The following is a 55,347-nucleotide window of genomic DNA, read 5'->3' on the forward strand; positions in this document are numbered from 1 at the left end:
ACCTCGACCTTCTGCGCAGCGAGGTGCCGGGCCAGGCCGGCGCCGTAGGTGCCGGTGCCCTCCACGCCCACCTTCAGCAGCCGGCCGAAGGCGTTCAGCCAGGCCAGCAGCGCCGCATAGCCAGCCGCGGTGGCGGCGAACTCCGCATCGCCCAGCAGCCTGCCGGTGCCGTCGATCGCAGCCGCGTGGTGGGTCCGGCCGTGGGTGTCCACGCCGCCGAAGACATCCAGCCCCGTACTCGCCATGATGGTCATCGCCGTCCTTGTCGCTCGTACCGATGAGACGGCACGCACCGAGCCGGACGAGGCGGACAGGACAGTGATGGGCGCCTCTTGCACAGGCTCCTATGAGGTCACGGACGTCCCGCCCGGTGACGTGCAGGGACGGGGCCACCCCCACACGGCCGACACATCCCACAGCAGGACAGCAAGGCGTCGGTCAGGCGGAGAGTCAGACCACCAGGGGTGACCCCGTCCTCTCCATCCTCACTGTCAGGCGGGGGCGTGCCGGTCGAGTTCGGCCAGCACGGCGCGGGCCGCGATCTCCGCCGCCGCCTCCCAGGTGCTGCCCAGGTCGGTGGTCACCGCGGCGGTGAAGTGGGCGCTCAGGTGGGCTCCGACGCACGCCACGAGCGTGTCGGCCGGGGCGCCGTCGCGGCCCGCGGCACGCCACATCGTGTCCGCGAGGTCCCGCGCGGTGGCCCGCTGCAGCAGCCTGCGCTGGTGCTGGCTGGCGGCCAGCTCGGCCGGCAGATCGGCCCGCGAGGTGAACTCCCAGTAGCCCGGCCCGTGCGAGGCGTTGAGCTGGTGCGCCGTCCGGCACAGCGCCGCGACCCACCGCTCCAGGTCGCCGTCGTAGGCGGGGAGCTCCTGCGCGAGGTCGGCGAACCCGGCCTCGAAGGCGGCGCCGATGAGCCGCTCCCGGCTGGCGAACATCCGGAAGAGGGTCCGGCGGCTCAGCCCGGACGCCGCGGCGAGCTCCTCCATGGTGGCGTCGAGGCCGTGCCGCACGACGTGCCGGCGCACCGCGTCCAGGACGTGCTGCTCGGCCGCCCGCCGCTTCGCGTCCGCCAGCGTGGCCGCCCCGTCGGTCTGCACGCCGCGCAGCCTAGCGCCGCTCCGCTCCTCGGCGGGGCTCGTTGACACTCATGAGTGCCAGCTGAGACACTGTGTCGGGCGCCACTCGGTGCTGATCGGGAGGAGCGGACATGACCCAGCTGACCCAGGCGGCCCCGGGGGAGGAGCTCCCGGAGTTCCTGCGCGACCCCGAGCCCCGCGAGGTGCACTACACGGTCATCTCGGTCGACGACCACCTCGTCGAGCCGCCGGACATGTTCGAGGGGCGCGAGCCGGCCCGGTTCGCCGGCCGGTTCCCGCGGATCATGGAGCTGGAGCCGGGGAAGACCTACTCCCGGGCGCAGAGCGGCCTGCCGCCGATGGCGGTGTCGACCCCCGGCCGGCAGGCGTGGGACTTCGACGGCAACCTCTTCCTGCAGGTCGGGCTCAACGCCGTCGCCGGCTACACGTCGTTCGAGACCCTCAGCGACGAGCCGACGTCCTTCGCCGAGATGCGCCCCGGCTGCTACGACATCGACGCCCGCGTCCGCGACATGGACATCGGGGGGATCTGGGCCTCGCTCAACTTCCCGTCGTCCATCACCGGCTTCGCCGGCGCGGTCTTCTCCCGGACGACGGACGTCGACCTCGGCCAGGCAGTCATGCGCGCCTGGAACGACTGGATGTACGAGGAGTGGCACGGGCGCCACCCGACCCGGGTCATCCCGATGGGCATCACCTGGCTCGCCGACCCCGAGGTGGGCGCGGCCGAGGTCCGCCGCAACGCCGCCCGCGGGTTCACCGCGCTCTCCTTCCCCGAGCTGCCGCACCGCCTCGGCTACCCGCCGGTGCACTCCGAGCACTGGGCGCCGCTGTTCCGTGCCTGCGAGGAGACCGGCACCGCGCTGTGCCTGCACGTCGGCTCCTCCGGCATGCTCGACCTGCCGCCGGACGGCCCCCGGTTCGAGAAGAACACGACGCTGTTCCCCGCCCTGTCGCTGCTGTCGGCGGTGGAGTGGCTGTGGTCGGGGGTGCCCGTCCGCTATCCGGAGCTGTCCATCGTGCTGTCGGAGGGCGGGATCGGCTGGGTGCCGATGCTGCTGGACCGGCTGGACTTCATGCTGGCCCACGCCGGCAGCCTCTCGGACTTCGCGCAGTGGACCCATGGCACGCCGCCGTCGGAGGTCCTGCGCGACCACTTCTACTTCTGCACCCTGGACGACCCCTCGACGCTCGCCGTGGCGGTGGAGAAGCTGGGCGCCGACCGGATCATGGTCGAGATGGACTATCCGCACACCGACAGCACCTGGCCCGACACCCAGCCGTTGCTGCGGCAGCGGTTCGGGGAGAACCCGTCGCTGGACGTCGAGGCGATCCGCGCGATCACCCACGGCAACGCGGCCCGGGTCTTCCGCCACCCCCTGCCCCCGCGGCCGCTGCCGTGACGGTGATCCGGGGCGGCCTCCTCGCCGACGGCACCGGCGCCCCGGCCCGCCCGGCCGACGTCCGGTTCGAGGGCGCGACGATCGCCGAGATCGGCCCGCCGGGCACGCTGCGCGGGGACGAGGAGGTGGACGCCGGCGGCCTCGTCGTCGCCCCCGGGTTCGTCGACATCCACACCCACTACGACGCCCAGGTGCTGTGGGACCCCGACCTCACGCCGTCGTCCTGGCACGGCGTGACCACCGTGGTCATGGGCAACTGCGGGTTCGGCATCGCCCCCACCCGGCCCGACGGCCGGGAGATCATCGCCCGGACGCTGGAGAACGTCGAGGGCATGTCGCTGGAGGCGCTGACCGCCGGCATCGACTGGTCCTTCGAGTCCTTCCCCGAGTACCTCGACGCCGTCGAGCGTGCCCGGCCCCGGCTCAACGTGGCGGCGATGCTCGGGCACACGCCGCTGCGGCTGGCGGTGCTCGGCCCCGACGCCATGGAGCGGGCGGCGTCCGACGAGGAGATCGCGACCATGGCCGCCCTCGTCGACGAGGCGCTGGCGGCCGGCGCGGTCGGCTTCGCCTCGTCGCGGCAGCCGGCGCACGCCGGTGCGTACGGCAGGCCGGTGCCCTCGCGGCTGGCCTCGCTCGGCGAGCTGCGCACGCTGGCCTCGGCGCTGACCCGGGCCGGTCGCGGGGTCCTGGCGCTCACCCGGGGGCCGGACCTGGACATCGAGGAGATCGCCGAGCTGTCCGAGGCCATCGGCCGGCCGACCACCTGGACGGCGCTCATGGCCAGCCACGGCGGCGCCGATCCGCTGGAGATGGTGGAGCGCGGGGCCGCGCGTGGCTCGGTGGTGCCGCAGGTGGCCTGCCGGCCGGTGGTCATGCAGGCGACCCTGGCCGAGCCGTTCCCGTTCGCCCGCATCCCCGCCTTCGCCGAGGTGCTGGGCCGGCCGGCCGGGGAGAGGGCCGCCGTCTACCGCGACCCGGCGTGGCGGTCCCGCGCGCACGCCGACACCGAGCAGCACTGGCCGGCCCTGTGGGGGCGGATGTTCGTGCAGGAGACGGTGGCCCATCCCGAGCTCGCCGACGGGCCCTCGCTGGCCGAGCTCGCGGCCGCGCGCGGGGTCCGGCCGGTGGACGTCCTCTGCGACGTCGCGCTCGACGACGATCTCCGCACGCGCTTCCGGCAGGTCCAGGCCAACGACGACGAGGACGGCGTGGCGGCGCTGCTGCGCGACGAGCGCACGGTGCTCGGGCTCTCCGACGCCGGAGCCCACGCCAACCAGCTCTGCGACGCCGTCTTCGCGACCCACCTGCTCGGCTATTGGGTGCGCGAGAAGCAGGTACTGACCCTCGAGCAGGCGGTGTGGCGGCTGACCGGTCAGCCCGCCGAGCTGTTCGGGCTGCGCGGGCGGGGTCGGCTGGTGCCCGGTGCGGCTGCCGACGTCGTCCTCTTCGACCCCGCCACGGTGGGCGTGGGGCCGATGCAGCGGGTGCGCGACCTGCCCGCCGGGGCGGACCGGCTGGTCGCCCCGAGCACCGGCATCGAGGGCGTGTGGGTCAACGGCGAGCGGATCCGCGACGCCGACGGCCCCACGCAGGCGCGCCCCGGCCGGGTACTCCGGGACCGGTGAGGGACCGCCGTACCCGGAGGCACCAGGTCGGGCTGCGGCTACGGGCGGCCGCCCCAGGCCCCGAGGCAGAAGCGCCAGACGCGCTCGGCGACCACGTCGGCCGGCTCGCCGGTCGAGGCGAACTGGTAGTGGTGGAAGACCGTGCGGATCAGCTCGTTGGTGAGCCAGGCGTCGTACGCCGCGTCCGACGGGTGCAGCAGTCCGGCGTCCTCGCCCTCGCGCAGGGCGCGCTGGAACAGGTCGGCGACCGGCTGGGTCGCCCGGCCGATCTCCTCGGGGTACAGCGCCACGAGCCGCCAGTGCTCGGTCGTGATGAAGCGCCCGACCCGGCTGTCCTGGGTGCCGAGGCTGCCCAGGATCGTGGTGACGTAGAAGCGCAGCCGCTCGACCGGGTCGGCGATCTCGGCGCTCGCGACCTCCAGTTGCTGGACGGTCTCGGCGATCATGTCCTCGAGCACGGCCAGGACCACCTGATCCTTGCCGGCGAAGTGCTTGTACAGCGTCTGGACGGCGATGCCCGCCTCCTTCACCAGCATGTGCGTGGTGAAGTCCGAGCCCTGCGTGGTGATGAGGTGCCGCGCGGCGTCGACGATCTGCTGCGCCCGACGCATGCTGCGCATCCGCGAGTTCTGCACGCTCGGTGCCCGGTCGGCGGCCCGCGTGATCCAGGCGGGAGTCGCCTCGTCGGCGTCCGTCGCCGGCCCGGCCGGTTCGTCCTGCACCAGGGGGCCTCCGCGCCTTGTCGACCACGGCCCCGCCCGGCGCGGCGCCGAGAGGCAGGATACGCCGTTCTCCCGCGGCCCCACCCGGGTTGATCATCGGCGGGTGGCTGCCCGCCGCGCCGACGGGGGCAGCCACCCGCCGATGATCACGGCGGGCTCAGCGTCAGGCGGGGCGCGAGCGGATCAGGCGGCCGGGGCGGGCGCCGGTCTCGGCGTCGTTCCGGCGGGTGATCTCCCCGGCGACGACGGTGGCCAGGTAGCCGGTGGCGCCCTGCAGCAGCCGCTGGCCCCCGCTCGGCAGGTCGAAGACCATCTCCGGCATCTGCAGCTGCAGCCGCTGGTGGTCGATCACGTTGAGGTCCGCGCGGCGCCCCGGCGCCACGACGCCGCGGTCGGAGAGGCCGTAGATGTCGGCGTTCTGCCGGGTGAGCTTGTTGACGACCTGCTCGACCGACAGCAGGGGCCCGCGCCGGCGGTCCCGCGCCCAGAACGACAGCAGGAACGAGGGCAGCGACGCGTCGCAGGCGAACTTCATGTGGGCGCCGCCGTCGGCCAGCCCGAAGGAGGTGATCGGCCGCGAGAGCAGCTCGTGGAGCGCGCTCAGGCTGCCGTCGGCGTAGTTGAGGTAGAAGCTCGCGCAGACGTTGCGACCGTCGCCGGCGGTGTAGTGGTCGTAGAGGAACGCCTCCTGCGGCGCCCCCGCGGCCGCGGCCAGCACCCCGAGCTTGCGGTCGGGCTCCGGCTCGTAGTCCAGGGGCAACGTCAGCGGGTAGATGTTGGCGATGCGACCGGTCAGCATCTGGACGAAGTCGTACTGCTTGGGGTCGACGCCGGCCGGGTCGCTCACCTCGGCGAGGATCCGCGCCCGCCGCGCGGGGTCGCGCAGCGCCACCACCCGCTCGGCCAGCGGTAGGTGCGCGACCTCCCGGTAGGAGGGCCGCAGCATGAAGATGTGGTAGCCGTCGAGCATCGTGAGCGCCCCGATGCCCCGGCCGCCGACGTGCGGGTGGATGCGCAGGCCCTCCGCGGCCGCCTTCTCCGACTCGGCCAGCATCAGCCGCCAGTCGTCGGGGTGGCTGGCGAACTGCATGAGGGAGTAGACGACGGGCCGGCCGGACGTCCGCGCGATCCGCACGATCCGGTCGTGCTCGGCCCGGCGGGTCTCCTCGCCGGCGTCCTTGGTCACGTAGGTCTCGCCGTTGGCGCCCAGCGGGATGATCTGGAACGCGCCGTGGCCGGACTCGCCCAGGGCCCGGGCGATGCCCAGCAGCTCGTCGTCCTCGGCGAAGGTGCCGGGCACGAACTCGTCCCGGCTGGACGTGTGCTCGAGGATCCGTGCGCCCGAGAAGCCCATCGCGCCGGCGTCCATGGCCTCGCGGACGAGCTTCGCCATGAGAGCGACGTCCTCCGGGGTGGCCGCCTCGTGGCCCAGCCCCCGGTCGCCCATCACGAACACCCGCAGCGGCGAGTGGGAGATGTGCGTCCCGATGTCCATCGTGTACTTCCGCGCGCCCAGCCGGTCGAGGAAGTCGGGGAAGCTGCGCCAGCGCCAGTCCAGCCCCTCCTCGATGACGACGTCGGGGATGTCCTCCACGCCCTCCATCAGCTCGACCAGCGCCCGCCGGTGCTGCGGCTCGACCGGGGCGAACCCGACGCCGCAGTTGCCGCCGATCACCGTGGTCACGCCGTGGCCGAAGCTCGGGTCGATGCGGTCGTCCCAGAGGAACTGGCCGTCGTAGTGCGAGTGGATGTCGACGAAGCCGGGAGTGACCAGCGCGCCGTCGGCCTCGATCTCCTGCCGACCTCGCGCGCTCACCCGCCCGACCTCGGTGATGCGGCCGTCGTCGACGGCCACATCGGCGGTGGCCGCCGGGGCGCCGGTGCCGTCGACGACGGTGCCGCCGCGGATCACGAGATCGTGCACGGGTGGTCTCCTTCGAGGGTCGTTCAGAGGACGCCGGCCGACGCCGGGGGGAGCCCGGGCGTCGTCGTGGCGTGGGCATCGGGGGTGTAGCGGCCGGCGCGGTCGATGTACTCGTCCATCCGGCAGACGAGGCCGTCGCGCAGCGTGAAGAACATGCACAGCGGCCAGGCGACCCGGTCGCCGGAGGCGGTCGTGCAGACCATCGTGTGCCGCTGGACCCAGCCGCCGGGGACGGGGCTGCGGCGGACGTCGACGAACGACCGCTCGGCGAAGCCGCCGATCAGTTGCTCCCACGCGGTCAGGAGCTCGGCGTGGCCCACGGGGACCTGGTCGAAGGAGTGCCACACCACGACGTCGTCGGTGACGCAGGCGCGGGCGGCGGCGACGTCGCCCCGGGCGAGGGCGTCGTACATCCGGTCGACGACGGCCGCGGTCTCCGGGGCCGGCAGGGCGGGGGAGACGGTGTCGGTCACCGGCTCAGAACCCGGCCCGGCCGTTGACCCGGCCCAGGACCTGCGGGCGGAAGCCGAGGAGCGTCTGCAGGGTCTCCGAGCCGACCTGGCGCGCCGACGGGTTGAGGGAGAGGTACCAGTTCTCCTGCGGGAGGTAGACCGGGAGCGTGTACCAGCTGAAGATCCCGGCGCGGGTCCGCCCGTCGGTGTTGACGCCGTTGGTGTGCAGCAGCCGGCCCTCCATGATCACCGCGGAGCCGGCGGGGGCCTCCAGCGGGACGAGCCGGTCGCGCATCGCGTCCAGGTCGGTCGAGTAGGTCACCCGGTCGCCGGAATTGGTCTGGGTGCTGCCCGCGCCGTCGAAGTGGTTGCTGCCGGGGATGTAGCAGGTGGCGCCGTTCTCCGTCGTGAAGTCGTCCACGCACCAGGCGACGTTGACGCCGAGCGGGCGGCTCCACGGCGGCGGCATGTAGGCCTGGTCGCGGTGCAGGACCATCTGCCCGCCGCCGGAGACGATGTTGGCCGACATGCCCGACAGCAGGGCGGGCCAGCCGAGCACCTCGCGCACGAAGTGCATCGCCACGGGGTGCTCGGCGAGCTCGCAGAAGACCCAGTCGTGGCTGGGCAGGTTCCAGATCCGCTGGTTCTGCGCGGCCTCGTCCCGGCCGAACGCGTAGTCCTGGGTCAGCCCGGAGCGGCGGTCGGTCTCGGCGGCCCGGTACAGCGCGGTGCGGACCTCGGCGGCCTTCTCCGGGTCCAGCGCCCCCTCGACGATGCAGGCGCCGAAGCGCTGCAGGTCGGCCATGGCGAGCGTCAGGTCCCGCGTGGGGGTCGGCGTCTCGGTCGTCTCGGTCACGAGCGGGTCCTCTCGGGGGCTGCGGAACGGGTCAGGCGGGGGCGAGTCGGGTGAGCGCGCCGCCGATGCGCGTGTTGCCCATGACGCCGACACCGAGGAGCTTCCGGGCGTCGTCGTCCAGGCCCGCCTTGGCCTCGGGGGAGAGCGCCTCGGTCCAGGTGATCTGCGGCCGGATGAAGTCCATCGCGTAGTAGGCGAAGAGCATCCGGCGCTGCTCGTCGGCCGTGACGTTGGCGCCGGAGGTGTGCCATAGCCGGCCGTCCATGGCGATGAACGAGCCGGCCGGGGCCTCGAAGGGGCGCATCAGCGGCTCCGGGTCGGCGGGGACGTCGGCGAAGGTCCGGAACCGGTGGCTGCCCGGCAGGTAGCGGGTGGCGCCGTTGTCGGCGTGGACGTCGTCCAGGCACCAGATGATGTTGAGGACCCACGGGTCGTCCCAGGGGGCCGGCACCGACAGCGCCTGGTCGGAGTGCATGCGCATCGACCCGGACCCGGGCAGCGCGATGTTCGCCGTGAAGTTGGAGACCAGCACGTCCGGTCCGAGCGCCGCCTCCACCACGGCCCGCGCGGACGGCCGGCGCATGAGGTCCAGGAAGAAGGGGTCGCGCGCCGGCAGGTTGTAGACCCGGATGTTCGACGCGTTCGGGTCCAGCCGCGCGTCGTGACCCGGCACGCCGGCCTCGCGCGAGGCGTCGATCGCGCGGTCGAGGGCCGCGCGGGCCTCGCCGAGCTCGGTGGGGGAGAGGGCGCCGTCGACGACGCAGAAGCCCTCGTCCCGCAGGTGGCGCAGAGCGTCGTCCGCAATCATGGGTGCGTACCCCTCGGGAGGCTCGGGACGCCGTCGCGCGGGCCCGGCCCGGAGTCGACGTCGATGTCACATACAGGCTGTATGTACACCCGATCGGTGTCAAGGGTCACAGGCCGGCGGTCGTCGTCGGCGGCGTCTCTAGGGTCGGGGTGTGACGGCGGCGGGCGAGGCGAAGGCAGTGCGTGCGGCTGCGACCCGGTCGACGCTGCTCGCCGTCGCCCGGGAGCGGTTCGCCGAGGCGGGGTACCACGCGACCAGCACGACGGACCTGGTCGCGCTGGCGTCCGTGACCCGCGGGGCGCTCTACCACCACTTCGCCGACAAGGAGGCCCTGTTCGAGGCCGTCCTGCGGGAGGTGGCCGACGACGTCAACAAGCGGGCGCAGGCGACGGTGGCCGGCCTGTCGGGCGACACCTGGCGGCAGATGACCGAGTCGTTCGATGCCTATCTGGGGCTCGTGACCGCCGACGCCGGCATCCAGCGGATCCTCCTGATCGACGGGCCCGCGGTCCTCGGCTGGGGCCGGTGGCGGGACCTGCAGGCGGAGCTGATCCTCGCCGACGTCGTCACGACGCTGCGCATGCTGATGGACTCCGGCGTCGTCGCACGACGGCCGCCCGAGCCGCTGGCCCAGCTGGTGCTCGCCCTGCTCAACGAGGCGGCGCTGGAGATCGCGCACGGCACGGCGGCCGAGGTGGCCGGCGACGCCCTGCACGTCCTGGTCCGCGGGCTCCGCGCGGCGTGAGCGCCGGGCGGGAGGGTGGCTTGACAGGTCCGACCGGCGTCCATAACTTCTGACGTCGAAGTCAATTCTCGGGTGGTGCCCGTTCCCTCGTCTCCGGGCGCGCCGGGAGAGGGTCCGGGCGCTCGCACGGGGCGCCGTCGGCCCCGGGGCAACCCAGCACGCGAGACGGAGGCAATGGTGCCCAAGAGGGTGTTCGTCCCCAACCGCCTGATCGGCGATGCCGAGCGGATCTTCACCGAGGCGGGGGTCGAGGTCGCCTACGGGCTGCCCGCCGAGCTGCGCGGCCTGGGCGGCAGCCCGGAGCTGCAGCAGCAGCGGCGCGAGGCGTTCGAGGCCGCCCTGGCCGAGCACCTCGCCGGTGCGCACGCGCTCCAGGCGATCGGCCTGGGCGCGCAGCTGCCCGTGACCGCCGAGCTGCTGGACTCCGCGCCGAGGCTCGAGGTCGTGTTCGTGCCGAGCGCGGGCGTCGACGTCATCGACGTGGCCGCGGCCACCGAGCGCGGTGTCGCGGTCGTCAACGCCGCGGGCAACAACTACTCCTCGGTCGCGGAGCACGCCGTCGGCCTCATGCTCTCGCTGACCCGGCTGATCGCCCGGACCGACCGCTCGGCCCATGCCGACGGGCGCCAGGTGTCGACGCTGTCGCTGGGCCTCACGCCGGGGCTCGTGCGCGGCAAGACGGTCGGGGTCATCGGCTTCGGCTTCATCGGCCGCGAGGTGGCCCGCATCTGCACCGCCGGCTTCGGCATGCGCGCGCTGGCCTACGACCCGTTCGCCAACCCGATCGAGGCCGAGCGGCTGGGCGTGGAGCTCGTCGACGACCTCGCCGACCTCATGGCCCGCAGCGACGTCGTCAGCGTGCACAGCCCGCTGACCGCGGCGACGCGGAACCTGGTCGGCGCCGAGCAGCTGGCCGCGATGAAGCCGTCGGCGCTGCTGCTCAACACCTCCCGCGGCGGCACCGTGGACACCGACGCGCTGGTGGCGGCCCTCCAGGAGGGCCGGATCGCCGGCGCCGGCCTCGACGTCACCGAGCCCGAGCCGCTGCCCGAGGGGCATCCGCTGTACTCGCTGGACAACGTCGTGCTGACCCCGCACTCGGCGGGGAACGCCCCGGAGTCCGCTGCCCGCGCCGGTTCCATGTCGGCCACCGACGTCGTCCGCGCGCTGCGCGGCGACCGCCCCACCAACCTCGTCAACCCCGACGTCTGGCCCGCCGTCACGGCGCGGCAGGCCGCGGCCGCCCAGGCCACCACGAGCACAGGAGCGTCCGCGTGAACCCCATCCGTGCCAAGGTCGACTCCGGCAGCCCGGCCGTCGGCGCCTGGGTGCTGTCGCCCAGCGGCCTGGCCGCCGAGGTGTTCGGCTCGACGGGCTTCGACTTCCTCATCCTCGACGCCCAGCACGGCGGCATCACGTGGGACAACATGCTCGCCGTCCTGCAGGGCCTGGGCGCCTCGACGAGCACGCCGCTGGTCCGGGTCGGCTGGAACGACCCGACGTCGATCATGCGCGCGCTGGACCTGGGGGCCGCCGGGGTCATCGTCCCGATGGTCTCCACGGCCGAGGAGGCCGCCCGGGCCGCCGGCGCCACTCGCTACCCGCTGGACGGCTACCGCTCCTTCGGGCCGGTCCGGAAGCCGTCGTCGCCCGCGCAGGCCAACGAGAACGTGCTCTGCCTGCCGATGATCGAGACCGCCGAGGGCCTGGCCAACCTCGAGGAGATCGTGGCCACCCCCGGCGTGGACGGGATCTTCGTCGGCCCCGTCGACATGGCCCTGGCCCTCGGCCACACGGCGATCGACTACTCCGCGGTGCACCCCGCGGCGCTCGAGGCCCTCGACGAGGTGATCCGCGTCTGCCACGCGCACGGGAAGCTGGCCGGATCGGTGACCCTGGGCGCGACCGGCGTCGCCGACCTGCTCGGCCGCGGCGTCGACTTCCTCACCGTGGGCTCCGACAACGCCTACCTCCGCCAGGGCGCCCGCCGCGACCTCGACACCGTCGCGGCCTGGCTGGCGAGCAACGACCGAAGCGAGGGCTGACGCGATGAAGGTGCACGTGGACTGGGACCTGTGCGACGGCAACGCCGTCTGCACGCTGGAGGCGCCCGAGGTGTTCCAGATGGACGACGACGACAACCTGCAGGTGCTGCAGGAGGAGCCGGGCGAGGAGCTGCGGGCCCAGGTGCAGGCCGCGGCGAACATCTGCCCCAAGCGCGCGATCAGCATCGAGGGCTAGGCGCTCCGGTGCTCGCGGTGCGCTGCCCGTGCGGCCTGGAGGTCACGGGGGAGGGGGACGAGGCGCTGGTCGCCGCCGTGCAGGCGCACCTGGCCGACCGGCATCCCCGGCTCGTGGGCGCCTACGACGCGGACGACATCCTCTCCCTGGCCTACCGGCGCCCGGGGACGGCGGCCTCGTGAAGGTGCTCGTCGCCGGGGCGAGCGGCCTCGTCGGCCGGGCCGCGGCGGAGGCGTTCGCGGCGCGGCCGGAGTGGGACGTCGTCGGCGTCTCGCGGCGCGCGCCCGACCTCGGCCCCGGCATCGAGTCGGAGGCGCTCGACCTCACCGACGCCGGTGCCTGCCGGGCCGTCGCGGCGGGGCATCCCGACGTCACGCACCTGGTCTACGCCGCCACGTACGAGGCGCCGGGGCTGGCCGGCGGCTGGTTCGACGACGACGTCATCGACCTGAACGCCGCCATGCTGCGCAACCTCGTCGAGGCCCTCGAGGAGCACGCGCCGGGCCTGGAGCACGTGAGCCTGCTGCACGGCACCAAGGCCTACGGGCTGCACACCGGGCTGCCGGTGACGCCGGCGATGGTGCCGCTGCGCGAGCGGCTGCCCCGCATCGAGCACCGGAACTTCTACTTCGTGCAGGAGGAGTACCTGCGCTCCCGGCCGGCCGGCCGGGGGCTGACGGTGTTCCGGCCGACCGTCGTGTACGGCGAGGCGACCGGCAACAACATGAACCCGCTGCTGCCGCTCGTGGTGTACGCGGCGCTGCTGCGCGAGCGGGGGGAACCGCTGCACCGGCCCTGGGCGGCCGACCGGGTGCCCCTGCTCGTGGAGGCCGTCGACGCCGGGCTCGTCGGGGAGGCGCTCGTCTGGGCGGCGACGGCGCCGGCGGCCCGCGGCGAGACGTTCAACCTCACCAACGGCGACGTCTTCACGTGGGAGGGGCTGTGGCCCGCGCTCGCCGACGAGCTGGGCATGGTGGCGGGGGAGCACCGGCCCGTCTCCTTCGCCGGCGACGTCCGCGGCCGCGGCGCGGAGTGGGCCGCCCTGGTGGACCGGCACGGCCTGGCCGCACCGCGCGACCTCGACGCCTTCGTCGGCGCGAACTCCTTCGTCTACACCGACATCGTCGTCCCGGGACGCGGGGTGCCCGCACTTCCGGCGCTCAACAGCACCATCAAGGTCCGGCAGGCGGGGTTCGCCGCGTGCCTGGACACCGAGGACATGGTCCGACGTTCGATCCGCGGCCTCCGGCAGGCGCGGATGATCCCCGGGAAGGAGTCAGCGTGACGCTGACCGACGAGTTCGCCTACGACCCGTTCGCCGCGGAGGTGATGGCGAATCCGCTGCCCTTCTACGAGGTCCTGCGCGAGCAGCACCCCGTCTACTACGTCGAGAAGTACGACACGTTCTTCCTCTCGCGCTTCGAGGACAGCTGGGACTTCCTGTCCTTCGCCGACAACGAGTTCGTCTCGACCGAGGGCAGCGTGTTCACCCCCTCCGACGTCGCGCACCGCAACGAGGGCCCGCTGGCCGACCCGCCGACGACGCCGCTGGGCAGCCACCTGCGGTACGGCTCCCCGACGTACGAGATCGTCCGGCAGGCCCACGGCAAGCCGATGCGCCCGGGCGCGGTCCGCAAGATGGAGGGCGTCATCCGGGAGACCGTGGGCGGGCTGCTCGACGCCCTGCTCCCCACGGGCCGGTTCGACCTCGTGCACGAGTTCGGCGGCATCGTCGCCGCCTCCACGGTCTGCCGGCTGCTCGGCATCCCGACCGAGCACGCCGCGGACCTGCTGGACACGGTCAACGCGATGACGCGGACCGACCACGACGAGCCCGGGTTCGCCCGCGACCCGGCGATCTACGCGAAGCTGCGGGGCTTCCTCGTCCCCGAGATCCGGGCGCGCCGCGCCGCCGGCGCCGACGGGAGCGTGCCGGCCCTCGACGGGATGATCAACCTGCGCATCGACGGGCGGGAGCTGACCGACGAGGAGATCGCCGTCAACCTGCTGTGCGTCGAGGCCGGGGGCACGGAGACGGTGCCCAAGGTCTTCGCCCACGGGCTGATGGAGCTGTGGCGCCACCCGGAGCAGCTCGCCGCCGTGCGCGCCGATCCCGTCGCCAACGCCGGCGCTGCGGTCGAGGAGATGCTCCGGTTCTGCGGCCCCGCGCAGTGGTTCGCCCGGACCTGCCGGACGGAGTCGGTCGTCGCGGGGCAGGTCGTCCGGCCCGGCCAGCGGGTCGCGTACCTGACCCAGTCGGCCAACCGCGATCCGCGGGAGTTCGGCGCGGACGCCGACGAGTTCCGCTGGGACCGCCCCATCCCGCGCTCGCTGGCGTTCGGCCGCGGCCAGCACTTCTGCATCGGCGTGCACGTCGCCCGCCTGGAGCTGCGGATCATGCTGGAGGAGTTCCTGGCCCGGGTCGCGGACTTCGAGATCGACGTCGACGGCGCCGTCCGCGAGCCGTCGAGCTTCCAGTGGGGCTACGGCGTGGTGCCGGTCGTGATCGGGCAGCTCGCCGGCGGGACGACGGCGTGACGGTCGACGCCGAGGACCTGGAGCTCCTCCGGTCCAGTGCCCGCGGCGTCCTCGCCAAGTGCGGCGACCTCGCCGACCTGGGGCAGCTCGGGGTGCTGGGCCTGCTCACCCCGGAGGCGGCCGGAGGCAGCGGGTGGAACGTGGTGGAGGCGGTCGCCGTCGTCACCGAGGCGGGGCGGGCGCTGTCCGCGCTGCCGGTCGCGGGCACGCTCGTGGCCGCCGCGGCGCTGGCGTCGTCGCCGGAGACCGCCGACCTCGTCGAGGCGCTCGTCGAGGGGCGGACGGCCGGCGCGGTCGTGGAGCGGCCGGGTGCCGTCGCGGCGGCGGCCGGCTGGCGCGTCTCCGGAGCGTTCGCCGTGCCCGGTGCGCAGGCGCCCGGCGTGCTGGTCGTGGCGTCGCCCGGCGCGCCGCTGGTCGCCCTGGCCGACGCCGGCCTCACGACGCGGCCGCTGGCCGGCGGGCTCGACAGCAGCCGCGGCGTCGTCCACGTGGCCGCCGCCGACGCCCCGGCCCGCGCGCTGCCGGACGCCGACCGGAACGCGCTCGCCGACGCCGCGGTGCTGCTCGCCGCCGCCGACACGCTCGGGGCCCTGGCCGTCACCGCCGAGCGGGTCACCCGCCACCTGGTCGACCGGGAGGCCTTCGGGCAGCCGCTGGCCGCGTTCCAGGCGCTGCAGCACCGGCTGGTGGACCTCGACGTCCTCGTGGCGGCCGCCGAGTCCCTGGTGTCCGCGGCCGCCGTCGCGCTGGCCGACCGCGCCCCGCACGCGGCCGCCCTCGTGCAGGCCGCGCACACGTTCCTGGCCGACCGGGCGCCCGCCGCGCTCGACGACTGCGTCCAGCTGTCCGGCGGGCTCGGCGTCACCTGGGAGTGGCCGGTGCACCACGCGGTGCGCCGGGCGGTCGTCAACGCGGCGGTCCGGCTGCCCGTGGCGCCGGAGGTGGCCGACCTGCGCGCCGCCCTGGAGTCCGACCGGCCCGCGCTCGCCGGGACCGAGGAGGTCCGGCGGCACGTCCGCACCGTGATCGCCGAGAACGACCCGCCGCCGGCCCGCGAGGGGCACCGCGCCCCGACGACGCCGGAGCAGGAGGCGCGGCTGCGCGCCTGGTACCGGACCCTCTACGACACCGGCCTGCTCGGCGGCTGGTGGCCGCCGGAGTGGGGCGGCAGCCCGGGCTTCCGGCCGGTGCACCAGCTGACGGTCACCGAGGAGCTCATCCGCGCCCGCGCGCCCCGGCCCATCGACCAGGTGCAGCTGGCCAGTCACGTGCTGCTGCACTTCGGCACCGAGGAGCAGAAGCAGCGGCACCTGCCCCGGATCCGCAGCGTCGAGGACGTCTGGTGCCAGCTGTTCAGCGAGCCCGGCGCCGGCAGCGACCTGGCCGGCGTCCGGACCCGCGGCGAGCGGCGCGACGACGGCTCGTGGGTGATCACCGGCCAGAAGACCTGGACGACCGACGGGCACTGGGCGCAGTACGGGCTGGCGCTGGTCCGCACGTCGACCGAGGCCAAGCGGCACGCCGGGCTGACCGTGTTCGTCGTCCCCATGGACGCCCCGGGCGTCGAGGTGCGGCCGATCCGGATGAACAGCGACGCCGTCGACATCAACGAGGCCTTCCTCGACGGCGTCGTGCTCGGCCCCGGGTCCGTGGTGGGCGAGGTCGGCCAGGGGTGGGCGATCGCGATGTCCGGGCTGGACGTGGAGCGGGTCAACGTCGGCGCGAACGTCGTGCTGCTCCAGGAGCTGCTCTCCGACGTCCTCACCGTGGCCGAGGAGCTGCAGCTGGCCGGGGACCCCGTCGTGCGCAGCGACGTCGCCGGCCTGCTCGCCCGCTTCGAGGGCGCCCGCGCGTTCGTCGGCGGCCACGTCGAGCGCGTGCTCGCCGGCCGCGAGGGCGAGTCGGAGGGGCCGATCGCCAAGCTGCTCTACACCGAGGCCTACGTCGACATCGCGCGCTTCGGCGTGCAGCTGGCGACCACCTACGGTCCGGCGGAGGGCCGCGGGGCCGAGGCCGCGGGGCGGCTGCAGGACGCGTGGCTGTGGTCGCGGGTCCTGACGATCTCGGGCGGGAGCTCCGAGGTGATGCGCAACATCCTCGCCAAGCGGCGGCTGCGGCTGCCCGCCGGACGATGAGGGGTCACGACGATGCGGAACGACAGGGGAGTGGCGCGATGAGCGGGTCGGTCGAGGCGGCGACGGTGCTGGCGGTGCTCCAGCTGCACGCGGAGTACGGAAGCCGGATGGACGGCGGGGACCCCGAGGGCCTGGCCCGCCTGTTCACCGAGGACGGGGTCTTCTCGTTCGAGGAGACGGACACGATCGGCTGGGCGGCGCTGGCCGACTTCGCGCGGGCGTCGCCGGTCGGGATCCACGTCTCCGGGGCACCGACGGTCGAGGCCGGCCCGGACGCGACGGTGCTCACGCGGTGCAACTTCGTCTTCGTGAGCCCGGAGAACCGCCGGATCACGACCGGCTGGTACGTCGACACGCTGGTGCCGGGCGGGGACGGGCTGCTGTTCGCGCGGCGCCGGGCCGAGCTCCGCGGGCGCATGGACCTGTGACCCCGGGCGCCGCTTGACCGGCGGACCCGCCCACAATAAGTTCTGACGTCGAAGTCAATTCTGCCCCCGTTCACGAGGAGGCGCCCTCGTGGCCCGCATGAAGCTCGCCGTCCTGATCCGCCCGACGCCCGACCCGACGGCGGCCGCCGAGCTGGCCCGGACCTACGAGGCCGCCGGCGTCGACGTCCTGGTCACGGGGGAGGCCTACGGCTTCGACTCCGTGAGCTGGCTGGGCTACCTCGCGGCGGTGACCGAGCGGGTGGAGCTGGCCGCGCACGTGCTGCCCATCTACCCGCGGACCCCGGCGCTGACCGCGATGACCGCGGCGGGCCTGGACCACCTCAGCGGCGGTCGGTTCATCCTGGGGCTGGGCGCCAGCGGCCCGCAGGTGGTCGAGGGGTGGCACGCCGTCCCCTACGACGCGCCCATCGGCCGCACCCGGGAGATCGTCGAGATCTGCCGGTCGGTGTGGCGGCGGGAGAAGCTGGAGCACGCGGGGCCGCGGTACACGATCCCGCTGCCGGCCGACCAGGGCACGGGCGCGGGCAAGCCGCTGAAGATGATCGACCGCCCGCTGCGCGCGCGGATCCCGGTCCACCTGGCCGCGCTCGGGCCGGCGAACGTGGAGCTCGCCGCCGAGGTGGCCGAGGGCTGGGTGCCCTACCTCTACGTCCCCGAGCGCGCCGACCGCGTGTGGGCCGAGCCGCTGGGCAAGGGCATGGCCAAGCGGGACGCCGAGCTGGGTCCGCTCGACGTCACCGCGGCCGTGCCCATGGCCATCGGCACCGACGTCACCCACCTGCGCGACGCCGACCGCGCGCATCTCGCGCTGTACGTCGGCGGGATGGGGCCGCGGGGCAAGAACTTCTACACCACGATCGCCCAGCGCTACGGATTCGAGGCCGAGGCGGCGCAGGTGCAGGACCTCTACCTCGACGGCAAGCGGGACGAGGCCGCCGCGGCGATACCGGCGGACCTGCTCGAGGGCACGTCGCTGATCGGCGACGAGGCCTACGTGCGCGACCGGCTCGCGGCCCACCGCGAGCAGGGCGTGACGATCCTGCAGGTCGACCCGATCGGCGCGGACCCGCTGGCGGACCTGCGCCGGCTGCGCGCGCTGCTCGACGACCTCTGACGGCCCGCCCGGAACTCGCTGGCGGCTCCGCGGCCGGCCCGGATACCGTGCCGCCGGCCGGGCGAGAGATCGAGGAGGTGGTACCCGTGGACGGATCGACAGGGGTGCTCCTCACCGAGGTCCCGGTCGGGCGGTAGGTCGCCCGGGAGCGCCGTTCCGAGCGCTCTCGAGAGGCACGACCATGCACGTTTCGTCCGAACGGCTCCTCGACGACGGCGTCGTGGAGCGCGAGTTCCTCCTCGGTGCCGTTCCCGGCATCCTGTGGACCGCCGGGTCCGCCCCCGGCCCGGCCCCGCTGGTCCTGCTGGGGCATCCCGGCGGCCTGCGCGCGATGTACCCCCGGCTGCTGGCCCGGGCCCGGCACTCGGTCGGCGCGGGCTTCGCCGCCGCCACCATCGAGCTCCCCGGGAGCGGGGACCGGCCCCGGATCGCCGCCGCCGAGCAGGCCCGTGCCGACCTGCGCCGCGCGCTGGCCGCCGGCGGGCCGGTGGACGACGGGATCGTGGACCGGCTCGTCCTCCCGCTGGTCGAGCAGGCGGTCCCGGAGTGGCGGGCCGCCCTGGACGCCCTGCTCGCGCTGCCCGGGATCGGGGGCCCGGTCGGGTACGCGGGCGGGGTGATCTCCATCGGCGTCCGGCTGGCGGTGGTGGAGCCGCGCCTCGCGGCCGCGGTCCTCTTCGCCGGCAGCGTGGTGCCCCGCGCCGTCCTCGAGGAGGCCCGGCGGGTCACCCTCCCGCTGCTGGTCCTGCTGCAGTGGGACGACGAGGGGAACGACCGCCGGCGGGCCCTGGAGCTGTTCGACGCGTTCGGCTCGGCGGAGAAGACGCTGCACGCCAACACGGGCGGGCACACCGGCGTCCCGGCGTTCGAGGGGGACGACGGGAACCGCTTCTTCGCCCGGCACCTGACGTGAGGTCCGGGCGGCGGCTCAGTAGCGGATCTGGGACATCCGCGCGACCTTCACCGTCTCGCCGGCCTGGTTGGTCCAGGTGGTCGCGAGGTCGGTGATCAGCATCGCGCCCACCCGGCCGGTCTTCTCCAGGTAGCGCTCGATCACCGTGGCGGTCGCGATGACGTCGCCGGGCCGGATCCGTACTCCCGTGTAGTCCACCGAGGCGCCGCCGTGCAGGCCGTGCGGCAGGTCCGGCGGCGCGACGCCGAGGTGGTGCTCCATCGCCCCGTACATCTCCAGCACGGGGTCGACGGCGATCTCGCGGCCCGTGGGCTCGGTGCGCGCGGCGCCCCAGGCGAAGACGTCGAGGTCCAGCGGGGCGACGAGCCGGCCCTGCGCCTCCGCCTCCGGATCGAGGTACTGCGCCGGCGGCGGCTCGGGGAAGTGCACCGCGATCGCCCAGCGCCGGATGTCCGACGCCGTCACCGGATAGGACACCGCGGCACCGTAGGGCTGCCCCACGAGGGCGGCCATGTCGGGGCGGACCAACCCGAGCTCGGTCACGCCGAAGCTCCTCTCGCCGGGGACGACCTGCCGTCCGAGACTATCGACGTCGACGTCGACGAACGCTGCGCACGGCCCGGCCGGCACGCCGTCCCGCAGCGGCGGAACACCGGCGGCCTCCCGTGCGCTCGCACCCGGCGGAGACCCGGCCCGGACGGCGCCGTCCGGCCCCACCCGACCATTCGAGGAGACCCCCATGCCCAGGACCTGGTTCATCACCGGCGCCTCCCGCGGTTTCGGCCGCGAGTGGACCATCGCCGCGCTCGAGCGCGGCGACTCCGTCGCGGCCATCGCCCGCGACACCGGCAGCCTCGCGGACCTGGTGCAGGAGTACGGCGACCGGGTCCTGCCGATCCGTCTCGACGTGGACGACCGGGAGGCCGTCGTCGCCGCGGTCGGGGAGGCTCACGAGCGGTTCGGCCGCCTCGACGTCGTCGTCAACAACGCCGGCTACGGCCAGTTCGGGATGATCGAGGAGGTCTCCGAGGCCGAGGCGCGCGCCCAGTTCGACACGAACGTCTTCGGCGCCCTGTTCGTCACCCAGGCGGCGCTGCCCTACCTGCGGGAGCAGGGATCGGGCCACTTCCTGCAGGTCAGCAGCATCGGCGGGATCAGCGCCTTCCCGAACATCGGCATCTACAACGCATCCAAGTGGGCGCTCGAGGCGTTCAGCCAGTCGCTGGCCGCGGAGGTGGCCGACTTCGGCATCAAGGTCACGATCATCGAGCCCGGCGCCTACGGAACCGACTGGGCCGGGTCGTCGGCCCGGCACGCCGAGCAGATCCCCGCGTACGACGCCTTCCGGGAGAAGGCGGCCGAGCAGCGCCGGGCCCGCGCCGGCGACCCGGGGGATCCGGTCGCGACCCGCGCGGCGGTTCTCCGCCTCGTCGACGCCGAGGACCCGCCGCTGCGGATCTTCCTCGGCGACGGCCCGCTCGCGATCGCCACCCGCGACTACGACTCCCGCCTCGCGACCTGGCGCGCGTGGGAGCCCGTCTCGGTCGCCGCGCAGGGCCGTCGGGACTGAGCGCCCCCGCGGGCGCCGCCGATCGGGGGTGGCGTCCGGACCCATCACGAGTCCGCAACGAAACCGACGTCGATGTCAGTATCCCACGGACGAAGTGGCACGCTCTGTCACGAACCGCTGCGGCCACGCGGCCGCCGGACACGCACGTCGACAGGAGCACCACCGAATGACCAGCAGGAAGCGCACGGCGGCCTACCTCGGCCTCGCCTGCACCGTGGCGATGCTCGCCAGTGCCTGTGGCAGTGACGACGAGGCCGGTGGCGGCGGCGAGGGCGGCGGCGGCATCGCGGCCGAGGGCACCGTGAAGGTCGGCCTCGTGAACCACCTCAGCGGGCCGAACGCGGCCGGCTCCGAGGCCCTGCGCGCCGGTGTCGAGGCGCGGTTCGCCACCTACGAGTCCGAGGGCGGCGCGTGCGCCGGGGACCTCGACTTCGAGGTCGTCGAGGCCGACGACCAGAGCAGCCCCCAGGGCAACCTGACCGCCGTCCAGAGCCTGGTGCAGCAGGAGGAGGTCTACGCGATCATCTCCGCGAGCCCGTTCTTCAACGGCGGCATCGGCTGGATGACCACGCAGGGCGCGCAGACGCCCGTCGTCGGCTACGCGCTGGACGGCCCCCAGCCGCAGTGGCTGGAGTTCGACAACAACCTGTTCTCGGCGTTCCCGCTGCCCGTGGCCGACGACGTCTACAGCTCCCTCGGCGACCACCTCGCCGGCAAGGGCGCGACGAAGCTCGCCGGCGTCTCGTTCGCCGCGGAGTCGTCGCAGGCCGGCCTCGCCAACGGGCTGGCCTCGGCCGAGGCGGCCGGCGTCGAGGTCGTGTACGAGAACACGAACGTGCAGTTCGGCAGCACCGACGTCGGCCCGATCGTCCTCGGCATCCTCGACTCCGGCGCCGACTCGGTGTACCTGGCCATCACCCCCGACTCCGGCCTGGCCGTCGTCGCCGGGCTGCGGCAGGCCGGCTGGGACGGGACGATCCTGCTGCCCACCGGCTACGGGCCCGAGCTGGTCGAGTCGGGTGTGGGCGCGCAGATCGCGCAGGGCGTCGACTTCACCACGAGCATCGCCCCCTACGAGCTGGGCAGCGACGCCGCGGTGCGGCTCGCCGAGGCGATCGCGCAGCAGACCGGTGACGAGGTCGGCACGGTCGGGTTCTACGAGAACGTCGGCTGGGTGTCGACGGACGCGTTCCTGCACGGCCTGGACGCGGCCGGCTGCGACGCCACGCAGCAGGAGCTCATGGACACCATGCGCGGCCTGACCGACTTCGACGCGGGCGGCCTGTACCCGTCGGCCCTGCCCTTCGACAGCAAGGACTACGAGCAGTCCTGCTCCTGGTACCTCACGCTGACGGGCGAGGAGTACGTGCTCGACGGCGACGAGGCGACCTGCGGCGGGCTCGTCGACGCCTGACGCCCGATCTGTCCGCGGCCGGCGTCCACCCCTCGGGGCGGGCGCCGGCCGTGCGTCGTCCGGGTGGACGCCGGCCGCCCGGGCGGGGTAGGACCGGGCGCATGGCATCGACACTGGTACGTCCCCGGTCCGGCAGGGTCATCGCCGGCGTGTGCGCGGCCCTGGCCGACCGGTTCGGGCTCTCCCGCGGGCTGATGCGCGTGGCGTTCGTGCTGTTCGGCCTCTTCGGCGTCGGCGAGCTGGTCTACCTCGTCGCGTGGGTGGTCATCCCCAAGGCGCCCTGAGCGGGCCGGGACCGGATCAGACCCAGGCGGTCCGCCGCAGCGGTGGGGGAGCACCCCCGGGCCGCTGCGCCAGCACCTGGTTCACGCCCATCGCGCCCGCCTCGAAGGCGAGCGCGCTGCCCGCCATGTACAGCCGCCACACCCGCGCCCGCCCCTCGCTGCTCGCCGCCACGGCATCGTGCCAGTGCTCCTCCAGCCGGCGCACCCAGGCCCGCAGAGTGAGGGCGTAGTGCCCGCGGAGCGCGTCGACGTCCAGGATCTCCAGGCCCCCGGCCTCGAGGGCGGCGACCGTCTCTCCCAGCCGGAGCAGCTCCCCGTCGGGGAACACGTAGCGGGCGATGAAGGTGTCGCGGTCCCAGGAGGTGTCGCCGGCCCGCCAGGAGATCGCGTGGTTGAGCAGCCGGCCGCCGGGGCGCAGGAGGTCGTGCAGGCGGGCTGCGTAGGCGGGCATCTGCGCGCGGCCGACGTGCTCGGCCATGCCGACCGAGCTGATCGCGTCGAAGGGGTCGTCGTCGACGTCGCGGTAGTCCTGCACGCGGATGTCCACCCGGTCGGCCAGCCCGGCCTCGGCCGCCCGCTTGCGGGCCAGCGCGGCCTGCTCGACGGACAGGGTGATCCCGACGACGTCCACGCCGTACTCCCGCGCGGCGTGCAGCGCCAGGCTGCCCCAGCCGCACCCGACGTCCAGCAGTCGCATCCCCGGCCGCAGCCCCAGCTTGCGGCAGACGAGGTCGAGCTTGATCTGCTGGGCCGCGTCGAGTCCGGTGGCCTCGTCGTCCCAGACCGCGCAGGAGTAGACCATCGAGGGACCCAGCACGAGCGCGTAGAAGTCGTTCCCGACGTCGTAGTGGTGGGACACCGAGGTGGCGTCCCGGTCGCGGCTGTGCCGCCGCCCGTGCCGGCCGGGGTCGATCTCCTCGGGCGGGGGCGGCGGCTGCGGCCCTACGGCGCCCAGCCGGAGGGCGGTGCCCAGCAGGCGCAGCCGCTCGCCGGGCGCGGCGTCCGGCGAGCCGCCGGGGACCGACAGGCGCCCGGCGGAACTGAGCGCGGCGAAGGTGTCGAAGACGTCGCCCTCGATGTCGATGTCGCCGGCCACGTAGGCGCGACCGAGGCCGAGCTCGCCCGGTGCCCACACCAGCCGGCGCAGCGCGCGCCGGGAGCGGACGACGATCCGGGGGGCGCCCTCGGGCCCCGCCTCGCTGCCGTCCCACGCGCGCAGCCGCAGCGGGATCTGCTCGACCCCCAGGACGACGGCCAGCGCCTCCGCGAGGCGGGGTGCCACACCGCCCGTCCGCGTCATGTCGGTCCTCCGCGCCCGGCGCCGGCCGGTCGACCAGCGCGTTCCCCGAGTGGTTGCGGCCGACAACGTATCGCCGGAGGGGTCCGGGCGGGAGGTGGATCGGTCCGCCGGCCGCCGCCGGGCCGGATTCGCGCGGCGGCCGTGCCGGTACCGGCGTCTGGCCGCGGGGCCGCGTCGTGGCGCGGCCCGTTGCTCCCCGGCGCGCCCCCCGGTTGGCTGGCCGGATGGGGACGACGGCGGGCGCGGGCGGGGTCCACTTCGTCCAGCACGGGGCCGGGCGGCCGGTGCTCGTGCTGCACGGCGCCGGCGTCGACCACCGCGAGACCGAGGCCTGCTTCGAGCCGGCGTTCGCCGGGGCCGCCGACCTCCGGCGGGTCTACCCCGACCTCCCCGGGATGGGCGCGACGGCCGCGCCCGAATCGCTGCGGGGCGCCGACGACGTCCTCGACCTCCTGCTGGAGTTCGCGGACGCGGTGACCGGTGGCGTCCCGTACCTCCTCGCCGGCCACTCGGCGGGCGCGTACTTGGCGCGGGCGATGGCGGCGCGGCGTCCGGAGCGGGTCGCGGGTCTGGCGCTCGTCTGCCCGCTGCTGCCCGGGGCGCGGGACGTGCCGGCGCACGGGGTCGTCGCCGGGTCCGGCGACCTGGGGGACGACGGGTTCCGCGGCTACTTCGTCGTGCAGACGCCCGAGATGCTGGACCGGTACGAGCGGTTCGTCGCCCCGGCCGCCGCCCTCGCCGACGCCGCGGCGCTGGCGCGGATCGGCGAACGCTGGGACCTCACCCCCGACGGCTCCCCGTCCTACCCGGGGCCGACGGTGGTCGTGGCGGGACGGCGTGACTCGACGGTCGGGTACGCGGCCGCGGTCGACCTGCTCGGCGAGCACCCGCGCGCCTCGCTCGCCGTGCTCGACGACGCGGGGCACGCCCTGCCCCACGAGCAACCGGCGCTGCTGCGCGCGCTCCTCGCCGAGTGGCTGGAGCGTGTCGAGCGCGCCGGCTGACCCCGGGCCGGCCGGGGTGGCGTCCGCGGCACGGGCGTCAGGTCGTCGCGCCGGCGGGGGTGCGCCCGGCGACGGCGTCGGCGACGGCCGCGCCGATCCGGTCGGCCAGGACGCGGTGTCCCTCGTCGCCGGGGTGCACGCCGTCGACCAGCAGGCCCGCGTCGAGCAGGTCGGCGCCGGGGACGAGGACCAGCGCGCGGTCCCCGGCCGCCACCTGCTCGGTGACGGCCTGCTCGATCGCCGCGCGCAGGTCGGCGAGGGTCGCGCCGAGGAGATTGGGGGTGGTCTCCGCGTCGGGGCGGACGACGGGACTGACGACCACGACCGGCGTCGCCGGGTGGCCGCTGCGGACGACGGCGAGGAAGGCCCGCAGCAGCTCGCGCATCAGGCCCGCGGAGTGCGGGATGCGGTTCCAGCAGTTGGTGCCCACGGCGATGGACACCACGTCGGCCGGCAGCGCGGCGATGCCCTCCGCGCTGACGAGCTCGGCCCGGGCGGAGCCGGCGTACCCGAGGTTGACCACGTCGAGCCCGTGCCGGCGCCCCGCCACCGCCGGCCAGGCGAGCGCGGGGGCCGAGGCGCTCCAGCCCTCCGTGATCGAGTCGCCGTAGGCCAGCCAGCGCGGCTGCGCGGGGGCGGGCGCGATCGCCCCGTCGACCGCCTCGACGGCGGAGATCGTGGGGCGCATGCCCTCCGGCAGGTGGACGACGGACCGCTCGCCGTCCGGGGCGAGCCGCAGCCGCACGGTCGCGCGGCCGAGCTCCGCCGGCTGCTCGTCGACCAGCGTGTCGCCGGTCCAGACCGCGAACGTCGTCCCGGCCCCGGCGCCCCGGTAGCCGAGCTCGCCGGTGGCGGTGGTGTAGGTGACGTCGATCGCGCGGGCGGTGCCGGTGAGCTCGAGGCGCACCCCGACCGGCAGCTGGGCGGTGCCCCAGGTGTCGGCCGGGAGGCGGTCGGCGGCGGCCGGGTCGGCTCGGGGATGCGGCGCGGCCGCGGTCGCCGGGTACGCGGCCCCGCGCAGGAGCGCCGACAGCTCGGGGGTCCGCTCCGGCGATGCCTTGACGTGATCCACGCCACGCAGAATAGTCGGGAGCGGTTCATATGGCGAACGGTCGTCCGCCCCAGCGAACGCTCCCACGACGTCCCGGAGGACGTGCGATGACGCTCGATTCCCTGTCCGCAGCCCCTGTCGACGGCGGGGTCGCCGCTGCTCCGGCCCTCGCACCCCCCTTCTCCCTCGAGGGTCGGACCGCCGTCGTCACCGGCGCGGCCAGCGGCATCGGCCGGGCCGTGGCGGTCGTCTGCGCGGCCGCGGGCGCCCGGGTCGTGCTCGCCGACGTCGCGGCGGACGGGCTGGCGGAGACCGCCGCCGGGATCGAGGGGGCCGTCGTCGTCCCGACCGACGTTCGCGACCGGGGCGCCGTCGAGGCCCTCGCGGAGGCGGCGGTCCGGGCGACCGGCGGGATCGGCGTCTGGGCGAACGTCGCCGGGATCATCCGGACTGCGCGGATCGTCGACACCACCCCCGAGGACCTGCGCGCCGTGCTCGCCGTCAACCTCGAGGGCGTCTTCTGGGGCACCGCCGCGGCCGGGCGGGTCATGTCGGCGGCAGGTCGCGGATCGATCGTCAACATCGCCTCGACCGGCGGCGAGGTGCCGGTTCCCGACCGCGCCGTCTACGGCATGACCAAGGCCGCCGTCCTGTCGCTGACCCGGACCGCCGCGGCCGAGCTCGGGCCCGCGGGAGTCCGGGTCAACGCCGTCGCCCCCGGGTTCGTGGAGACGGGGATGACGCGGCGCGTCTGGACGGCCGCCGACGGGACCGTCGACGAGGAGCAGCGCCGGCAGGTGCTCGCGACGATGACGACGATGCAGCCGCTGCGGCGCAACGGTGCGGCCGACGACATCGCCTGGGCCGTCCTCTACCTCGCGGCGGATGCGTCGCGGTTCATGACCGGGCAGGTGCTGCGCCCCAACGGCGGCACGCACATGCCCTGAGCCCGAGCACACCCGACCCACCCCCCACGCACAGGAGGCAGACATGGACGCACCGGTGGACGGCGCGACCCTCGACGCAGCGCCGCCGAAGGCCTACGCGTTCGACGTGGCGGCGATCGAGGGGCACTCGAACGCGGAGCTCATGAAGGACATGCCCGACGCCGAGGAGATGTTCGCGCTGCTCGGTCGCGATCTCGTCACCAAGGTCCTCGTCCAGACCCCGCAGCTGTCGGTCTACCACGAGTCGGCCCGGCCGGGGGAGCGCGTGAAGGCGCACCGCCACGGCGTCTACCAGGTCGACTACGTGCTGCGCGGTGAGCTCCGCTTCGGCAGCCGGCGGGTGACCGCCGGCATGGGCTTCTTCATCCCCGACACCCTCTACTCCTGGATCGCCGGCGACGAGGGCGCGGAGTGGATCGAGATCCACTCCGGTCTCGGCGGCATCTTCACCACCCCGCGCGAGAGCGACGCATGACGGCCGCCGGCGGGCGCCTCGCGGGCAAGGTCGCGCTCGTCACGGGCGGCGCCCGCGGCATGGGCGAGGCGGTCGCGCGGCGGTTCGTCGCCGAGGGGGCGCGGGTGGCGGTCACCGACGTCCGCGACGAGCAGGGGCAGGCGCTGGCCGCCGAGCTCGGCGACGCCGCCGCGTACGACCACCTCGACGTGACCCGCGCCGACGACTGGGGCCGGGCCGTGGACGCGGTCGTCGGCCGGTGGGGGCGCCTGGACGTGCTGGTGAACAACGCCGGAGTGGGCGCGGTCGGGGTGGTCGACGAGCTGCCGCCGGAGGACCACCGGCGCCAGCTCGACGTCAACCTCGACGGCGTCTACCTCGGGATGCGCGCCGCGGCGGCGCCGATGCGGGCGCAGGGCGCCGGCTCGATCGTCAACATCTCCTCGATCGACGGGCTCGTGGGCGTGCGGGGGATGACCAGCTACGCCGGGAGCAAGTTCGCGGTGACCGGCATGACCCGGTCGGCGGCCATCGACCTCGGCCGGGCGGGCATCCGGGTCAACTCCGTCCACCCGGGAGTGATCGAGACGCCGATGATCCCGGCCGAGGCGCTGCCGGGGTTGGTGGCACTCGTGGACTGGCAGCCGCTGCCGCGCTTCGGGCGGCCCGAGGAGGTCGCATCGCTGGTGCTCTTCCTGGCCAGTGACGAGGCCGGCTACATCACGGGCGCGCAGATGGTGATCGACGGCGGCCACCTCGCCGGGCCGTGGCGCCCGCCGCTGGAGCACGCGCCGGCGAGCGCCTGATGGCGCCGGGCCCCGCCAGGATCGGGTTCGTGGGGCTCGGCCGGATGGGCTTCCCGATGGTCGAGCGGCTCCTGGCGGCGGGCCACCCGGTGCGCTGCTGGGCGCGCCGCGCGGAGGTCGTCGCCGCGGCCACCGCCGCCGGTGCCACGCCGGCGTCCGGCCTCGCGGATGCCGTGGTCGACGCCGACGTGGCCGTCGTCTGCGTCTACGACGACGAGCAGGTGCGGGAGGTCTGCCTGGGGGCCGACGGGATCGTGGCGGCGATGCGCCCGGGGAGCTCGCTCGTCGTCCACACGACGGGCAGCCCGGTCACGGCCGCAGAGCTGGCGGCGGCCGGCGCGCGCCGGGGGATCGGCGTGGCCGACGCACCCGTCGACGGCGGGGCGATGGACATCGTCGCCGGGCGGGTGACGGTCTTCCTCGGCGCGGACGACGCGACCGCGGCGGCGGTGCTCCCCGTCCTCGCGGCGTACGGCGACCCGGTGCACCACGTCGGGGGCGTGGGGGACGGGCAGCGGACCAAGCTGGTGAACAACCTGCTCTTCGCGGCCAACGCGCGGCTCGTCGAGGAGGCGGCCGGACTCGCGGCGGACCTCGGCGTCGACCCGGCCGCCGCCCTCGGCGCGATCGGCCGGGGTGGCACGGGCCGCAGCGCGTCGCTCGACCTCGCCCTGCTGAGCGGGGGCCCGGCGGGGTTCACCGAGCGCGTCCGGCCCTTCCTGGTGAAGGACGTCGGCACCTGCGAGGCGGTCGCGGCCGCGCTGGGGGCCGGCACGGGCGCGCTCGGCGCGGTGGCCCGTGCCGCCTGCGGGCCCGCCGTCGAGCCCGTGCCCGCCGTCGGGTCCGTGCCCGCCCGAGGGCCCGGGGGCGGCACGCCGTGCCACTAGGGTCCAGCCGAGCCCGGCGCGAGCCGGTGGAGCAGAGGGAGACGTCACCGTGGGCGAACTGACCGGACGCACGGCGCTGATCACGGGCGCGGGCCAGAACGTGGGAGCGGAGATCGCGCGGGTGCTGGCCGCGCGCGGCGCCACCGTCGGCGTCAACGACCTGTTCGCCGACCGCGCCGAGCGGGTGGTCGAGGAGATCCGGGCGGCCGGCGGGAAGGCCGAGCCGGTGGTGGCCGACGTGACCGACCTCGCCGCCGTCCAGGAGACGTTCGGGCTCTTCGGGCCGATCGACATCCTGGTGAACAACGCCGGCATCCCGATCTCCGGGATCCAGATGAAGAAGTTCGTCGACGAGGACCCGGCCACCTGGAAGGCCTTCGTCGACCTCAACGTCTACGGCCCGCTCAACTGCACGCACACGGCGCTGCCCGGGATGCTCGAGCGGGGCTGGGGGCGCGTGATCACCATCAGCTCGGAGTCCGCCCGCGTCGGGGACAAGCTGATCGCCACCTACGCCGCGTCCAAGGGTGCGGGGCCGGCGCTGATGCGCTCGCTGGCCAAGGAGGTGGGCCGCTCCGGCATCACCTGCAACAGCATCTCCCTGGCCACCCAGAACAACGCCGGCATGGACGAGGCGTCGGACATGGCGCTCAAGCAGCTGCGCGCCTACGCCGTCCCGCGGCTCGGCCAGGCCGGCGACGTCGCGGCCGCGGTGGCCTGGCTGGTCGGCGACGACGCCGCGTGGGTCACCGGCCAGACCATCCCGGTCAACGGGGGCTACGCCACCAGCTGACGGGGGTCAGCGGCGGTCGAGCAGCGCCGAGAGCTCGGCGGCCGAGGCGGGCGTCGGCGCGCCGGCGACGGCGGCCTGCACCTCCCGGTACTGCCGCAGCGACGCCCGGTCGGCCCGGTGGCGCGCCCAGGCGGCGCGCAGCCCGGACCGCCGGGCCGTCCGCGAGGTGCGGGGGCGCAGCGTGGGGGAGAAGGGGGCGGTGGCGGTCGAGGCGGTCATCGGTCGGTCCTGTCGGGTGGGGCGTCACCGACCCGGTCGGGGCGGTGACGACACCGTCCCGCGGGCCGCTGGTACCGCACTCGCACGCCGCTGTCCCGGGACTTGCAGCGGCCGGCCGTCTCACGGCAGCACCTCGACGTCGTCGCCGATCCGGATCGCCCCCGGCTCCTCGACGGTGGCGTACATGCCCAGGACGACCTTGCCCCCGTCGGGGAGGTGGGCGACCGGCGTGCCGAGGTCCTGCGCCCGCTCGCCGCGGTAGCGCGCGATGGCCGTGAGGGTGCCGAAGTCGACCTCACCGGTCTCGGGGTTCTCGTTGGTGACCACGCAGCGGGGGACCGGCCCGACCACCCGCACGACCGATCCGCCCAGCCGGACGCGGCGCCCCGCCCAGGTGTCCTCCTCGTGCACGCCGCAGCCGGCGAGCTCGACGAGCATCCGGAAGCGGCGGCCGTCCAGCCGCTCGCCGCCGGGGGTCACGCTGCGCAGGTGCTCGAGGGTGGCCGTGCTGATCAGCGTCACCGGGTGGACGTCGACCCCGTGCCCGGGGGTGTCGGTGGCGATCAGGGACACCGGCCGGCCGACGAACCCGGTGAGGGCGGCCGACCACGGGCCGGTCACCCGGTGGCCCGGCACGTCCCGGCCGTAGAAGTTCGTGGTCACCGCCTCGCCGAGCTCGGCCGTCGTCCCCTCCACCGGCGTGCGGCCCGGGACCTGCAGCGTCAGGTGGTCCCGCTCGGCGTCGTAGTGCGCGGTCAGCCGGACCAGCGGCCCGTGGTGCTTGCCGTTGAACAGCCGGCCGCGCTCGTCGACGAGGTGGAACCGCCGGTTGTCCTCGACGCCGTTGCCGGTGAGCTCGACGCCGTCCGGCGAGTGCAGGGCGGTGCCCTTGACGGGCGTCGTCGACAGGCGCGAGACGACGGGCATGGAGGTCCCTCCGGTCGGTTCCTGGGGGACCGAGCCTAGGGAGCGGTGCCCGCGGGGCGCACGGCTATCTCCGCCGCCGGACGGCGCGCACCCCGGCCGCGACCGCGGCGATCACCAGCAGCACGCCCAGTCCCTGCAGCCCGGGGGAGTCGTCGGCCTCCCCGAGCACCACCCCCGCGACGCCGAGGGCACCCAGGACGAGGAGGGCGGCGATGACGACGGCGGATCCCACGACCGACCTCCTCGTGCGGCGAGCGATGGTGAGGATCCTCCCGGTGGCGTCGGTTCAGTTCCGGACGGGCGGGCAGCCCGTGCCCGCCAGCTGCCCGTGGAGTGCCGCCAGGATCGCGTCCCGGGCGATCTCCGCCGCCGCCTCCCAGGAGGACCCGTGTTCGGTGACCACGGCAGCGGTGAAGTGCGCGCTCAGGTGCGCCGACACCGACGCCACCAGGGCCGCCGGCGGGTCGCCGGCGCCGCCGCTGCGGTCCCACAGCTGCCGCGTGAGCTCGGCGATCCGCTCGCGGCGCAAGGCCCGCCGGGAGCGCTCGAAGTCGGCGAGGTCCGGCGGGAGGTCGGTGCGCGAGGTCAGCTCCCAGTACCCCGGCCCGGCGTTGCTGTTGCCCCGGTGGTTGACCTCGCAGATGCCCTGCAGCCAGCCGTGCACGTCGCCGTCGTAGAGGGGCCACTGCTGGACGAGCTGGTCCCCGGCCACGGTGAAGGCGGTGGCGATCAGGCGGTCCCGGGTGTCGAAGTGGCGGAACAACGTGCGCCGGCTGACCCCGGCCGCCTCGGCGATCTGGTCCATGGTCACGCCCAGCCCGGCGGTGATCACCAGCCGCCGTGCCGAGGTCAGGATTCGGTCGACGACGAACTGGCGCTTGGCGTCCGCGAGCGGTTCGGTCATCGGTTCCACCGAGCCAGGATAGGGCGAGTGCCCTCTTGACACTAGTGAGTGCCACTGTGGCAGTGTCTGGTGCCACAGGCGACCGGAGGAGATCGACGTGTTCGACGTTGTGGTTCGAGGCGGAACCGTGGTCGACGGGACGGGTGCCCCGGCGAGGACGGCCGACGTCGCCGTCGACGGCGGGGTGGTGGTCGAGGTCGGCGTGGTGTCGGAGCGGGGCCGGCGGGAGATCGACGCGGACGGCGCCCTGGTCACCCCGGGGTTCGTCGACATGCACACGCACTACGACGGGCAGGCCACCTGGGACAGCCGGCTGCAGCCCAGCGCGGCGCACGGCGTCACGACCGTGGTCATGGGCAACTGCGGCGTCGGGTTCGCGCCGGTACGCGAGCGGGACCGTGACCGGCTCGTCGAGCTGATGGAGGGCGTGGAGGAGCTGCCCGGCTCGGTGCTGAACGAGGGGCTCCCCTGGACGTGGGAGACCTTCGAGGAGTACCTGGACGTGCTCGACGCCCGCCGGTACGACGTCGACGTGGCGGCCCAGGTGTGCCACGCGCCGCTGCGGGTGTACGTGATGGGGCAACGGGGTGCCGACCGCGAGGCGGCGACCGCCGAGGACATCGCCGAGATGGCCCGGCTCGCCGCCGCCGGGATCGAGGCAGGGGCGCTGGGGTTCAGCACCTCGCGCACGCTCAACCACCGCAGCAGCCGCGGCGACATCGCCCCCACCAAGTACGCGGAGCGCGAGGAGCTCGTGGAGATCGCCCGGGCGATCGGGGCGACCGGCCGCGGCGTCCTCCAGGTGGTCACCGACTTCGACGACCACGACGCCGAGATCGAGACGATGCTCGAGATGATGCGGGCCTCGGGCCGCCCGCTGTCGCTCTCGCTGGGCCAGACGACGCCGGGCGCCGGGTACCGGCGCACGCTGCGCGCCATCGAGCGCGCCCGCGACGAGGGCCTGCTGATGACCGCGGGCGTGCCGGTCCGGGCCATCGGGGTGCTGATCGACCTGGAGGGCTCGGTCAACCCCTGGCGCACGACGGCCACGTTCCGCACGGGGGCCGACCTGCGCGACCCCGAGGTCAAGCGGCGGATCCTCGCCGAGATGCACGAGCTCGGTGCCGTCACGCCCACCGAGATCAAGGCGCGGTTCGTGCGGCGCTTCGACGCGATCTTCGAGATGGGCGAGCACCCGGACTACGAGCCGGCGACCGAGGACTCCGTCGGCGCCCGCGCGGCACGTGAGGGGCGCGCGCCGGAGGACCTCCTCTACGACATCCTCCTGGAGGGGCCCGCCTACCAGCCGGTGCAGAACTACTTCGGCGGCAACCTCGACGCCGCGGGGGAGATGCTGTCGCACCCGTACGCCGTCCCGAGCCTGAGCGACGGCGGCGCGCACGTGGGCACGGTCTGCGACGTCAGCTTCCCGACGACGCTGCTGTCGCACTGGGTCCGCGACCGCACCCGCGGCCCGCGCTTCGAGCTGGAATGGGCGGTCTCGCGGCACACCCGGGCGACCGCGGCGGCGGTCGGACTCACCGACCGCGGGCTCCTGGTCCCGGGGGCGAAGGGCGACCTCAACGTCATCGACTTCGAGCGGCTCGCCGCCACCAAGCCGACCGTCGTCGCCGACCTCCCGGCCGGCGGGCGGCGGGTCATGCAGGGGGCGCAGGGCTACCTGCACACCCTCAACAGCGGCGTCGAGGTCTACGCCGACGGCGAGCCGACCGGCGAGCTCCCGGGGCGGCTGGTCCGCGGCGGTCGCATCCGCAGCGTCGCGGCCGCGACGTGAGCGCCGCAACCGGCAGCACGGCCGGCACCACCGGAGCAGGACGAGGACGGGAGAACCACATGACGACGTCGCTGGGTGCGGGGCTGGAGCCCGTGCGGGACGCCGATGCCGAGGCACTCGTCCGCGCGGTGACGGGCTCGGGTGCGCCGACGCTCTCCCGGCGCGGGGTCGCGGGGGCGCGGGCCTACATCGAGGACTCCGTGGTGGGCGGGGTCCCCGGGCCCGAGGTGCACTCGGTCGAGGACCGCGGGATCGACGCGGAGGGGCGCAGCATCCCGGTGCGCGTCTACCGGCCGGTCGCCGAGGAGGGGCTCCCGCTCGTCGTCTACTTCCACGGCGGAGGCTTCGTGGTGGGCAGCGTGGCGGCATCGGACGCCTTCGCGCGCAGGCTCGCCGTCGCGGGCACCTGCGTCGTGGTGTCGGTCGACTACCGCCTCGCGCCCGAGCACCCCTTCCCGGCGGGCATCGAGGACGCCGAGGCAGCGCTCGGCTGGGCCGCCGAGCACGCGGCCGAACTGGGCGGGGACCCGGCCCGGCTGGTCGCCCTGGGCGACTCGGCCGGCGCGACCCTCGCGACCGTGGCCACCCGCCGGCTGGTCGAGGCCGGCCGGCCGCTGGTGCGCCGCCAGGTGCTCGCCTACCCGGGTGTCGCCGGGCAGCGCGCGGCCGGCGGGGCGTTCGGGGACGAGTGGCCGCTGACCGAGGAGGAGAGCCGCTGGTTCACCGACCAGTACCTCCCCGACGAGTCGCTCCGCGAGCACGTCGACGCTGCGCCGCTGAACGCCGACGTCACCGGCATGCCGGCCACGACGCTGCTGCTGGGCGGCTGCGACCCGCTGTGCGCCGAGGGCCTGGAGTACGCCACCCGCCTCGTCAACGCCGGGGTGCAGGTCGACCTGCACCTCTACGCCGGCCAGATCCACGGCTTCCTGACCTTTCCCGACACCGTCCTGCCGCGCAGCCGCGAGGCGCTCGGCGTCGTCACCACCGCCGTCCGACACGCCTGAGGGAAACCGATGACCACCGCAGTCGCGCGCCACCTGCAGACCGAACCCGTCACCGAGTCCGACGAGCAGATCGCCGCGTACCTCGACACCGCCCTGCTGCCGCTCGTGATCGCCTCGGTCGTGCACATCACCGGCGACCCGTCGTGGTTGCGCGGGCCGATCCGTCCGAACCGGTTCGTGCCCAACGACTTCGGCGGCGCCTTCACCGAGGAGGAGAAGGCGGAGCTGGTCCGCAGCGCGACCGCCGCGATCGCCGCGTGGCGGGACGCCGGCTGCCCGGCGCCGGCGCCGTTGGCGCCCGAGCTGGTCCGGGAGCTGATGGACTGGCTGGCCCTCGAGCACCACGACGACGCGACGGCCGAGATGATCCTGGAGGAGATGGACCTCGACGGGGAGGACCCGCGGGCCATCCGGATCGCCCCCGAAGCCGCCGACCACGCCGCCGAGTACCCGGTCCTGGTGATCGGCTGCGGGATGGGCGGGCTGCTGGCCGCCATCCGGCTGAAGCAGGCCGGCATCCCGTTCTCGGTGGTGGACAAGAACACCGACGTCGGCGGCACCTGGTGGCTCAACACCTATCCCGGGGCCCGGGTGGACGTCGCCAGCCACTACTACTCCTACTCCTTCGAGCCCAACCAGGTCTTCACCGAGTACTACGCCCGGCAGCCGGAGCTGCACGCCTACTTCCGCGACCACTTCGACAAGCACGGCATCGGCGAGCACGTCCGGTGGCAGACCGAGGTCGTGCGGGCCGCCTGGGACGACGCCGGCGGCTACTGGGACGTCGAGCTCCGCACCGGCGACGGCGCGGTGGAGACGCTGCGGGTCCGGGCGGTCATCTCCGCCGCCGGCACCCTGCACAAGCCGTTCATCCCCGACCTGCCGGGCCTGGAGCGCTTCGCCGGGCCGGTCATGCACTCGGCCGAGTGGGACTCCTCGGTGGACCTCACCGGCAAGAAGGTCGCGCTGATCGGCGCCGGCGCCAGTGGCTTCCAGATCGGTCCGGCCATCGTGGACCGGGTGGCGCAGCTGACGGTCTTCCAGCGCAGCCCGCAGTGGATGGCGCCCAACCCCAAGTACCACGACGCCGTTCCCGAGGGCGCGATGTGGGCGGCACGGCACCTGCCCTGCTACTCGCGCTGGCACCGCTTCATGATCATGACCCAGTCCAGCGACAAGCTGCTGGAACTGGTCCGGATGGACCCGACCTGGTCGGACTTCCCCCGCACGGCGAACGCCTTCTCCGCCGAGCGCCGGAAGCTGTTCGAGGCGTGGATCGACACGCACGTCGGCGACGACCCCGAGCTCAAGGCCAAGGTCACCCCGCAGTACCCGCCGGCGGCCAAACGGATGCTGCAGGACAACGGCTCCTGGCTGCGCTGCCTCAAGCAGCCGCACGTCACCCTGGACACGTCGTCGATCCTCCAGCTCGAGGAGGGCGCGGTGGTCACGGCCGAGGGCCGCTACGAGGCCGACGTCCTCGTGCTCGCCACCGGGTTCCGGGCCAACGAGCTCCTCGCCCCGATGGAGTTCGTCGGCCGGGACGGCATCCCGCTGTCCAAGGTCTGGGACGGCAAGCCCACCGCCTACGCGGGGGTGACCGTGGCCGGCTTCCCGAACTTCTTCATGATCGGCGGCCCGGGAACCGGTCTGGCCCACGCCGGCAGCATCGTGTTCGCCGCCGAGTGCCAGATGAAGTACATCGGCGAGGCGCTGCGGCAGCTCGTCGAGAGCGGCAAGACCTCCATCGAGCCGACGGAGGAGGCCTACGAGCGCTACGTCCGGGAGTTGCACGCCGAGATGGACACCCTCATGTGGGGACACGAGTCGATCGCGAACACCTGGTACAAGGCGCCGGACGGGAAGATCTACATCCTCAACCCCTACGGCAACGTCCACTACTGGCGGACGACGTCCACCGCCCTGCCCGCCGACCACGTCCTGCGCTGACGCGCACCGGTCCGGGAGGAAGAGCGATCATGCGTGGTCTGCAGGGGCGACGGGTCCTCGTCGCGGGGAGTGCGAGCGGGATCGGCGCGGCGACGGCCCGCCGGCTGGGCGAGGAGGGGGCGCACCTGTTCCTCGGTGACCTCGACGTCGAGGGGGCCGGGCGCGTCGCGCAGGAGGTCGTGGCCGCCGGTGGCAGCGCCGCCGCCGGCTACTTCGATCTGCACGACGAGGGCAGCACCGAGCGCCTGGTCGCCGAGGCGGTCGAGGTGCTCGGCGGCCTGGACGGCGTGGCGGCCGTGGCCGCCGACCTGTCACCGGAGGTGAACGGCCGCGACCTCGGGTTGCTGGAGATGGACGTGACCGTCTGGGAGCGCACGCTGCGCGCCAACCTGATCGGCACCGCGCTGATCCTCAAGGGCGCGCTGCCGCACCTGTTCGAGGCCGGCGGCGGCTCGATCGTCACGGTGACCTCGGGCAACGCCCACGTCGGCGACAGCGTGCGGGTCGCCTACGGCTCGTCCAAGGCCGGGATCAACGTGCTCACCCGGCACATCGCGCACACCTACGGCGGCCGCGGCGTCCGCGCCAACGCGGTCAGTCCGGGGCTGATCATGAGCGAGGCGGCGCGGGTGGCCATCCCCGAGGCGCAGCAGGCGTCGATCCGGGGGAGGACCCCGCTGGGGCGCCTCGGCGAGCCGGAGGACGTCGCCCGCACCATCGCCTTCCTCCTCTCCGACGATGCCGACTGGGTCTCCGGCCAGGTGTGGAGCGTCAACGGAGGTCTCGGTTTCCGTGACTGACCCACGTCCCTGCCGGCTCCGGCCGGCGGCCGTCTGACGCAGGAGCGACCAGTGCCCCGATACGACGTGGTGGACAGCCAGCTCCACCTGTTCCACCGCATGGACGCCGACGCCTGCCTGGCGGTCATGGACGCCCTCGGCATCGCCGGCGTCCTGATCGACGAGGCGTGGGGCCTCGGCGGCGACGACGGCAGCATGCCGTCGGTCCGGCTGCCGGGCGGCCTGGTGCGGCCGATCGCCGCGGCGGCGCGGGTGGCGGCGCTGCGCCACCCCGACCGGTTCCGCTACCTGCTGCGGGTGGACCACCGGGACCCCGAACTGGCGTCGCTCGTCGCGCAGTGCGCCGATGACCCGGGGTGCGTCGCGCTGCGCGCGATCTGCGGCCCGGACGAGCTCGCGGACCTCGACGGCGGGGGCTATGCCCCGGTCTTCCGGCAGGCGGCCCGGGTCGGGCTGCCCGTCTTCGTGCAGACCATCGGGCGGAGCGAGCACCTGGCGCCCTGGTTCGAGCAGGTGCCCGACTGCCGCTTCGTGATCGACCACGTGGGTCTGGTGAAGTCGCGGGAGGCATGGGGAACCGTCCTGCGGCTGGCCGAGCACCCGAACGTGTCGCTCAAGTGGTGCCACGCGAACCTGGCCTTTCCGGCCGAGGAGTTCCCGTACCCGCCGATGCAGGCGGCGCTGCGCGAGGCGGTCGACGCCTTCGGCCCGCAGCGGGTGCTGTGGGCCAGCGACGCCAGCATGGTGCGGCCGACCCACACCTGGGCCGACGTCCTCTTCTACGTCCGCGAGTGCGACCTGCTCACCGAGGACGAGCGCGCCTGGGTGCTCGGCCGCGCCGCACGGCAGCTGCTCGGCTGGTCGCCGTCGGGCGTTGCCGGACCCTCCCTCTCCTGAGCCACCCGCGCGGCCCTGCGGACGTCAGGGCCGCGGCGCGTCCCGGTGCACGGCGCCGGACCGGCCGGACGCCACGGAGAACACCGGCCAGCCGATCTCGGTGCGCCACGCGGCCGGCTGCGCGGTGTCACGGGGGCCGACGAGGTAGGTCTCGCGCACCGGGCCGGCCACCGCGAGCAGGTGCTCGACCACCCAGGCGCCGAGCTCGCCGTAGGTGACGTCGATGTCGTCGTGCGCGCCGACGTGGGTGGCCACGGCCGTCGTCTTCCCCGGCGGCGTCGTCGACCTGGCCTACCGGTTCACGCTGGCCGGGGACCGCATCGCGGCCCTGGCCATCGCCCCCTGACCATCGCCCCCTGACCGCGGCGCGGCCGCTGCACCACGACCGGCGTCACCGCACGTCGAAGTCGCGGTCGAGGTCCGGGTCGGTCATGGCCGCCCAGTGCTCGGCGGGGGCCCAGGCGTTCATCGACTGCACGCGGCCGTGGCTGACGTAGTAGTTGCGGTCCCGGGAGTCGGGGTCCATCCAGATCATCTGCGAGGTCCGGGCGTCCAGCGCCGCGTTGTGCGCCTCGAAGACGTCGTCCTTGACCTCGATCTCCTTCGCGCCCCGCTCCACGGTGCGGATGATCAGTCCGGCGATGTGCGTCGTCCAGAGCTGGAGCATGGCCGACAGGCCCCCGCCCGCGCCGCCCTGCGAGTTCGGGCCGTACATGATGAAGAGGTTCGGGAAGCCGGGGACGGTGACGCTCCAGAACGCCCGCGGCCCGACGCCGTCGCGCTCCCACTTCTCCTCGAGGCTCACGCCGCCCCGGCCGACCGCCCGGATGGGGAACAGGTACTTCGTCACGTCGAACCCGGCGGCGGCCACGATGACGTCGACCTCGCGACGCCAGCCGTCGGCCGTGACGACGGCGTCGGCCTCGACGTGGTCGATGGGCTCGGTGACCAGCTCGACGTTGTCGCGCAGCAGCGCCTTGTACCAGTCGTTGTCGATGATCATCCGGCGCGCCCACGGCGGGTACGTCGGGGTGAGCGCAGCGACCAGGTCCTCCCGGTCGCCGAGCTGGTCACGGATGTAGCGGGTCAGCCGCGCCCGCAGCGAGTCGTTGAGCTCGCTGAAGTGGCCACCGCCGGCCTTCCACTGCGGATCGGGCACGAACATGCCGCCGACGGCCTCCCCGGAGGCGGCCAGCCAGACGAACCGGTCCCAGTTCCAGTAGTAGGGCATGTGGTCCAGCAGCCAGCGGAACTCGGGGGTGATCGGCTCGCCGTAGTGGATCTGCGGGGAGATCCACTGGGGCGTCCGCACGTGCACGTAGACCTGCTTGGCCTCCTCGGCGATCCGGGCGAGCAGCTGCACGCCGGTGGACCCGTTGCCGACGACGGCGACCGACCGGCCCTCGACCGACAGGTCGTCCGGCCACTCGGTGGTGTGCGTCCGCACGCCGGTGAAGTCGCGGATTCCGGGGACGTCGAGGTCCTTGGCCGTCGAGAACAGGCCGGTCGCCGCGACGACGTAGGAGACCGAGGTGTGCACGGTCTCGCCGTCGCGGACGATCTCGAGGTCCCAGCGCGAGGTCTCCTCGTCGAAGGTCATCGACCGCACGTCGTGGGAGAAGCGGATGTGCTCGTGGACGCCGAAGTCGACCGCCACGTCGTGCATGTACTGGCGGACCTCGGGGCCGCGGGCGAAGTACTCGGTCCACGGGTAGCGCTTCACGAACGCCAGCTGGAACGTCGAGCTCATGGTGTCGACGCGGATGTCGGGGTACCGGTTGATGCTCCAGACGCCGCCGATCTCGGGACGGCGCTCGTAGACGACGTAGGGGATGCCCAGCTTCTGCAGGTGGACGGCGATGGCGATCCCGCTGTGCCCGGTCCCGATGATCGCGACCACGAGGTCCTCGGGCAGCTCCGGCTTCCGGCCGTCGGTCCAGTCGGAGACGAACAGCGGGTAGTCGTCGAAGCTGGCCATCGAGCGGAGCTCCGGGACCTCCGGCCCGGTCAGCTCGCGGCCGCCGAGCGCCAGGCTGATCAGCGACGTGAGCTCGTCGGGGCCGGGGTCCACCTCGTGCAGGGCGTGCTGGTGCTCCAGCAGGAACCGGACCGCCTTCTCCCGGAGGGCCGGGCGGTCGGCCTCCACGATGTTGAGCCGGGAGTGCCGGCTCAGGTGCCCCTTGTCGAGGACCTCGACGTAGGTCTCGAACTCCAGGAGCTCCGGGTCGCCGGTGGCCTGGTACAGCGCCACGCGCAGGGCGTTGGGGTCCGCCGCCTCGACGGCCCGCCGGAGGAAGTCCTCGTCGACCGGTGCCTGGGCCCGCAGGTCCCGCGCGTTCTGGGGAAGGTCCACGTCCGTCCCGTCTCCTGTCCTGGGTGTCCGGGTGGGGGGCCGGCGGTCAGAACCGGCGGAACTGGTCGAGCTCGTCGGGGGTCATGCCCCAGAGCGCCTGCACGGTGGCGCCGCCGTCGACCGTCAGGGTCTGCCCGGTGATCCGGGCGGCGAGCGCGGAGGAGAGGAACAGGACCGCGTTGGCGACGTCCGTGCCGCGCGGCGCGGCGAGGGGGTTGATGCCGTTGTCGGCCCAGACGCCCTCGACCTGGTCCTCGTTGCCGCTGCCCACGTTGCCGGGGGCGACCGCGTTGACCCGGATGCCGTGGCGGCCCAGCTCGTCGGCGAACGTCTTGGCCAGCGAGATCACGCCGGCCTTCGCGGCGCCGTAGGCGGCGTGGTACCGGGAGGCGACCGTGCCGTCGACGGACGCCAGCGCGACCAGCGACCCGCCGGTGCCCTGGGCGATCATCTGCTTGCCGACGACCTGGAACAGGTAGAAGACCTGGGTCAGGTTGGTCTGGATCGCGAAGGTCCAGTCCTCGTCGGAGAGCTCTTCCGACCGGTTCCAGGTCGCCTTGCCGATGATGTCGACGCAGACGTCGATGCCGCCCATCGTGGCCACCGCCTCGGCCACGGCGCGCTCGACCTCGCTGCGCACGGTCATGTCCGCGAGGACCGGGAACGCCCGGCCGCCCTCGGCGAGGATCTCGTCGACGATGCCCTTCGCCCGGCCCTCGTCGATGTCGACGCAGGCCACGATCGCGCCGGCCTCGGCGAGCTTGCGGGCGCTCGCCCGGCCGTGGCCGGCCCGCTCGGGGATCCAGCCGGCGCCCGAGACCAGCGCCCGTCGTCCGTCGAGCCCGAAGCCGATCATCTGCGCTCCTCGTCGTCCATCAGTCGTTCGATATGGTGAACAGCCGTTCGACTGTGCGACCCCGGCCACTATCGCGCGTGGCCCAGGTCACGTCAAGGCCTCCCGGGCGTCGCCCGAACGGGTCGGTCGCCGGCTCGCCCCGAGCGCGCGTTCGCCTACTGTCTGGCCCGTGGACGCCGCCGCGATGCAGGGGGAGTGAGCAGGTGGCGCGGACGACGCCGGGTGTGGGACGAGCCGTCTCGGTGCTCACGTTCCTCGCCGCGCACAGCGGGGAGGAGTTCTCGCTGTCGGAGCTGGCCCGCCGCCTGGAGCTGTCCAAGGCGACCTGCCACGCGGTGCTGGCGTCGCTCGCCGACGCCGGGTTCGTGCTGCGCCATCCGGGCCGCTCGACCTACCGCCTCGGGCCCGGGCTGATCGCCCTCGGGCGGGCCGCCGAGGAGAGCCTCGGCGTCGTGGACGTCGCCCGTGACGAGATGCGCGCCCTGGCCACCCGGCTGAACGCCGCCTGCCTCGCGACCGCCGTCGTCGGGGAGGAGATCGTCGTCGTCTCGACCGCGAACGCGGGAGCGCCGCTGAGCGTCGTCGTCCCGGTCGGGCAGCGGCTGCCCCTGGTGCCGCCCTTCGGCACGGTGTTCCTCGCCTGGGCGGCGCCGGAGGCCATCGACCGGTGGCTGCGCCGGCTGGACTCCGACGCCAGCGAGGAGGAGGTGGACCGGTTGCGCCGGGCGGTCGCCGACATCCGGCGCCGCGGCTACATCGCCGCGCTGCAGCCGGCCTCCGGCGACGCCGCGGCGGTCGGCCCCGACGCGCTCGCGGGCACGCTGGCCACGGAGGACGACGCGCTCGTCCGCCTGGGCGGGGCCGCGCCCTTCCGCATCAGCTACGTCGTGGCCCCGGTCTTCGGCCCCGACGCCACGGTCGCGCTCGCGCTGACCCTGGTCGGGCTGCCCGAGCAGCTGCCCGCGACCGAGCTGTCGACCTACGCCCGGGAGCTCACGACCGCGGCGGCGCGGGTCACCGAGGCCATCCACGGGCGGGTACCGGCGCGGACGGCCTGACCGCCGCCCGCGTCCGGGTCAGCCGGGTGCCGTGGCCCCGGGCGCCGCGGCCCCGATCGGCAGCCGGACCCGCAGCACCGTCTCGCCCGGCCGCCGCTCGATGCCGATGTCGCCGCGGTGCCGGTCGACGATGCGCCGGGAGATGTCCAGGCCCAGGCCGGTGCCCTCACCCACGCCCTTGGTGGTGAAGAACGGATCGAACGCGTGCCGCGCGACCTCGGGCGCCATCCCCGAGCCGGTGTCGCCCACCTCGACGACCACCTCGTCCTGCTCCAGCCGCGTGGAGACCCGGAGCGTCCCGCTGCCACCCATCGCGTCGAGGGCGTTGGCGACGAGGTTGGTCCACACCTGGTTGAGCTCGGCCGCGAGCGCCTCGATGCGGGGAACGCGGGGGTCGAAGTCGCGGACGACGGTCACCCCGGCGGGAGTGCGGAAGGACAGCATCACCAGCGTGCTCTCCAGCCCCTCGACGAGGTCGGTCTGCTGCATCGCGGCCCGGTCCAGCTGGGAGTAGGACCGCATCGCCGCGATCAGGTCGGAGATCCGGCGGGTCGACTCCTTGACCTCACCCAGCAGGCCGGTCGCGGACAGGGTGCTCGCGACCCAGTCCAGGCCGGGGCCGAGTCGGCTTTTCCCGACCGCCGCGGCGAGCCGCTCGCACCAGTCGACGTCGGCCCCGGCGGAGGCGAGGGCCGCGGCCAGCTCCCAGTGCCGGGCGACGTCGTGCCCGTCGAGCCAGTCCGACACCCGGTCCTCGCGATCGGCGACCTCCATCGCGCTCCCGGCCGGGCGCGGGCCGAGCTCGGCGCGCAGCGCGTCGAGGCCGGCGAACTGCTCGGCGGTCACCGGGGCGGCGGCGAGCCGCTGGAGGGAGGAGAGCATCCCGTCCAGCGCCCCGCCGAGGGCGTCGACGGCCCGGGTGGCCGCGGCCGCCGGGTTGTTCAGCTCGTGGGCGAGCCCGGCGGCGAGCGTGCCCAGCGCCGCGAGCGCCTCCCGCTGCCGGGCCATGGTCTCGTAGTTGCGGGCGGACCGGGACACGCCCTCGATCAGCGAGAGGCCGAGCGGGAAGCAGGTGTCCCACAGCGCGCGCAGCGCCTCCGCGGGGACCCGCAGGACGCGGCCGGCGGTCGTCGCCCGGCCGGTGGCCAGGTAGACGCCGTGCTCGTCCCACGCGCGGAACCCCCCGGCCCAGCGCCCCGCGACGTCCATCGCCCCGAGCCGGGTCTCCTCCCGCCCGACCCGGCGGACCAGCTCGAGGACGCCGTCCAGGAGCACCCACCAGGAGTCGGCGGCGGAGTTCTCGGTGAAGAGGACGTCGCCGGCCCGGAACGGGACCTCGGTGCCGGCGGCGAGGAGCGCGCGCAGCTGGTCGTCGTCGGTGCCGGCGAAGAGCCCGATGCCGCGCAGGTCCTCGAGCCCGGTCACGTCGTCGCCAGGTACGGGTGCACGAGCCGGACGGACAGGGCTTCCCCGCCGACGGCGGAGCCCACCGGCGGGGTCGGGATGGTCGCCTTGCTCATCGGGTGGGGCCCTCCCGGCCGGTGCGTGCCCCCGCGACGGCGGCCGCGGGCGCCGTGATCATGCCGTGCGCCCCCCGGCTCGGGAAGCTCTCCGGCCGGGGACCGCGGCGGGATGGTTGGCTGGCCTCCCGCCTGCAGAAGGGTCCCCGATGTCGCTCCTGACCACCTTCGCCGAGGCCCTGGCCTCCGGCTCCGTCGAGGTCGTCGACCTCACCGCACCCCTGTCGGCCGAGACGCCGGTCATCGCGCTGCCACCGCAGTTCGCGCAGACCGCACGCTTCGAGCTGGAGGAGCTCAGCCGGTACGACGACCGGGGCCCGGCCTGGTACTGGAACAACTTCCGGACCGGCGAGCACACCGGGACCCACTTCGACGCGCCGAACCACTGGGTGACCGGCCGGGACGGCGACGACGTGGCCTCGGTGCCGGTGCGCCGGCTGGTCGCGCCGGTCGCCGTCCTGGACTTCTCCGCCCGGGTCGCGCAGGACCCCGACTTCCTCCTCGAGGTCGAGCACGTCCGGGAGTGGGAGGCCACCCACGGACCGCTGCCACAGGGCGGCTGGCTGTTCTACCGCACGGGCTGGGACGCCCGGTCGGCCTCGCAGGAGGACTTCCTCAACGCCGACGAGACCGGGCCGCACACCCCCGGGATCTCGCCCGCGTGCGCCCGGTGGCTGGCCGAGGACGCACCGGTCCTGGGCCTGGGGGTCGAGACCGTCGGCACCGACGCCGGCGCGGCGCACTCCTTCGAGCCGCCCTTCCCCTGCCACGCCGCGCTCATGGGCAGCGGCAAGTACGGGCTGACCCAGCTTCAGAACCTCGACCGGCTCCCGCCGACCGGCGCTGTGGTGGTGGCGGCGCCGCTGCCGATCGTGTCGGGGTCCGGTTCCCCCGCGCGGGTGCTGGCCCTGGTCGAGCGCTGATGGACGTCGCACGGGCGGTCGGGGAGACCCTCGTCCGCTGCGGCGTCGACACCGTCTTCGGGGTGGTGGGGTCGGGCAACTTCCTGACCACCACCGCGATGGTCGGCGCGGGCGCCCGCTACGTCGCGGCCCGGCACGAGGGCGGCGCGGCCACGATGGCCGACGCGTACGCGCGCACCAGCGGGCGCGTGGCCGGGCTCAGCGTGCACCAGGGCTGCGGCTTCACCAACGCGCTGACCGGGATCACGGAGGCGGCCAAGAGCCGCACCCCGCTGGTGGTGGTGACCGGGGAGGCGACCTCGCGGCGGTCCAACTTCTTCGTCGACCAGCCCGCGCTCGCCGCGGCGGTCGGGGCGGTGCCGATGCGGATCGGATCCGCGGCCGACGCCGTCGCCGTGGCCGCCGAGGCGGTCGCCGTCGCGCGGGGCGGCCGTCGCGTCGTCGTCCTCAACCTGCCGCTGGACGTGCAGGCCGAGCAGGCGCCGGCCGGACCCGTCGCCGTGCCGGATCCCCCGGCGCCGCCCCCGCCCGACCCGGCCGCCGTGGCGCGCCTGGCCGAGGCCCTGCGCAGCGCCCGGCGCCCCGTCTTCGTCGCCGGCCGCGGCGCCCGCGGAGCCCGGTCCGAGCTGGTGGAGCTGGCCGACCGCTGCGGCGCCCTGCTGGCCACGTCGGCGGTGGCCAGGGGGCTCTTCCGCGGCCTGCCCTGGGACCTCGACGTCTCCGGCGGCTTCGCCACCCCGCTGGCCGCCGAGCTCGTCTCCGGGGCCGACCTCGTCGTCGGCTGGGGCTGCGCGCTGAACATGTGGACCACCCGGCACGGGCGGCTGATCGCCGACGACGCCGCCGTCGTCCAGGTGGACCTCGAGGACGACGCGCTGGGGGCGCAGCGGCGGATCGACCTCGGCGTCGTGGGCGACGTCGGGGCGGTGGCCCGGGCCGCGACGGCCCTGCTGCCCGGCACGCCGGCGGGCTACCGGACGCCGGAGGTCCGCCGGGCCCTCGCCGGGCGCGGGCGCTGGCGGGACGAGCCCTTCGCCGACGCCGGCGGGCGGGGCCGCATCGACCCGCGCACCCTGACGATCGCCCTGGACGACCTGCTGCCGGCCGAGCGCGTCGTCGCGGTCGACTCCGGCAACTTCATGGGCTACCCGAGCATGTTCCTCGACGTGCCCGACGAGGCCGGGTTCTGCTTCACCCAGGCCTTCCAGTCGGTGGGCCTGGGGCTGGCCACGGCGATCGGCGCGGCCCTGGCCCGGCCCGACCGCCTGCCGGTCGCGGCCCTGGGCGACGGCGGGGCGCTGATGGGTGCCGCGGAGCTGGAGACCGTCGTCCGGCTGGGCCTGCCGATGGTGGTCGTGGTCTACGACGACGCCGGCTACGGCGCGGAGGTGCACCACTTCGGCCCGGCCGGTCACCCGCTGGACACGGTGCGGTTCCCCGAGACCGACTTCGCCGCGATCGCCCGCGGCCACGGGTTCGCGTCGGTTCCGGTGCGGGAGCCGGGCGACCTCGCGGCGGTGGGGGAGTGGCTCGCGGGGCCCCGCACCGCACCCCTGCTCGTGGACGCGAAGGTGACCCGCGACGAGCCGTCGTGGTGGCTGGAGGAGGCGTTCCGCGGCCACTGAGCGCCGCGCGGCCCGGCGACGGGCGGGTCGGCGTGTGGCGGGTCGGTGCGTGGCGGCCGACCGGGACCGTGGGCCCTCCCGCCCGGCGGTGCGGAGGAGGACCCTGGAGGCCGCCGGACCGCATCCCGGAGGACAGATCATGACCACTCCCTCGTCCCGACCGCCGGTTCCCCCACCGGCCGACATGAGCACCGCGGAGAAGCTGGCCGCCGAGTGGGAGGCGCGGCACGACGTCCTCGCCCGCGGCCACCGCGCCGATCCGCTGGTGCTGCAGCAGTACCTCGCGCACGCGCGCACGGAGGAGGCGGCCCGGCGGGGCACGATCCCCGCGCCCCGCCGTCCCCGGGACGCGGACGCCCACCGGCCGACCACCTCGACCACCCCGACGGCTCCGGCGGGCGGGTCCCAGCCCTCCGGCGGGGCGGCCACGGACCCGGCCCCGGCGCCGGCCGGGGCGCGCCGGCGGCCGTGGTGGCGGAGGCTGCGCGACCGCTGAGTTCCCCCGCCCGCCGCGCCCCGGTCGGAGGGCCCGGCGGCGGAGGACCTCCGGCCCCGGCCTCCCGGGCGGCGACCGTGCCAGCGTGGACGCGGCCGTCCGCCGAGACCCCGGGAGGTCCGATGACCCAGACGAGCGCCGCCGGGGACGGGGTGCGCGAGGAACTGGCGTTCGGCCGGCCGGTCGAGCGGGACGGCGTCACCGTCGTCCCCGCTGCCGCCGTGCGCACCCACCGTGCCACCCGGGCCGACGGCGGCGACCCGCAGCGGCGGCGCCTGGACGCGTCGCTGTCCGGCGGCCGGCCGCTGGGCGCCTTCGTGCTCCGCGACGGCGGGGTCCGCTGGCATCCCGTCGTCGACGCGACCCGGGTGCTGACCACCGCGGAGCTGGTGGTGGGCGCCGTCCTGGTCGCGCGGCAGCTCGCGGCGCGCCCCGGCGCGGCCCGGGCCGACGTGACGATGGGCCCCGGTGGCTGGGTGAGCATGAAGGGCGGGCGCATGGCGGTCCGCCCCGCGCGCCGGCTGTGGCGCCGGCAGCCGACCTCGACCGCGCCCGCCGGGCGGCGGCCCTGGTGGGCCCGGCTGCTGGCCGCCACGACGCTGGAGTCGGTCCTCGGCTGAGCGCCGCCCTCGCTACCGGGGCCGGTCCGGCCGCCCGCCGGGGGCGAGCAGTTCCAGCACCTGCCGGCGGATCTCGAGGTCCTCCCGGGCGGTGACGACCACGGTGCGGACCGCTGCGCCGGCCGCGCCGACGTCGGCGTCGGCGTCGGCGGCCCGGTTGCGCCCCGGGTCCAGTGCCACGCCGAGGTGGGCGAGCGCGTCGCCAGCGGCCTCGCGGACCTGCCACGCGTGCTCGCCCACGCCACCGGTCATCACCAGCAGGTCCAGGCCGCCCGTGGCGGCGGTCATGCCGGCGATCTCGCGCACCAGCCGGTGCACGTAGACGTCGAAGGCCAGCGCGCAGTCGGGGTCGCCGGCGGCGCGGCCGGCCAGGACGTCGCGGAGATCCCCGGAGGTCCCCGACAGCCCCTTCAACCCGGAGTGGTGATCGAGCACGTCGGCGAGCTCGGGTTCCGGGACCCGGCCGTGCGCGAGCGGCCAGAGCAGGAGACCGGGGTCGAGGGTGCCGGGGCGGGTGTTCATGACCAGCCCGGCCAGGGGCGTGAACCCCATGGTGGTGTCCACCGACACCCCGCCGAGGACCGCCGCCAGCGAGGCGCCCGCGCCGAGGTGGCAGGAGACGATCCGCAGGTCATCGAGGGGCCGCCCGACCAGCTCCGCCCCGCGCCGGGCGGCGTGCGCGTGCGAGAGCCCGTGGAAGCCGTAGCGGCGCAGGTCCCACCGCGCGTTCCACTCCCGCGGCAGGGCGTAGGTGCGGGCCGCGGGCGGCAGGGTCGTGTGGAAGGTGGTGTCGAAGCAGGCCACGGCGGGCACGTCGCCCAGCAGTTCGCCGGTGGCCTCGATCCCGGCGACCGCGCGGGGGTTGTGGATCGGCGCGAGATGGCTGATCGAGGACAGGTACACGGGCAGCAGGGTGTCGACCACGGTGGGCCCGGTGTGCCGGGAGCCGCCGTGGACGACGCGGTGGCCGACGGCGTCGACCGGGCCGCAGCCGGCGAGGAACTCCGCCAGCGGCTCCAGGTGGCCGGTGCCCTGCCAGCGCTCCACCGTCGTCGCGGCGGTGACCGCGCCGGCGGCGTCCAGGCGGGTGAGCTTGAGGCTGCTGGAACCGGCGTTGACGACGAGGACCCTCATCCCGCGTCCGGCTCGCGCAGCGGGTCGCCGCCGGAGGTCGTCGGCCCGGCGGCCGGTGACCACTGCCAGTCGCGGATCTCGGGCAGGTCGATGCCGTGCGTGCGCACGTACCGCCGGTGCTCGGTGAGCAGGTCGCGCAGCCGGTCCCGCGCGTGCGCGCCGACGTCGCGCAGGCGGGGCACCCGGTCGATCACGTCGATGGCCAGGTCGTAGCGGTCGATCCGGTTCATCACGCAGATGTCGAACGGCGTCGTCGTCGTCCCCTCCTCGACGTAGCCGCGCACGTGGAAGTTGTCGTGGTTGGTGCGCCGGTAGGTCAGCCGGTGGATGAGCCACGGATAGCCGTGGTAGGCGAAGATGACCGGCTTGTCGGCCGTGAAGTAGGCGTCGAACTCCCGGTCGGAGAGACCGTGCGGGTGCTCGCGGTCGTCCTGCAGGCGCATCAGGTCGACGACGTTGACCACCCGGATGCGCAGGTCGGGGAACCAGCCGCGCAGGAGCTGGACCGCCGCGAGGGTCTCCATGGTCGGCACGTCGCCGGCGCAGCCCAGGACGACGTCGGGCTCGGTGCCCGCGTCGGTGCTGGCCCAGGACCAGACCCCGATGCCCTTGGTGCAGTGCTCCACCGCGGCGTCGATGTCGAGGAACTGCAGCGCCGGCTGCTTGCCCGCGACGACGACGTTGACGTACTGCCGGCTGCGCAGGCAGTGGTCGACCACGGACAGCAGCGTGTTGGCGTCCGGCGGCAGGTAGACCCGGATGACGTCGGCCTTCTTGTTGACCACGTGGTCGATGAAGCCGGGGTCCTGGTGGGAGAAGCCGTTGTGGTCCTGGCGCCACACGTGCGACGTGAGCAGGTAGTTCAGCGAGGCGATGGGGCGCCGCCACGGGATGCCGTTGGTGGTCTTCAGCCACTTGGCGTGCTGGTTGACCATCGAGTCGACGATGTGGATGAACGCCTCGTAGCAGGAGAAGAAGCCGTGCCGGCCGGTGAGCAGGTAGCCCTCCAGCCAGCCCTGGCAGGTGTGCTCGGACAGGATCTCCATGACCCGGCCACCGGGGGCCAGGTGGTCGTCCCCGGGCAGCCGCTCGGCCATCCAGGCGCGGTCGGTGGCCTCGAGCACCGCGCCCAGCCGGTTGGAGTTGTTCTCGTCCGGGGCGAACACCCGGAAGTTGGTCATGTTCTCCCGCATCACGTCGCGGAGGAACTCCCCGAGCACCCGGGTCGACTCGACCGCGCCGGTGCCGGGCGCGGGGACGTCGACGGCGTACTCGCGGAAGTCCGGCATCCGCAGGGACGTGAGGAGCTCCCCGCCGTTGGCGTGCGGATTGGCGCTCATCCGCCGGGTGCCCACGGGGTGCAAATCGCGGACGGCGGGCACGGGGGCGCCGGAGTCGTCGAAGAGCTCCTCGGGGCGGTAGCTGCGCAGCCACTGCTCGAGGACGGCGCGGTGCCCGTCGTCCTCCCGCGCGTTCTTGAACGGCACCTGGTGCGAGCGCCAGGTGCCCTCCACCTGCAGCCCGTCGACCACCTCCGGGCCGGTCCAGCCCTTGGGCGAGGCCAGCACGATCATCGGCCAGCGCGGCCGCGCGACGACGCCGTCCTCCCTGGCCGCGCGCTGGATCGCGGCGATGTCGTCCAGGCAGCGGTCCAGGGTCGCGGCGAACTGCTGGTGCATCGTCGCCGGGTCGTCGCCCTCGACGAGGTACGGCTCGTGGCCGTAGCCGCGCATCAGCTCGAGCAGCTCCGCGCGCGGGATGCGGGCCAGCACCGTCGGGTTGGCGATCTTGTAGCCGTTCAGGTGCAGGATCGGCAGGACCGCGCCGTCGGTGACCGGGTCGGCGAACTTGTTGGCGTGCCAGCTGGCCGCCAGCGGGCCGGTCTCCGCCTCGCCGTCGCCGATGACCGCGGCCACCACCAGCCCCGGGTTGTCGAAGGCCGCGCCGTAGGCGTGCGACAGCGCGTAGCCGAGCTCGCCGCCCTCGTGGATGGAGCCCGGGGTCTCCGGGGCGACGTGGCTGGGGATCCCGCCCGGGAAGGAGAACTGGGTGAACAGCCGGGCCATCCCGGCCTCGTCCTGCGACACCTCGGGGTAGACCTCGCTGTAGGTGCCCTCGAGCCAGGCGGCCGCCACCGGGCCGGGCCCGCCGTGGCCCGGCCCCATCACGTAGACCATGTCCAGGTCGCGGGCGCGGATGGCGCGGTTGAGGTGGGCGTACACGAAGTTGAGGCCGGGCGTCGTGCCCCAGTGCCCGAGCAGCCGCGGCTTGACGTGCTCGGGGAGCAGCGGTTCGGCCAGCAGCGGATTGCCCATCAGGTAGATCTGCCCGACCGAGAGGTAGTTGGCCGCCCGCCACCAGGCGTCGAGGGCGGCCAGCTCCTCCGCGGGGAGCGGGCCGGTCGGGGAGTGGGTCCGGGCGAGTACGGCGTCCATCGGGCGATCCCAGCGGAGAACGTCCGGGCGGGGCAACCCCGGACCCGCGGCGCGGGAGGGCCGTGGGATGCGGGTCATGCCCAGGGCGCGTCGAACGGGTCGATGGTCTCGTCGACCGGGCGCCGTCCGGTGGCCGGCACCGGCGTGGCGCTGACCGGCGCCCAGCCCAGGCGCAGCAGCACCTGGGGATGCCGGCCCGAGGGCAGGCAGTCGGCGGCCAGCCGGTCGCGGGTCGCCTCGACCTCCAGCGGCTGGCTGATCGGATCGGTGGCCAGGCCGGTCGCGGTCGCCCGCAGCAGCACCGCGCTGAGCGCCTCCCCGGCCCGCAGGCGGTCCTCCGGCGTGTCCCCGTCGGTGACCAGCACGGCGAGCTCGGTGCCGTCGGCCTCCTCATGGCCCAGCTCGCTCTGGTCCATCTCCCGGCCGGCGAAGTGCCGCACGGGCACGGCGGCCGTTCCGTCGCCCGGCACGTTGGCCGCGGGAACGCCGTCCGGTGCGCCGCGCGCCCGGCCGGTCCAGAGCGCGACCTCCTGCGCCAGGCCCGGGGTCAGCGCCTGCTCGACCGCCGCGCGCTCGATCAGCCGGGCGGCCTCCCACCGGCGGCCCGGATCGAGGACGACGAGGGCCGCCCCCTCGCCGGCCGCGGCCCGCACGAGGTCGTCGAGGAACTCCGGCGGCACCGGCCAGGTCGAGAAGACGCGCCGGTCGCTGCGCCGCGTCTCGATCGCGCGGGCGAGGCCGAGGTCGTCGGGGGTCGGCTCCGCGGGGGACGGCTCGATCGACGCCAGGTGGCGGGGGTGCGCGGGGTCGGGCAGCCGGTGCACCGGGCCGCCCAGGCCCGCGGCGAGCAGCGCGACGCGCAGGTGGTGCAGGGCGGCTCCGCAGCTGACCAGGAGCCCGCGGCCCTCCGGGTCGGTGAGGGGCAGGGCGCGGTCGGGATCGGCGAACAGGTGGACGCTCGACGGGCCGATCCGCCACCGCCAGGGCTGGGAGTTGTGCACCGACGGCGCGCGGTTGGCCAGGGCGACCGCGGCGCGGGCGGTGGGCCGGTCGAGGTGGGTCGTCAGCACGGGTTCCTCCGGGTCGGGCGGGGCGGAGCAGGATCGGGCGCGGCGGGGGCGGATGTGGCGGGCGCGGGCGCGGGCCTCAGGGCGGCGGCGATGTCGTCGGCCCAGGACTCGATGGCGGCCCAGTCGCGGTGGTCGCCGGCGCGCTGGCGGGCCAGCCGGTAGAACAGCCGGCCCCACAGGGGGACGCCGTCCATGCGGACGACGCCCCCGAAGGCCCGGTGCTCCCGGGGCCGGAGGTCCCGGGGGAGCCCCTGCGCGATGCGGGCGACCTCCTGGCGCGCCAGCCACCTCCGCACCCGGCCGGACGGGTCGATGCCGGCCACGCTGAACAGCCAGACCGGGCGCTCGCCCAGCACCGGGGCGAGCAGCTGCAGCAGCTCGCGGGCCGGAGGCAGCCAGGCCATGTCGTGCACGGCGCTGCCGACCACGAAGGCGTCGAACCGGTCGAGGTCGGCGGCCGGCGCCGGCCCCGCCGGGCGGACCTCCACCTCGAGCGAGGCCCGGAGCCGGGCCGCGATGCGCTCGGCGACCTCCGCCGTCGAGCCGCCGGCGCTGGCGGAGGCGACGAGGACGCGCCTCCCGGGGTTCGCCATGCGCCCACCGTGGCGGCGCGGGAGCCCGACCGCGAGGGGCGGAGGCCACGCGCCGCGGAGACGGAGGTCGCCCGCGCACGACATCGGGCACGGGACCTTCGACCGCACGCCGGCGGGCACCGTGGCCCTAGCCTCGGGGAGCACACCGCCGGGGAACCCGGTGGTCGGACGGCCGCGCCGGCGGCCGGGAGGGAGTGCCTCGGTGCAGCCATCGCCCGACGGAGCCGGAGAGCCCATCCGGGTCTTCCTCCTGGACGACCACGAGATCGTCCGCCGGGGAGTCGCCGACCTGCTCCAGAGCGATCCGGGCCTGGCGGTGGTGGGCGAGGCCAAGACCGCGGCGGAGGCGGTCGCCCGCATCCCCGCGCTGCGGCCCGACGTCGCGATCCTGGACGTGCGCCTGCCCGACGGCGACGGGGTCTCGGTCTGCCGCGACGTGCGCTCGCTCCTGCCCGAGCTGCGGGTGATCATGCTGACGAGCTACAGCGACGACGAGGCGCTGTTCGAGGCGATCATGGCCGGCGCGTCGGGGTACCTGCTGAAGCAGATCCTCGGTCAGGACCTCGTCGCCGCCGTCCGGACCGTGGCCGCCGGCGGGTCGCTGCTCGACCCGACCGCCACCACCGCCGTCCTCGAGCGGATGCGCCGCTCCGCCGAGCCCACCGGCCCGCTGGCCAAGCTGAGCGAGCAGGAGCGCACCGTCCTGCAGCTCATCGGGGAGGGGCTGACCAACCGGCAGATCGGCGAGCGCATGTTCCTGGCTGAGAAGACCGTCAAGAACTACGTGTCGCACCTGCTGGCGAAGCTGGGGCTGGAGCGCCGCACGCAGGCGGCGGTGCTGGCCACCGAGCTGCGCGGCTCCGGCTCCGGCTCCGCGCCGCCCCTGCGCTGACCGCGCGTCAGCGCAGCGGCGCCCACCACCGCAGGCGGGTGCCGCCCTCGGGGACGGCCTCGATGCTCGTCCCGCCGCAGCGCCGGGTGGCCCGGTCGGCGAGGTTGCGCAGCCCGCTGCGGGCGGCCCGCGGATCGATGCCCCGGCCGTCGTCCACGACCTCGACCACCACCTCGTCGGTGACGTCGAGGGTCACGGTGACGTGCCGGGCGCCCGAGTGCCGGGTGGCGTTGGACACCGCCTCGCGGACGACCGCCTCCACGTCGGCGGCGAGCTCCCCGACGACCAGCGCATCGACCGCGCCGGACATCCGCACGGTGGGGGACAGGACGGTGCCCGCGGTCTCGGTCACCACGTCGAGGATGCGCCGGCGCAGCCCGCCCCTCGCGTCGTCGGCGGTGTGCAGGTCGAAGATCGTGGTCCGGATGTCCCGGACGGTCCCGTCGAGCTGGGTGACGACGTCGCTGATCCGGTGCCGCGCCTCCGGATCGGCCACCCGCGGCAGCACCGACTGCAGGCTCAGCCCCGCGGCGAACACCCGCTGGATCACCAGGTCGTGCAGGTCGCGGGCGATCCGGTCGCGGTCCTCGAAGACGTCGAGCCGGCGGGCGGTGCGCTGCCGGGCGGCCAGGTCGAGCGCCACGGCCATCTGGTCGGCGAACGCGCCGACCAGCGGCGCGAGCGACGCGGCGAAGGGTTCCCCGCCGGCCCGCCGCGCGGCGACGAGCTGGGCGTCCGCGGACGTGCCGCCGGAGAGGGGCACGGCGATCTGCGGCCCCCAGCCGGCGGACGGGTCCGCCTCGTCGGGCGGGTCGCCGGCGTGGGCGCGGTACTCCACGGAGCCGTCGACGGGATCCGGTCCGACGACGAGCCAGGCCGCGTCGGCGCCGGTCAGCTCCCGGACGCGGTGGACGATCAGGTCCAGCGCCGCCTCGGGCGCGGCGTCGCCGAGCAGGCGCTCGCGCACGTCACCGGCCGCGGCGGTCCATCGGCGGCGCACCTCCGCCTCGGCGAAGAGCCGGGCGTTGTCGATGGCGATGCCGGCCGCCCCGGCCAGGGCGGTGAGCACCGCCTCGTCCTCGGCGGTGAACTCGCCCTCGCCCTTCTCGGTCAGGTAGAGGTTCCCGTAGACCTCGCCCCGGACGAGGACGGGGACGCCGAGGAAGCTGCGCATCGGCGGATGCCCCTGGGGGAAGCCGACGGACGCCGGATGGGTGGACAGGTCCGCGATGCGCAGCGGCACCGGCTCGGTGGTGACCTGCCCCAGCACGCCCAGGCCCTCGGGGAGGTGCGGCAGCCGGGCGGCGACGGCGTCGTCCATCCCGACGTGGACGAAGGCGGACAGGCCGCCGTCCCCGCCGAGCACCCCGAGCGCGCCGTAGCGGGCGTCGACCAGCCCGATCGCGGCCTCGACGATCCGGCGCAGCGTCGCGTCCAGGTCCAGCCCGGTGGACACGGTGAGGAACGCGTCGAGCAGGCCCTGCACGCGCTCCTGGGTGTGGGCGACGGTCTGCAGCCGCTCCTGGACCTCGGCGAGCAGCTCGGCCAGCCGCATCCCCGACAGCAGGTCCCGCGCCGGCGCCGAACCGGGCGGGAGGTCGTCGTCCTGCATCGCCTCGTCCCCTGTGGTGCACCCCCGTGCCCGAGGGACGCTGGCACCACCGGAGGCGCGGGTCAACCAGGCGAGACCTGCTGTCCGCTGATCAGGGCGATGCGGACGGCGACCACGCACGCGTCC

At 74.8% G+C, this 55,347-nt stretch carries 57 protein-coding genes (1 of these 57 only partly in view); 33 read left to right on the forward strand and 24 right to left on the reverse strand.

Annotated elements, in window-relative coordinates:
• Both BMY88_RS09150 and BMY88_RS09155 read right to left on the reverse strand, forming a co-directional pair.
• A partial coding sequence (locus BMY88_RS09150) for an IS110 family transposase (RefSeq protein ID WP_139220439.1) occupies window positions 1–254 on the reverse strand: 254 nt, incomplete at its 3' end.
• 237 nt (window positions 255–491) lie between these two features.
• A complete protein-coding gene (locus BMY88_RS09155; protein WP_170861024.1) occupies window positions 492–1,097 on the reverse strand; it encodes a TetR/AcrR family transcriptional regulator in 606 nt (201 codons plus the stop codon).
• A 110-nt stretch (window positions 1,098–1,207) separates the two neighbouring features.
• Here BMY88_RS09155 and BMY88_RS09160 point away from each other — a divergent pair, with 110 nt between their 5' ends.
• Together BMY88_RS09160 and BMY88_RS09165 are read left to right on the forward strand one after the other, a co-directional pair.
• Window positions 1,208–2,500, forward strand: coding sequence for an amidohydrolase family protein (locus tag BMY88_RS09160; protein WP_091942394.1), 1,293 nt, complete (start codon window positions 1,208–1,210; stop codon window positions 2,498–2,500).
• Window positions 2,497–4,128, forward strand: a complete 1,632-nt coding sequence (locus BMY88_RS09165) for an N-acyl-D-amino-acid deacylase family protein (protein WP_091942396.1) — start codon at window positions 2,497–2,499, stop codon at window positions 4,126–4,128. The genes BMY88_RS09160 and BMY88_RS09165 overlap by 4 nt, the downstream gene beginning before the upstream one ends.
• Window positions 4,129–4,166: 38 nt before the next feature.
• On the opposite strand, the gene BMY88_RS09170 is transcribed toward BMY88_RS09165, so the two are convergent.
• The 5 genes from BMY88_RS09170 to BMY88_RS09190 form a co-directional block, all read right to left on the reverse strand.
• Window positions 4,167–4,850, reverse strand: a complete 684-nt coding sequence (locus BMY88_RS09170; protein WP_211435574.1) for a TetR/AcrR family transcriptional regulator — start codon at window positions 4,848–4,850, stop codon at window positions 4,167–4,169.
• 163 nt (window positions 4,851–5,013) lie between these two features.
• Window positions 5,014–6,774, reverse strand: coding sequence for an N-acyl-D-amino-acid deacylase family protein (locus BMY88_RS09175; RefSeq protein ID WP_091942398.1), 1,761 nt, complete (start codon window positions 6,772–6,774; stop codon window positions 5,014–5,016).
• 23 nt (window positions 6,775–6,797) lie between these two features.
• Complete coding sequence (locus tag BMY88_RS24140) at window positions 6,798–7,247, reverse strand: nuclear transport factor 2 family protein (RefSeq protein ID WP_091942400.1); 450 nt, start codon at window positions 7,245–7,247, stop codon at window positions 6,798–6,800.
• A gap of 4 nt (window positions 7,248–7,251) precedes the next feature.
• Entirely contained in the window at window positions 7,252–8,082 is an 831-nt protein-coding gene (locus tag BMY88_RS09185; protein ID WP_091942402.1) for a phytanoyl-CoA dioxygenase family protein, read from the reverse strand.
• A gap of 31 nt (window positions 8,083–8,113) precedes the next feature.
• Window positions 8,114–8,890: a phytanoyl-CoA dioxygenase family protein gene (locus BMY88_RS09190; protein WP_091942404.1), complete on the reverse strand. Its 777-nt coding sequence runs from the start codon at window positions 8,888–8,890 to the stop codon at window positions 8,114–8,116.
• Window positions 8,891–9,041: 151 nt separating this feature from the next.
• On the opposite strand from BMY88_RS09190, the gene BMY88_RS09195 reads away from it, so the two are divergent.
• From BMY88_RS09195 to BMY88_RS09240, 11 genes are all read left to right on the forward strand, one after another.
• Window positions 9,042–9,635, forward strand: a complete 594-nt coding sequence (locus BMY88_RS09195; protein WP_091942406.1) for a TetR/AcrR family transcriptional regulator — start codon at window positions 9,042–9,044, stop codon at window positions 9,633–9,635.
• Between the two features lie 177 nt (window positions 9,636–9,812).
• Entirely contained in the window at window positions 9,813–10,913 is a 1,101-nt protein-coding gene (locus tag BMY88_RS09200; RefSeq protein WP_170861025.1) for an NAD(P)-dependent oxidoreductase, read from the forward strand.
• On the forward strand, window positions 10,910–11,680 hold the full coding sequence (locus BMY88_RS09205) for an HpcH/HpaI aldolase family protein (protein WP_170861026.1): 771 nt from the start codon (window positions 10,910–10,912) through the stop codon (window positions 11,678–11,680). The genes BMY88_RS09200 and BMY88_RS09205 overlap by 4 nt, the downstream gene beginning before the upstream one ends.
• 4 nt (window positions 11,681–11,684) lie before the next feature.
• The gene (locus BMY88_RS09210; RefSeq protein ID WP_091942412.1) at window positions 11,685–11,876 is read left to right on the forward strand and encodes a ferredoxin; all 192 of its coding nucleotides are present in this window, start codon (window positions 11,685–11,687) and stop codon (window positions 11,874–11,876) included.
• 8 nt (window positions 11,877–11,884) lie between these two features.
• Window positions 11,885–12,058, forward strand: a complete 174-nt coding sequence (locus BMY88_RS23345; RefSeq protein WP_139220440.1) for a DUF1059 domain-containing protein — start codon at window positions 11,885–11,887, stop codon at window positions 12,056–12,058.
• Window positions 12,055–13,161, forward strand: coding sequence for an NAD-dependent epimerase/dehydratase family protein (locus tag BMY88_RS09215; protein ID WP_139220441.1), 1,107 nt, complete (start codon window positions 12,055–12,057; stop codon window positions 13,159–13,161). Before BMY88_RS23345 ends, BMY88_RS09215 begins: the two co-directional genes overlap by 4 nt.
• Window positions 13,158–14,414 carry a cytochrome P450 gene (locus BMY88_RS09220; protein ID WP_211435575.1) on the forward strand — a complete coding sequence of 419 codons (1,257 nt, stop codon included), beginning with the start codon at window positions 13,158–13,160 and terminating at the stop codon, window positions 14,412–14,414. The genes BMY88_RS09215 and BMY88_RS09220 overlap by 4 nt, the downstream gene beginning before the upstream one ends.
• Entirely contained in the window at window positions 14,411–16,549 is a 2,139-nt protein-coding gene (locus tag BMY88_RS09225; RefSeq protein WP_170861027.1) for an acyl-CoA dehydrogenase family protein, read from the forward strand. The genes BMY88_RS09220 and BMY88_RS09225 overlap by 4 nt, the downstream gene beginning before the upstream one ends.
• Before the next feature lie 38 nt (window positions 16,550–16,587).
• Window positions 16,588–16,977, forward strand: a complete 390-nt coding sequence (locus BMY88_RS09230; protein ID WP_170861028.1) for a nuclear transport factor 2 family protein — start codon at window positions 16,588–16,590, stop codon at window positions 16,975–16,977.
• A 97-nt stretch (window positions 16,978–17,074) separates the two neighbouring features.
• On the forward strand, window positions 17,075–18,112 hold the full coding sequence (locus tag BMY88_RS09235; protein ID WP_091942859.1) for an LLM class F420-dependent oxidoreductase: 1,038 nt from the start codon (window positions 17,075–17,077) through the stop codon (window positions 18,110–18,112).
• Between the two features lie 181 nt (window positions 18,113–18,293).
• Complete coding sequence (locus BMY88_RS09240) at window positions 18,294–19,025, forward strand: dienelactone hydrolase family protein (RefSeq protein WP_091942420.1); 732 nt, start codon at window positions 18,294–18,296, stop codon at window positions 19,023–19,025.
• Between the two features lie 15 nt (window positions 19,026–19,040).
• Here the strand turns inward: BMY88_RS09240 and BMY88_RS23790 are convergent, their stop codons facing one another.
• Complete coding sequence (locus BMY88_RS23790; protein ID WP_170861029.1) at window positions 19,041–19,568, reverse strand: FAS1-like dehydratase domain-containing protein; 528 nt, start codon at window positions 19,566–19,568, stop codon at window positions 19,041–19,043.
• Between the two features lie 196 nt (window positions 19,569–19,764).
• Between BMY88_RS23790 and BMY88_RS09250 the strand changes: the two genes are divergently transcribed.
• From BMY88_RS09250 to BMY88_RS09260, 3 genes are all read left to right on the forward strand, one after another.
• The gene (locus tag BMY88_RS09250) at window positions 19,765–20,595 is read left to right on the forward strand and encodes an SDR family oxidoreductase (RefSeq protein ID WP_091942862.1); all 831 of its coding nucleotides are present in this window, start codon (window positions 19,765–19,767) and stop codon (window positions 20,593–20,595) included.
• 166 nt (window positions 20,596–20,761) lie between these two features.
• Window positions 20,762–22,009, forward strand: a complete 1,248-nt coding sequence (locus BMY88_RS09255; protein ID WP_091942425.1) for an ABC transporter substrate-binding protein — start codon at window positions 20,762–20,764, stop codon at window positions 22,007–22,009.
• A gap of 101 nt (window positions 22,010–22,110) precedes the next feature.
• The gene (locus BMY88_RS09260; RefSeq protein WP_091942427.1) at window positions 22,111–22,293 is read left to right on the forward strand and encodes a PspC domain-containing protein; all 183 of its coding nucleotides are present in this window, start codon (window positions 22,111–22,113) and stop codon (window positions 22,291–22,293) included.
• A 16-nt stretch (window positions 22,294–22,309) separates the two neighbouring features.
• On the opposite strand, the gene BMY88_RS09265 is transcribed toward BMY88_RS09260, so the two are convergent.
• A complete protein-coding gene (locus tag BMY88_RS09265) occupies window positions 22,310–23,593 on the reverse strand; it encodes a class I SAM-dependent methyltransferase (protein WP_091942429.1) in 1,284 nt (427 codons plus the stop codon).
• Between the two features lie 224 nt (window positions 23,594–23,817).
• Between BMY88_RS09265 and BMY88_RS09270 the strand changes: the two genes are divergently transcribed.
• On the forward strand, window positions 23,818–24,597 hold the full coding sequence (locus tag BMY88_RS09270; RefSeq protein ID WP_091942431.1) for an alpha/beta fold hydrolase: 780 nt from the start codon (window positions 23,818–23,820) through the stop codon (window positions 24,595–24,597).
• Window positions 24,598–24,634: 37 nt separating this feature from the next.
• Here BMY88_RS09270 and BMY88_RS09275 read toward each other — a convergent pair whose 3' ends face one another.
• Window positions 24,635–25,669 carry a GDSL-type esterase/lipase family protein gene (locus BMY88_RS09275; RefSeq protein WP_091942433.1) on the reverse strand — a complete coding sequence of 345 codons (1,035 nt, stop codon included), beginning with the start codon at window positions 25,667–25,669 and terminating at the stop codon, window positions 24,635–24,637.
• An 86-nt stretch (window positions 25,670–25,755) separates the two neighbouring features.
• Between BMY88_RS09275 and BMY88_RS09280 the strand changes: the two genes are divergently transcribed.
• From BMY88_RS09280 to BMY88_RS09300, 5 genes are read left to right on the forward strand one after another with little or no spacing between them, the layout of a single operon-like run.
• Window positions 25,756–26,595 carry an SDR family NAD(P)-dependent oxidoreductase gene (locus tag BMY88_RS09280; RefSeq protein ID WP_091942435.1) on the forward strand — a complete coding sequence of 280 codons (840 nt, stop codon included), beginning with the start codon at window positions 25,756–25,758 and terminating at the stop codon, window positions 26,593–26,595.
• Between the two features lie 43 nt (window positions 26,596–26,638).
• A complete protein-coding gene (locus BMY88_RS09285; protein WP_091942437.1) occupies window positions 26,639–27,070 on the forward strand; it encodes a cupin domain-containing protein in 432 nt (143 codons plus the stop codon).
• Window positions 27,067–27,855: a glucose 1-dehydrogenase gene (locus BMY88_RS09290; protein WP_091942439.1), complete on the forward strand. Its 789-nt coding sequence runs from the start codon at window positions 27,067–27,069 to the stop codon at window positions 27,853–27,855. Before BMY88_RS09285 ends, BMY88_RS09290 begins: the two co-directional genes overlap by 4 nt.
• A gap of 29 nt (window positions 27,856–27,884) precedes the next feature.
• A complete protein-coding gene (locus BMY88_RS09295) occupies window positions 27,885–28,742 on the forward strand; it encodes an NAD(P)-dependent oxidoreductase (RefSeq protein ID WP_211435576.1) in 858 nt (285 codons plus the stop codon).
• A 49-nt stretch (window positions 28,743–28,791) separates the two neighbouring features.
• The gene (locus tag BMY88_RS09300) at window positions 28,792–29,535 is read left to right on the forward strand and encodes an SDR family NAD(P)-dependent oxidoreductase (RefSeq protein WP_091942441.1); all 744 of its coding nucleotides are present in this window, start codon (window positions 28,792–28,794) and stop codon (window positions 29,533–29,535) included.
• Window positions 29,536–29,541: 6 nt separating this feature from the next.
• Here BMY88_RS09300 and BMY88_RS09305 read toward each other — a convergent pair whose 3' ends face one another.
• The 4 genes from BMY88_RS09305 to BMY88_RS09320 all read right to left on the reverse strand — a co-directional run bounded on the left by BMY88_RS09305 (window position 29,542) and on the right by BMY88_RS09320 (window position 31,585).
• On the reverse strand, window positions 29,542–29,754 hold the full coding sequence (locus BMY88_RS09305) for a hypothetical protein (RefSeq protein ID WP_091942443.1): 213 nt from the start codon (window positions 29,752–29,754) through the stop codon (window positions 29,542–29,544).
• Between the two features lie 120 nt (window positions 29,755–29,874).
• A complete protein-coding gene (locus BMY88_RS09310) occupies window positions 29,875–30,681 on the reverse strand; it encodes an MOSC domain-containing protein (RefSeq protein WP_091942445.1) in 807 nt (268 codons plus the stop codon).
• 64 nt (window positions 30,682–30,745) lie between these two features.
• Entirely contained in the window at window positions 30,746–30,913 is a 168-nt protein-coding gene (locus tag BMY88_RS09315) for a hypothetical protein (protein ID WP_170861030.1), read from the reverse strand.
• Between the two features lie 54 nt (window positions 30,914–30,967).
• Window positions 30,968–31,585 (reverse strand): TetR/AcrR family transcriptional regulator, encoded by a 618-nt coding sequence (locus BMY88_RS09320; RefSeq protein ID WP_091942450.1) that lies wholly within the window; start codon window positions 31,583–31,585, stop codon window positions 30,968–30,970.
• 97 nt (window positions 31,586–31,682) lie between these two features.
• Between BMY88_RS09320 and BMY88_RS09325 the strand changes: the two genes are divergently transcribed.
• From BMY88_RS09325 to BMY88_RS09345, 5 genes are read left to right on the forward strand one after another with little or no spacing between them, the layout of a single operon-like run.
• Window positions 31,683–33,380: an N-acyl-D-amino-acid deacylase family protein gene (locus BMY88_RS09325; RefSeq protein ID WP_211435577.1), complete on the forward strand. Its 1,698-nt coding sequence runs from the start codon at window positions 31,683–31,685 to the stop codon at window positions 33,378–33,380.
• Window positions 33,381–33,439: 59 nt separating this feature from the next.
• A complete protein-coding gene (locus BMY88_RS09330) occupies window positions 33,440–34,387 on the forward strand; it encodes an alpha/beta hydrolase (protein WP_091942454.1) in 948 nt (315 codons plus the stop codon).
• 9 nt (window positions 34,388–34,396) lie between these two features.
• Window positions 34,397–36,337, forward strand: a complete 1,941-nt coding sequence (locus tag BMY88_RS09335; RefSeq protein ID WP_091942456.1) for a flavin-containing monooxygenase — start codon at window positions 34,397–34,399, stop codon at window positions 36,335–36,337.
• 29 nt (window positions 36,338–36,366) lie between these two features.
• The gene (locus BMY88_RS09340; RefSeq protein ID WP_091942458.1) at window positions 36,367–37,137 is read left to right on the forward strand and encodes an SDR family NAD(P)-dependent oxidoreductase; all 771 of its coding nucleotides are present in this window, start codon (window positions 36,367–36,369) and stop codon (window positions 37,135–37,137) included.
• Window positions 37,138–37,188: 51 nt separating this feature from the next.
• The gene (locus BMY88_RS09345) at window positions 37,189–38,034 is read left to right on the forward strand and encodes an amidohydrolase family protein (RefSeq protein WP_091942460.1); all 846 of its coding nucleotides are present in this window, start codon (window positions 37,189–37,191) and stop codon (window positions 38,032–38,034) included.
• 24 nt (window positions 38,035–38,058) lie between these two features.
• Here BMY88_RS09345 and BMY88_RS09350 read toward each other — a convergent pair whose 3' ends face one another.
• From BMY88_RS09350 to BMY88_RS09360, 3 genes are all read right to left on the reverse strand, one after another.
• Window positions 38,059–38,289, reverse strand: a complete 231-nt coding sequence (locus tag BMY88_RS09350) for a GyrI-like domain-containing protein (protein WP_244524559.1) — start codon at window positions 38,287–38,289, stop codon at window positions 38,059–38,061.
• A 136-nt stretch (window positions 38,290–38,425) separates the two neighbouring features.
• Window positions 38,426–40,387 carry a flavin-containing monooxygenase gene (locus BMY88_RS09355; RefSeq protein ID WP_091942462.1) on the reverse strand — a complete coding sequence of 654 codons (1,962 nt, stop codon included), beginning with the start codon at window positions 40,385–40,387 and terminating at the stop codon, window positions 38,426–38,428.
• Between the two features lie 46 nt (window positions 40,388–40,433).
• Window positions 40,434–41,243, reverse strand: a complete 810-nt coding sequence (locus tag BMY88_RS09360) for an SDR family NAD(P)-dependent oxidoreductase (protein WP_091942464.1) — start codon at window positions 41,241–41,243, stop codon at window positions 40,434–40,436.
• A gap of 224 nt (window positions 41,244–41,467) precedes the next feature.
• Here BMY88_RS09360 and BMY88_RS09365 point away from each other — a divergent pair, with 224 nt between their 5' ends.
• Complete coding sequence (locus tag BMY88_RS09365; RefSeq protein ID WP_170861031.1) at window positions 41,468–42,301, forward strand: IclR family transcriptional regulator; 834 nt, start codon at window positions 41,468–41,470, stop codon at window positions 42,299–42,301.
• An 18-nt stretch (window positions 42,302–42,319) separates the two neighbouring features.
• On the opposite strand, the gene BMY88_RS09370 is transcribed toward BMY88_RS09365, so the two are convergent.
• On the reverse strand, window positions 42,320–43,726 hold the full coding sequence (locus BMY88_RS09370; protein WP_091942466.1) for an ATP-binding protein: 1,407 nt from the start codon (window positions 43,724–43,726) through the stop codon (window positions 42,320–42,322).
• 244 nt (window positions 43,727–43,970) lie between these two features.
• Here BMY88_RS09370 and BMY88_RS09375 point away from each other — a divergent pair, with 244 nt between their 5' ends.
• From BMY88_RS09375 to BMY88_RS09390, 4 genes are all read left to right on the forward strand, one after another.
• Window positions 43,971–44,744, forward strand: coding sequence for a cyclase family protein (locus BMY88_RS09375; protein WP_091942468.1), 774 nt, complete (start codon window positions 43,971–43,973; stop codon window positions 44,742–44,744).
• On the forward strand, window positions 44,744–46,369 hold the full coding sequence (locus BMY88_RS09380) for a thiamine pyrophosphate-binding protein (protein ID WP_091942470.1): 1,626 nt from the start codon (window positions 44,744–44,746) through the stop codon (window positions 46,367–46,369). The genes BMY88_RS09375 and BMY88_RS09380 overlap by 1 nt, the downstream gene beginning before the upstream one ends.
• A 139-nt stretch (window positions 46,370–46,508) precedes the next feature.
• Window positions 46,509–46,865, forward strand: coding sequence for a hypothetical protein (locus BMY88_RS09385; protein WP_139220442.1), 357 nt, complete (start codon window positions 46,509–46,511; stop codon window positions 46,863–46,865).
• A 122-nt stretch (window positions 46,866–46,987) separates the two neighbouring features.
• Window positions 46,988–47,485 carry a hypothetical protein gene (locus BMY88_RS09390; protein ID WP_091942474.1) on the forward strand — a complete coding sequence of 166 codons (498 nt, stop codon included), beginning with the start codon at window positions 46,988–46,990 and terminating at the stop codon, window positions 47,483–47,485.
• Window positions 47,486–47,497: 12 nt separating this feature from the next.
• On the opposite strand, the gene BMY88_RS09395 is transcribed toward BMY88_RS09390, so the two are convergent.
• From BMY88_RS09395 to BMY88_RS09410, 4 genes are all read right to left on the reverse strand, one after another.
• A complete protein-coding gene (locus tag BMY88_RS09395; RefSeq protein ID WP_091942866.1) occupies window positions 47,498–48,619 on the reverse strand; it encodes an acetate/propionate family kinase in 1,122 nt (373 codons plus the stop codon).
• Complete coding sequence (locus BMY88_RS09400) at window positions 48,616–51,054, reverse strand: phosphoketolase family protein (protein ID WP_091942476.1); 2,439 nt, start codon at window positions 51,052–51,054, stop codon at window positions 48,616–48,618. The genes BMY88_RS09395 and BMY88_RS09400 overlap by 4 nt, the downstream gene beginning before the upstream one ends.
• A 74-nt stretch (window positions 51,055–51,128) precedes the next feature.
• Complete coding sequence (locus tag BMY88_RS09405; protein ID WP_091942478.1) at window positions 51,129–52,124, reverse strand: Acg family FMN-binding oxidoreductase; 996 nt, start codon at window positions 52,122–52,124, stop codon at window positions 51,129–51,131.
• Window positions 52,118–52,717, reverse strand: a complete 600-nt coding sequence (locus BMY88_RS09410) for a flavodoxin domain-containing protein (protein ID WP_091942480.1) — start codon at window positions 52,715–52,717, stop codon at window positions 52,118–52,120. Before BMY88_RS09410 ends, BMY88_RS09405 begins: the two co-directional genes overlap by 7 nt.
• Before the next feature lie 202 nt (window positions 52,718–52,919).
• Here BMY88_RS09410 and BMY88_RS09415 point away from each other — a divergent pair, with 202 nt between their 5' ends.
• A complete protein-coding gene (locus BMY88_RS09415) occupies window positions 52,920–53,609 on the forward strand; it encodes a response regulator (RefSeq protein WP_280138710.1) in 690 nt (229 codons plus the stop codon).
• 7 nt (window positions 53,610–53,616) lie between these two features.
• On the opposite strand, the gene BMY88_RS09420 is transcribed toward BMY88_RS09415, so the two are convergent.
• Entirely contained in the window at window positions 53,617–55,221 is a 1,605-nt protein-coding gene (locus tag BMY88_RS09420) for a GAF domain-containing sensor histidine kinase (protein ID WP_091942482.1), read from the reverse strand.
• A 62-nt stretch (window positions 55,222–55,283) separates the two neighbouring features.
• Window positions 55,284–55,347, reverse strand: the end of a protein-coding gene (locus tag BMY88_RS09425) for a pyridoxamine 5'-phosphate oxidase family protein (protein ID WP_091942484.1). The gene runs 344 nt beyond the window's last position; only the last 64 of its 408 coding nucleotides appear in the window; its start codon lies off the right edge, out of view — the gene reads right to left on this strand; the stop codon is at window positions 55,284–55,286.

The sequence above is a fragment of the Trujillonella endophytica genome, assembly GCF_900110555.1.
In the GTDB taxonomy this organism is placed as follows: Bacteria; Actinomycetota; Actinomycetes; order Mycobacteriales; family Geodermatophilaceae; genus Trujillonella; species Trujillonella endophytica.

Coding starts and splice junctions, on each gene's coding strand:
- BMY88_RS09270 (WP_091942431.1), top strand. CDS start 23,818: ATGGGGACGACGGCGGGCGCGGGCGGGGTCCACTTCGTCCAGCACGGG.
- BMY88_RS09360 (WP_091942464.1), bottom strand. CDS start 41,243: ATGATCGGCTTCGGGCTCGACGGACGACGGGCGCTGGTCTCGGGCGCC.
- BMY88_RS09420 (WP_091942482.1), bottom strand. CDS start 55,221: ATGCAGGACGACGACCTCCCGCCCGGTTCGGCGCCGGCGCGGGACCTG.
- BMY88_RS09410 (WP_091942480.1), bottom strand. CDS start 52,717: ATGGCGAACCCCGGGAGGCGCGTCCTCGTCGCCTCCGCCAGCGCCGGC.
- BMY88_RS09265 (WP_091942429.1), bottom strand. CDS start 23,593: ATGACGCGGACGGGCGGTGTGGCACCCCGCCTCGCGGAGGCGCTGGCC.
- BMY88_RS09190 (WP_091942404.1), bottom strand. CDS start 8,890: ATGATTGCGGACGACGCTCTGCGCCACCTGCGGGACGAGGGCTTCTGC.
- BMY88_RS09240 (WP_091942420.1), top strand. CDS start 18,294: ATGCACGTTTCGTCCGAACGGCTCCTCGACGACGGCGTCGTGGAGCGC.
- BMY88_RS09260 (WP_091942427.1), top strand. CDS start 22,111: ATGGCATCGACACTGGTACGTCCCCGGTCCGGCAGGGTCATCGCCGGC.
- BMY88_RS09375 (WP_091942468.1), top strand. CDS start 43,971: ATGTCGCTCCTGACCACCTTCGCCGAGGCCCTGGCCTCCGGCTCCGTC.
- BMY88_RS09340 (WP_091942458.1), top strand. CDS start 36,367: ATGCGTGGTCTGCAGGGGCGACGGGTCCTCGTCGCGGGGAGTGCGAGC.
- BMY88_RS09380 (WP_091942470.1), top strand. CDS start 44,744: ATGGACGTCGCACGGGCGGTCGGGGAGACCCTCGTCCGCTGCGGCGTC.
- BMY88_RS09330 (WP_091942454.1), top strand. CDS start 33,440: ATGACGACGTCGCTGGGTGCGGGGCTGGAGCCCGTGCGGGACGCCGAT.
- BMY88_RS09280 (WP_091942435.1), top strand. CDS start 25,756: ATGACGCTCGATTCCCTGTCCGCAGCCCCTGTCGACGGCGGGGTCGCC.
- BMY88_RS09320 (WP_091942450.1), bottom strand. CDS start 31,585: ATGACCGAACCGCTCGCGGACGCCAAGCGCCAGTTCGTCGTCGACCGA.
- BMY88_RS09255 (WP_091942425.1), top strand. CDS start 20,762: ATGACCAGCAGGAAGCGCACGGCGGCCTACCTCGGCCTCGCCTGCACC.
- BMY88_RS09235 (WP_091942859.1), top strand. CDS start 17,075: ATGAAGCTCGCCGTCCTGATCCGCCCGACGCCCGACCCGACGGCGGCC.
- BMY88_RS09335 (WP_091942456.1), top strand. CDS start 34,397: ATGACCACCGCAGTCGCGCGCCACCTGCAGACCGAACCCGTCACCGAG.
- BMY88_RS09385 (WP_139220442.1), top strand. CDS start 46,509: ATGACCACTCCCTCGTCCCGACCGCCGGTTCCCCCACCGGCCGACATG.
- BMY88_RS09210 (WP_091942412.1), top strand. CDS start 11,685: ATGAAGGTGCACGTGGACTGGGACCTGTGCGACGGCAACGCCGTCTGC.
- BMY88_RS09230 (WP_170861028.1), top strand. CDS start 16,588: ATGAGCGGGTCGGTCGAGGCGGCGACGGTGCTGGCGGTGCTCCAGCTG.
- BMY88_RS09305 (WP_091942443.1), bottom strand. CDS start 29,754: ATGACCGCCTCGACCGCCACCGCCCCCTTCTCCCCCACGCTGCGCCCC.
- BMY88_RS09160 (WP_091942394.1), top strand. CDS start 1,208: ATGACCCAGCTGACCCAGGCGGCCCCGGGGGAGGAGCTCCCGGAGTTC.
- BMY88_RS09390 (WP_091942474.1), top strand. CDS start 46,988: ATGACCCAGACGAGCGCCGCCGGGGACGGGGTGCGCGAGGAACTGGCG.
- BMY88_RS09400 (WP_091942476.1), bottom strand. CDS start 51,054: ATGGACGCCGTACTCGCCCGGACCCACTCCCCGACCGGCCCGCTCCCC.
- BMY88_RS09285 (WP_091942437.1), top strand. CDS start 26,639: ATGGACGCACCGGTGGACGGCGCGACCCTCGACGCAGCGCCGCCGAAG.
- BMY88_RS09250 (WP_091942862.1), top strand. CDS start 19,765: ATGCCCAGGACCTGGTTCATCACCGGCGCCTCCCGCGGTTTCGGCCGC.
- BMY88_RS09395 (WP_091942866.1), bottom strand. CDS start 48,619: ATGAGGGTCCTCGTCGTCAACGCCGGTTCCAGCAGCCTCAAGCTCACC.
- BMY88_RS09310 (WP_091942445.1), bottom strand. CDS start 30,681: ATGCCCGTCGTCTCGCGCCTGTCGACGACGCCCGTCAAGGGCACCGCC.
- BMY88_RS09290 (WP_091942439.1), top strand. CDS start 27,067: ATGACGGCCGCCGGCGGGCGCCTCGCGGGCAAGGTCGCGCTCGTCACG.